The sequence below is a fragment of the Haloechinothrix alba genome (assembly GCF_900188115.1).
GTDB classification, from domain to species: domain Bacteria; phylum Actinomycetota; class Actinomycetes; order Mycobacteriales; family Pseudonocardiaceae; genus Haloechinothrix; species Haloechinothrix alba.
In genome coordinates this window covers 114255-158474 of sequence record NZ_FZNW01000013.1, presented here as the reverse complement: position 1 = coordinate 158474, position 44220 = coordinate 114255, and the positions used below count along the sequence as shown (strand labels likewise).

General features: G+C 66.6%; 36 protein-coding genes and 1 pseudogene (1 of these 37 cut by a window edge). 3 read left to right on the top strand and 34 right to left on the bottom strand.

Annotated elements, in window-relative coordinates:
* Nucleotides 1-239: 239 nt before the first annotated feature.
* Together CHB84_RS14260 and CHB84_RS14255 are read right to left on the bottom strand one after the other, a co-directional pair.
* Nucleotides 240-863 (bottom strand): DUF2637 domain-containing protein, encoded by a 624-nt coding sequence (locus tag CHB84_RS14260; protein ID WP_089302085.1) that lies wholly within the window; start codon nucleotides 861-863, stop codon nucleotides 240-242.
* Entirely contained in the window at nucleotides 860-1312 is a 453-nt protein-coding gene (locus CHB84_RS14255) for a terminase gpP N-terminus-related DNA-binding protein (RefSeq protein WP_089302084.1), read from the bottom strand. Before CHB84_RS14255 ends, CHB84_RS14260 begins: the two co-directional genes overlap by 4 nt.
* Nucleotides 1313-1511: 199 nt before the next feature.
* On the opposite strand from CHB84_RS14255, the gene CHB84_RS14250 reads away from it, so the two are divergent.
* A complete protein-coding gene (locus CHB84_RS14250) occupies nucleotides 1512-2666 on the top strand; it encodes a GyrI-like domain-containing protein (protein ID WP_245818742.1) in 1155 nt (384 codons plus the stop codon).
* On the opposite strand, the gene cofC is transcribed toward CHB84_RS14250, so the two are convergent.
* The 4 genes from cofC to CHB84_RS14230 form a co-directional block, all read right to left on the bottom strand.
* On the bottom strand, nucleotides 2653-3435 hold the full coding sequence (gene cofC, locus CHB84_RS14245; protein ID WP_089302083.1) for a 2-phospho-L-lactate guanylyltransferase: 783 nt from the start codon (nucleotides 3433-3435) through the stop codon (nucleotides 2653-2655). The genes CHB84_RS14250 and cofC overlap by 14 nt on opposite strands.
* Nucleotides 3432-3749, bottom strand: a complete 318-nt coding sequence (locus CHB84_RS14240) for a sugar phosphate isomerase family (RefSeq protein ID WP_089302082.1) — start codon at nucleotides 3747-3749, stop codon at nucleotides 3432-3434. Before CHB84_RS14240 ends, cofC begins: the two co-directional genes overlap by 4 nt.
* Before the next feature lie 171 nt (nucleotides 3750-3920).
* Entirely contained in the window at nucleotides 3921-5294 is a 1374-nt protein-coding gene (locus CHB84_RS14235) for an L-serine ammonia-lyase (RefSeq protein WP_089302081.1), read from the bottom strand.
* A gap of 163 nt (nucleotides 5295-5457) precedes the next feature.
* Nucleotides 5458-6618, bottom strand: a complete 1161-nt coding sequence (locus tag CHB84_RS14230; protein WP_089302080.1) for a cobalamin-independent methionine synthase II family protein — start codon at nucleotides 6616-6618, stop codon at nucleotides 5458-5460.
* 252 nt (nucleotides 6619-6870) lie between these two features.
* Between CHB84_RS14230 and CHB84_RS14225 the strand changes: the two genes are divergently transcribed.
* Nucleotides 6871-7857, top strand: coding sequence for an LLM class flavin-dependent oxidoreductase (locus tag CHB84_RS14225; protein WP_089302079.1), 987 nt, complete (start codon nucleotides 6871-6873; stop codon nucleotides 7855-7857).
* Between the two features lie 143 nt (nucleotides 7858-8000).
* Here CHB84_RS14225 and CHB84_RS14220 read toward each other — a convergent pair.
* The 8 genes and pseudogenes from CHB84_RS14220 to CHB84_RS14185 form a co-directional block, all read right to left on the bottom strand.
* Nucleotides 8001-8407: pseudogene (locus tag CHB84_RS14220) on the bottom strand (adenosylhomocysteinase); the annotation flags it as partial.
* Nucleotides 8408-8547: 140 nt separating this feature from the next.
* Complete coding sequence (locus CHB84_RS14215; RefSeq protein ID WP_176439964.1) at nucleotides 8548-9630, bottom strand: uroporphyrinogen decarboxylase/cobalamine-independent methonine synthase family protein; 1083 nt, start codon at nucleotides 9628-9630, stop codon at nucleotides 8548-8550.
* Nucleotide 9631: 1 nt separating this feature from the next.
* On the bottom strand, nucleotides 9632-11092 hold the full coding sequence (locus tag CHB84_RS14210; RefSeq protein ID WP_089302077.1) for a hypothetical protein: 1461 nt from the start codon (nucleotides 11090-11092) through the stop codon (nucleotides 9632-9634).
* Nucleotides 11082-12044: a methylenetetrahydrofolate reductase gene (locus tag CHB84_RS14205; protein ID WP_245818741.1), complete on the bottom strand. Its 963-nt coding sequence runs from the start codon at nucleotides 12042-12044 to the stop codon at nucleotides 11082-11084. Before CHB84_RS14205 ends, CHB84_RS14210 begins: the two co-directional genes overlap by 11 nt.
* Complete coding sequence (locus tag CHB84_RS14200) at nucleotides 12034-12576, bottom strand: methylenetetrahydrofolate reductase C-terminal domain-containing protein (protein WP_089302104.1); 543 nt, start codon at nucleotides 12574-12576, stop codon at nucleotides 12034-12036. The genes CHB84_RS14205 and CHB84_RS14200 overlap by 11 nt, the downstream gene beginning before the upstream one ends.
* A gap of 30 nt (nucleotides 12577-12606) precedes the next feature.
* Nucleotides 12607-13851 (bottom strand): methionine adenosyltransferase, encoded by a 1245-nt coding sequence (metK, locus tag CHB84_RS14195; protein ID WP_089302076.1) that lies wholly within the window; start codon nucleotides 13849-13851, stop codon nucleotides 12607-12609.
* A 72-nt stretch (nucleotides 13852-13923) separates the two neighbouring features.
* Nucleotides 13924-14847: a formyltetrahydrofolate deformylase gene (purU, locus tag CHB84_RS14190; RefSeq protein ID WP_089302075.1), complete on the bottom strand. Its 924-nt coding sequence runs from the start codon at nucleotides 14845-14847 to the stop codon at nucleotides 13924-13926.
* A 249-nt stretch (nucleotides 14848-15096) separates the two neighbouring features.
* Complete coding sequence (locus CHB84_RS14185; RefSeq protein ID WP_089302074.1) at nucleotides 15097-16764, bottom strand: PucR family transcriptional regulator; 1668 nt, start codon at nucleotides 16762-16764, stop codon at nucleotides 15097-15099.
* A gap of 232 nt (nucleotides 16765-16996) precedes the next feature.
* On the opposite strand from CHB84_RS14185, the gene CHB84_RS14180 reads away from it, so the two are divergent.
* Nucleotides 16997-19327 carry an ATP-binding protein gene (locus CHB84_RS14180; protein ID WP_089302073.1) on the top strand — a complete coding sequence of 777 codons (2331 nt, stop codon included), beginning with the start codon at nucleotides 16997-16999 and terminating at the stop codon, nucleotides 19325-19327.
* A gap of 61 nt (nucleotides 19328-19388) precedes the next feature.
* On the opposite strand, the gene CHB84_RS14175 is transcribed toward CHB84_RS14180, so the two are convergent.
* The 20 genes from CHB84_RS14175 to CHB84_RS14075 all read right to left on the bottom strand — a co-directional run.
* Nucleotides 19389-20027 carry an RNA polymerase sigma factor gene (locus tag CHB84_RS14175; protein WP_089302072.1) on the bottom strand — a complete coding sequence of 213 codons (639 nt, stop codon included), beginning with the start codon at nucleotides 20025-20027 and terminating at the stop codon, nucleotides 19389-19391.
* On the bottom strand, nucleotides 20024-20197 hold the full coding sequence (locus tag CHB84_RS22950) for a hypothetical protein (protein WP_176439963.1): 174 nt from the start codon (nucleotides 20195-20197) through the stop codon (nucleotides 20024-20026). Before CHB84_RS22950 ends, CHB84_RS14175 begins: the two co-directional genes overlap by 4 nt.
* Nucleotides 20198-20590: 393 nt before the next feature.
* Entirely contained in the window at nucleotides 20591-20806 is a 216-nt protein-coding gene (locus tag CHB84_RS14165; RefSeq protein ID WP_089302070.1) for a hypothetical protein, read from the bottom strand.
* A complete protein-coding gene (locus CHB84_RS14160) occupies nucleotides 20803-21939 on the bottom strand; it encodes a peptidylprolyl isomerase (RefSeq protein WP_089302069.1) in 1137 nt (378 codons plus the stop codon). Before CHB84_RS14160 ends, CHB84_RS14165 begins: the two co-directional genes overlap by 4 nt.
* Before the next feature lie 22 nt (nucleotides 21940-21961).
* Nucleotides 21962-24463, bottom strand: coding sequence for an RND transporter family protein (locus CHB84_RS14155; RefSeq protein ID WP_176439962.1), 2502 nt, complete (start codon nucleotides 24461-24463; stop codon nucleotides 21962-21964).
* Entirely contained in the window at nucleotides 24460-25782 is a 1323-nt protein-coding gene (locus CHB84_RS14150) for an MlaD family protein (RefSeq protein ID WP_217898557.1), read from the bottom strand. The genes CHB84_RS14155 and CHB84_RS14150 overlap by 4 nt, the downstream gene beginning before the upstream one ends.
* Nucleotides 25782-27086 carry an MlaD family protein gene (locus CHB84_RS14145; RefSeq protein WP_141134693.1) on the bottom strand — a complete coding sequence of 435 codons (1305 nt, stop codon included), beginning with the start codon at nucleotides 27084-27086 and terminating at the stop codon, nucleotides 25782-25784. Before CHB84_RS14145 ends, CHB84_RS14150 begins: the two co-directional genes overlap by 1 nt.
* The gene (locus CHB84_RS14140; RefSeq protein WP_141134692.1) at nucleotides 27083-28495 is read right to left on the bottom strand and encodes an MlaD family protein; all 1413 of its coding nucleotides are present in this window, start codon (nucleotides 28493-28495) and stop codon (nucleotides 27083-27085) included. Before CHB84_RS14140 ends, CHB84_RS14145 begins: the two co-directional genes overlap by 4 nt.
* Nucleotides 28492-29718: an MCE family protein gene (locus CHB84_RS14135; RefSeq protein WP_217898556.1), complete on the bottom strand. Its 1227-nt coding sequence runs from the start codon at nucleotides 29716-29718 to the stop codon at nucleotides 28492-28494. Before CHB84_RS14135 ends, CHB84_RS14140 begins: the two co-directional genes overlap by 4 nt.
* Before the next feature lie 44 nt (nucleotides 29719-29762).
* Entirely contained in the window at nucleotides 29763-31124 is a 1362-nt protein-coding gene (locus tag CHB84_RS22945) for an MlaD family protein (protein ID WP_176439961.1), read from the bottom strand.
* Nucleotides 31125-31129: 5 nt separating this feature from the next.
* The gene (locus CHB84_RS14125; protein WP_089302063.1) at nucleotides 31130-32362 is read right to left on the bottom strand and encodes an MlaD family protein; all 1233 of its coding nucleotides are present in this window, start codon (nucleotides 32360-32362) and stop codon (nucleotides 31130-31132) included.
* A 1-nt stretch (nucleotide 32363) separates the two neighbouring features.
* Complete coding sequence (locus CHB84_RS14120; protein ID WP_089302062.1) at nucleotides 32364-33215, bottom strand: ABC transporter ATP-binding protein; 852 nt, start codon at nucleotides 33213-33215, stop codon at nucleotides 32364-32366.
* 30 nt (nucleotides 33216-33245) lie between these two features.
* Complete coding sequence (locus CHB84_RS14115) at nucleotides 33246-34085, bottom strand: ABC transporter permease (protein ID WP_089302061.1); 840 nt, start codon at nucleotides 34083-34085, stop codon at nucleotides 33246-33248.
* Between the two features lie 13 nt (nucleotides 34086-34098).
* Nucleotides 34099-34833 (bottom strand): MlaE family ABC transporter permease, encoded by a 735-nt coding sequence (locus tag CHB84_RS14110; RefSeq protein WP_176439960.1) that lies wholly within the window; start codon nucleotides 34831-34833, stop codon nucleotides 34099-34101.
* A 675-nt stretch (nucleotides 34834-35508) separates the two neighbouring features.
* Nucleotides 35509-37800 carry a xanthine dehydrogenase family protein molybdopterin-binding subunit gene (locus CHB84_RS14105; RefSeq protein WP_089302059.1) on the bottom strand — a complete coding sequence of 764 codons (2292 nt, stop codon included), beginning with the start codon at nucleotides 37798-37800 and terminating at the stop codon, nucleotides 35509-35511.
* On the bottom strand, nucleotides 37797-38276 hold the full coding sequence (locus CHB84_RS14100) for a (2Fe-2S)-binding protein (RefSeq protein ID WP_089302058.1): 480 nt from the start codon (nucleotides 38274-38276) through the stop codon (nucleotides 37797-37799). Before CHB84_RS14100 ends, CHB84_RS14105 begins: the two co-directional genes overlap by 4 nt.
* Before the next feature lie 9 nt (nucleotides 38277-38285).
* On the bottom strand, nucleotides 38286-39149 hold the full coding sequence (locus CHB84_RS14095; RefSeq protein WP_089302057.1) for an FAD binding domain-containing protein: 864 nt from the start codon (nucleotides 39147-39149) through the stop codon (nucleotides 38286-38288).
* A complete protein-coding gene (locus CHB84_RS14090) occupies nucleotides 39146-40285 on the bottom strand; it encodes an S-methyl thiohydantoin desulfurase family protein (RefSeq protein WP_089302056.1) in 1140 nt (379 codons plus the stop codon). Before CHB84_RS14090 ends, CHB84_RS14095 begins: the two co-directional genes overlap by 4 nt.
* A 53-nt stretch (nucleotides 40286-40338) precedes the next feature.
* Nucleotides 40339-41892, bottom strand: a complete 1554-nt coding sequence (locus tag CHB84_RS14085) for a hydantoinase/oxoprolinase N-terminal domain-containing protein (protein ID WP_089302055.1) — start codon at nucleotides 41890-41892, stop codon at nucleotides 40339-40341.
* Between the two features lie 927 nt (nucleotides 41893-42819).
* Nucleotides 42820-44220, bottom strand: partial view of a bifunctional FO biosynthesis protein CofGH gene (locus CHB84_RS14075; protein WP_245818739.1) — the 3' portion only. It continues 975 nt past the right edge of the window; the window shows 1401 of its 2376 coding nt (coding positions 976-2376); its start codon lies off the right edge, out of view; its stop codon occupies nucleotides 42820-42822.

Sequence of the window (44220 nt, the reverse complement as noted above, 5' to 3'; positions counted from 1 at the left end):
CGGACGAAGGCGTGCAGATGGCGCACCAGGCTCGTCAGTATATCCCGCAGCCGCGGGTCCGGAGTATCGGCGAAACTCGCGATGACCGCGTCGGCAGCGTTCGACTCCGTGAAATCCGTAGCCATGTTCGCTCCCCAAATCCAAGCGGGTCGCGCCGAGCCGCGTGCTGATCTCGGCGGCGGCCTTGATGAGGGCTTCCGCCGAGATCGGACATTGGTACCGGTTCCCATGTTCGGCCCTCAGCGGGGCTGCTTCCTCGCGCAGGGGTCGCTGATGCCGTACTGCTCATCGAGCGACGAGTCCGAGCTTTCGCCCCCGTGATCGGGTGTTTTGTTCATAGCGGTGCGTGATGCTGGCCCATCGACCGTGTTGATCGGCTCGGCCGGAGGATCGATCTCATCCCAGGGTGTCGAGGACGTAGGGACAGGCGCGGACTCGTCGGCCTCTGCGGTGGCATCGTCGCGGTGGCGTTGGAGTGCGTGGGTGAGCAGGTCGACCGACAGCAGCAAGGCCGGCGGTGGGCAGGCGGCCACGGCGATCGCGGGTGCGTTCAACTCGGGGGCGGAAGCGATGTTGGCGCATAGCGACAGGCCGATCCCGACGATAAACGACAGCCATGCCGTCCACCGTCCGGCGGCCCGGTGGCCTCGCACAGTTCGATCGTGGCCATGGCCACCAGGCCGCCCCACGACCAGGGGCCAGAAGACGGCGGTGGCCTCGTCAGCACCGAACCGGAGGGCGAACTCGCGTCCGTGCTGGTACGACACGTAGGCCGCCGCCAAGGTGACAAGCAGCGTACAGGTGCATTGCAGATGCAGTGACCAGTCGATGCGGGGACTGGACGTCACTGGCAGGGTGATCACCGGGCCTCACCTGGCCGAGGCTGCCCATGGGTGTTGCGCATCGTGACGCCGCGCTCGCGGAGGCGTTGACGCACGGTGTCTGCGGCGACGTCCATACGGTCGGCGATCCGGGCCAGCGACCACCCCTGATGGTAGAGCCGAACGGCCTCGCCGATCTGATCATCCGATAGGCCACCATACCGCATCCGAACACCGTGGCGACGCAAAATCCGGCTCACCGCCCGACGCTCGATACCAAACCACTCCCCCAACTCATACACCGTCGCCCCCGACTCGTAGCCAGCAATCACTTGCCGCACCTGCTCATCACCGAGCTGCCGGGCACGCCCCGGCTTGGCCCGCTTCGGCGACGGTCGGGCTGGTGAATCCAAGTCCGACAACTTCCCACACAGCGATTCCAACGCGCTGACCTGGCCTTTCGTGTTCGAGTAAGCCTCCCCAACCTCCACCAGCGATGCCTCAGGACATCGAAATAGGCCGAACCCTCAGTGGGGGTTCGGCTATTGGTCTTTGGGGCTGGTGCCAGGGACGACCGGGGCTGGTCGTTGCGGGGTGGCGTCGATGTCTCGTTGGCGGGCAGGTGTTCTGTGCCTCTGCCTGCCCGAAAAGCAGACGGCAAGTTCCGTATTCTAGCGATAGAATATCTCCGTGTCTCCGGACCTGACCGATGGGGAGCTGATGCTGCTCGGCCTGCTGGCCGAGCAGCCGCGGCACGGGTACGAGCTGGAGAAGGTCATCGAGCAACGCGGAATGCGCGCGTGGACCGCCCTCGGCTTCTCCTCCATCTACTACGTGCTCGACAAACTGGCCAAACGTGGCTTGATCGAAGCGACCGATGCTCCGTCGTCCGTGAAGTCGCGCGTTACCTTCCGGGTGACACCGCTGGGCCGGGAACTGTGTGCCGCAGCCACGCGGGACGCCCTGGCGACGCCGACACCGATGCGCGCGCGTGTCCTGATCGGGATGGCGAACAGTCCGCGCTTGCCGGACGCGGACATGGTGGCCGGGTTGACCCAGCGCCGCGGCGCGGTGCGACAGCAGCTGACCGAGATCCGCGAGACCCGTACCCGGCAGGAACCCTTGCCCATGGCTGCCTCCGCGATCTTCGACTACAGCGAGGCCATGCTCGCCGCTGATGCCGACTGGACCGAAACCACACTGAACGCACTCATGCAGGAGGCCACTGTGGACAAGTACAACGTCAAGAAGACCCACAGAGAGCTTTACTCGCCGCCGTCGAAGGAGTTCACCGTCGTCGACGTACCCGAGTTCCAGTATATCGCGGTAGAGGGCAGCGGCGATCCGAACACGTCTGCCGGGTATGCGAACGCTGTTCAAGCCCTGTACGGAGTGGCGTACACGCTGAAGTTCGCCAGTAAGGAGACGCTCGGCCGGGACTTCGTCGTCGCCCCTCTGGAAGGACTGTGGCGGGCGGATGATCCCACCGTGTTCACCACTCGCGACAAGGACAGATGGGGGTGGACCATGATGATCAGTCAGCCGGGCTGGATCACCGAAGACATGGTCAGGGCAGCCGTCGACAACGTCTCGAAGAAGAAGGACAACCCCGCTCTGGCGGATGTTCGGCTGCACACGCGCATCGAAGGGACGTGCGTGCAGATCCTGCACATCGGCTCCTACGACGACGAGGCACCAGTCCTTGATCGCCTGCACAACCAGTACATGCCCGAGCACGGTCTCACCTTCAACGGCGACCATCACGAGATCTACCTCAGCGACCCACGGAAAACCGCACCCGCCAAGCTCAGAACGGTGCTGAGGCAACCCGTCAAGCGCGGGTAGCGCGCGGCTCGCGCGCCTCAGTCTCGGGTGGACACCGGCCGGAACGCGGGTTTCCAGGCTGCGGCGGATCCGCATCACCTTCCTCGGCGAACCGACCGGTTCGACTACGAGACAGCGTGGCGAGCATGGAACGGCTGTCTTCGAACCACCGGTTCACCCACGGTCCAGCCACACGGCTCACAGCGCCCAGATCGAGCCAGGTATCCACGTCGTGCGACAGGCGCGGATCGCACCGGCTGGTGAGATCGACCGCACCCGAACTCCGGTGGCGTACCGCCGAGTCGTGCCCGAATCGTGGTCGCAGCAGTGCACCCTGGCGACTCGCCAGTACGGTAGTTCCCGTCCCGTGCACGTCACGGATGAATGCCGGACGTTCCGCCGGAACCATACGCAGGAACCCGGTCAACCCCTCCCCCGAGAGCCCGGGAAGGTCGGCCACCAGCAGCGCCACGCGCCTGTGCCCCGAGCCGAGCGCGATGTCGCGGCCGCAGGCCAGTGCCGCGTTCAGCGTGTCCCGCCCGTCGAGCGCCTCAGGTTCCAGAACCGGACAGAGCCCGCGGTCGCCCAGCGCACGCGCGAGGTCCCACAGCTCCGCGGCGGGAGCCACGACGAAGCACGCGTCCACCCGGGGTGTATCGCACACAGTACGTACGGTGTCGTGCGCGAACGCCCGGGCCAACTCCTTCCGGGCCCGCGCGTGCATACCCGTGAGCCTGCTCTTCGCGACCTGCCATGACTTCACGGGAACCACGACCGCCCATCCGGTCACAGCGCGCTCTCCACCTGATCATCGAGGAACCACCGCGTCCGCACGCGGCCGCGGGCTCGCGCGGCCGGAACAGGGTCCGCGGGTCCGTTTACGGACCAGTCCACCTCGCGAACCAGGTGATGCCTGGACACACGCTCGAACACGGCTGTCCGGGTACGGCCTCCTGCTACGGCCAACGATGCCGAACCCTCGCAGGCTTGCGTACCCGCGAGCTCGCGGACCAACTCCGTTGCCACCGACTCGATCAGGACGTCCTCCGAGCCCTGAACGCGCACGTCCGATCCGTGCTCGGCGTACGATGCGTGGTGCGGCACAGTGATTCTCCCTTCGCATGACCTGCAGTCGTACCCGTCGCCGTCCTGATCCGCATCTGGCGCGACATGCGTTCTGCAGGGTCACATCACTCCGGTGAGCACACTCGCATCGCAAGCGATGGCCGGAAACGCACGAGGCCCGCCGGTGAGCTCGGCATGACGTACGCGTGTTCAACACTCCGCGACATTCACGGCAAGACCGCCACGCGATGTCTCCTTGTACTTGGTCTTCATGTCGGCACCGGTCTCTCGCATCGTCGCGATCGCCTCGTCCAGCGACACGTAATGCGTGCCCGACGATCGCAACGCCAACCTCGACGCAGTCACCGCCTTGTTGGCGGCCACCGCGTTCCGCTCGATGCACGGGATCTGAACCAGCCCTCCGATCGGATCGCAGGTCAGGCCCAGGTTGTGCTCCAGCGCGATTTCCGCCGCGTACTCGACCTGCGCCGGGGTTCCGCCAAGGACCTCGGTCAAACCGGCCGCAGCCATCGAGCACGCCGAACCGACCTCGCCCTGGCATCCCACATCGGCTCCGGAGATCGAGGCGTTCTGTTTGAACAGCATCCCGATCCCACCCGCGGTCAGCAGGAAGCGGACCACCCCGTCCTCGTTCGCGCCCGGAACGAAGCGCCAGTAGTAGTGCAGCACCGCAGGAACGATGCCCGCCGCGCCGTTCGTCGGAGCAGTGACGACGCGGCCGCCTGCTGCGTTCTGCTCGTTGACAGCCAGGGCGAACAGCGCGACCCAGTCCATGACCTGCAGCGTGTCGCGGGACGACGCCGATGCGAGGAGGTCCCGGTAGAGGCGAGGCGCCCTTCTCGGAACCTTCAGCCCTCCAGGGAGCACGCCGTCGGCCCGGCATCCAGCACGCACGCATTCCCGCATCACCCGCCACCGGGTGAGCAGACCCGTCCGGACATCCGCCTCCGGACGCGACCCGCACTCGTTCGCCCACACGACGTCGCTGACCGATCCGTCGATCTCGTCCGCTCGGGAAAGCAGCTCGGCTGCCGTCCCGAACGGGTACCGGACCTGTGTGGCGGGAGCCTCGCCAAGGCGCCGCGCATCCGGCGAGCCCTCGATAACGAACCCGCCACCGATCGAGTAGTACGTACGCTCCCGCAACGCCGCACCGCTGGCATCCAGTGCTGTGAACCGCATCCCGTTCGGGTGCTCCGGTAGCGTTCGCCGCCGGTACAGCAGGAGGTCACGGCGTTCCACGAATGCGATCTCGTAGCCGCCGGACAGGGTGATCCGCTCGCGGCGCCTCATGTCGTCGAGACGTTCGACGGCCGCATCAATATCCACGCTCTCCGGTTCCTCACCGGTGAGTCCGAGCAGGACCGCACGGTCACTGCCATGCCCGCGGCCGGTCGCGCCCAGGGAGCCGAACAGCGCCACGCGCAGCCGCGCCACGCGTGGCGCGAGGCCGTCGGCCAGCAACTCTGCGGCGAACCTGCCGGCCGCGCGCATGGGTCCCACCGTGTGGGAACTGGAGGGACCGATCCCGACGGAGAACATGTCGAACACGCTGACCGTCATCGGCGCGCTCCCTGACTTGTTCCCTGCCCCTTCACGAGACGTTCACCGCCCCGCGTAGCCCCCCGCTGAGCGGTGCGGGTTCGGTCCCACCAGTGCACGACATGCGGCCCGTGTGGTACTGCTCGGCTCCCCGGATGGTCCACGACTGAACCGCGAATGGTACCTACCTCTTCTTCGCCAGTTCGTCGGACGCCATCTGCGCACCCTCGACGAGATTGCGCAGCTTCATCCAGGCGATTCGCGGGTTGACCATCAGAACGTTCACGAACGTTCCGAAACCGCAGTCGACGCCGGCGATCAGGTTCTCCTGCCCCACCAGGTTGGCGTAGGTCTGAATGCGCTGGGATATCAGCTCGGGACGTTCGACGATCTCGATCTTCGAGTCGACCACGCCCGGAATGATTACCTTCCCGTCCGGGACCTTGAGGTCCTTGAAGACCTCCCATTCGTGCGCGTGCGCCGCGTTGGCCGCCTCGAAATTGATACCGCAGACGTTCGCCTTGAACGCCGGCTCCAGCGCGTCCCGCACGGGGATGTCGTTGACGTGAGGTCCGTTATAGTTGGCCCAGCACAGGTGCATGCGCACCTGCTCCGGTGAAATCCCCTGGAGCGCCACGTTGAGCGCCTCCACGTGCAGGTCCTGGATCGTGCGGAACCCGCGTTCCTCTACCTCGCCCCACATCCATGTCCGGATGTCCGCGCCGAACGCGAGATCCGGGGCATCGATCTGCACGAGCAGCCCCGCATCGGTGATCGCACGGTACTCCGCGTTCATGACCTCACCGATGGCGAGCACGTACTCGTCGTAGTTCTTGTAGTACCGGTTGGGAGAGCACATCGCCAGCAGCCCCGGCGACACCGCGGGCATGAACGCCTCGCTGGGCTGGCTCTGCGACAGTGCGGCCTTGAAGTTGTCGATGTCCCGCTGAACCTGGTCGTGCCCGATGTACGACAGCGGGCGGGTACAGACCGGAATCTTGACGTGCGTGTCCTTGTAGATTCGGTATACGATCTCCGGGAACGGCTCCATGTCCATGAACCGGAAAACTTCCGAAGCATCGATATACTCGTCGAATCCGTCGATACGGTCGCCGACGTACTCGAGATAGCCTGGCTTGGCCGTCTCCCCGTCCGACACCACGTCGATCCCGCACTCGACCTGCCGCGCCACGACCTCCGCGGTCGCTTCCCGCACACGTTTCTCGAAGAGATCCTCGTCGACATTGTTCCCGAGCACGCGAGCCGTAATCATCTCGTTGACGTCCTCGGGCCTTTCGAAACTTCCGGTATGCGTCGTCAGCACGCGGTCAACGCTACGCTTCATGGTATTCGTAGTCCTTCCATACGTGGCATCGTCATGCGGATCAAAATCCGCGACGGCCAAATGCAGGTGAGGTTATTTACCTTCGTGCACGGTACCGCGCCCGCGCATGCACGACCATTGACCAAATTCACCAAACACCGATCGCGTTCTTGCCTGATATGTCAATGCACCGGCTCGCGATCGCGATAGATACTACCCCGAAACGCCACTCCCGGCTGACCGCCGAGACCGAACTCCGTGTGGAGAGTGCTTATGAACACCAACCCGCTGGGTGTCCTCGTCATGACGTCGACACCCCCCGAAGACGTCGGGCCCACCGCGGCCATGATCGAAGACCTCGGTTTCGGGGAGGCCTGGGTCGCGGAGGACTACTTCTTCTACGGCGGTTTCACCGCGTCAGCGGCCGCGCTGGCGTCGACATCGACGATCCCGGTCAAGCTCGGCATCGTCGCGTCGGTTGCGCGCCACCCGGCGGTCACGGCGATGGAGATCGCCAACCTCGCGCGAACCTATCCAGGCCGGTTCACCGCGGGGATCGGGCACGGCGTTCCTGCCTGGACCGATCAGATGGCACTCACCGCACGCTCCCCACTCAGCGCGATGGAAGAGTGCGTGTCCGGGATCCGGAGTCTCCTGCAGGGTGAGACCGTCGACAACGAGGGGCGCAGCTTCACGTACCGGTCCGTTTCGCTGACGCATCCCGCCACGACCGACGTACCGTTGTTCACCGGGGTCGTCGGGCCGAAGTCGCTGGCACTGTCCGGTCGTATCGCGGACGGAACCGTGGTCAGCGTCCTGGCCGGGCCGACATACGTGCGGACGGCCCGCGAGCACATCGAACGGGGCATGGCTGCCGGGAACCGGAACGAACACCTCATGCCGGTCTTCGCCTTGTCGAGCGTGTCCGAGGACAGCGCTACCGCCCGTGCCGCCGTCCGACCTGCGCTGGCCATGTACCTCACGGCCCTCGGAGTGCACAACCCGCTGAGCGGGGCACTCGGCTGGAACGACCACCTGGCGGAGCTGCTCGAGGGCGGCATGGAACGCGTCGAACGCGAGATGCCCGAGGAGTGGATCGACGAGATGGCGATCGCGGGCAACCCGGCGGAGGTGTCGGACAAGGTGCAGCGACTGCTCGATGCCGGGGCCTCCAGCGTCGTGCTGGCTCCCGTCAATCCCGCCTCCGCGGCCGACGAGCTTCGACTCGTGGCGAAGTCAGTCCTGCCCGAGTTCAGCTAGCACGTCCGCGCCGGCGCCCCGGCCGACGACGGCCGGGGTGCCGAGGCGTACGGGAACGGACACGGCGGTCTCGCTCTCGTACCGGCGGCTCGGTGCTCGCGGCTGCCGACCAACCGGCACGCCGACCCGCACCCGTATCAGCTCAGCACGTCGGTAGCACGATCAATACCATCCACAACGGAGTGTCGGCAGCCGTACTTGTTGTCGAACTTGGATTTCGTCACCGAGTCGTTGACGTTGATCGCCGGAACGAGAAGCGATCCACGCTCGCTCATCTCGTACAGGCGGTACACGCCCGTGGCCGTCTCCTCCGTAACGCCGCGATCGCCGTCCACCGGCCCGGCTCGTCGGAGATCGTCCTCGCCAGAAGCTCGAGGACGAGCCGGTGTTCCTCGTTCTCCGCCTCGCCCGGGTTCGGCATGGCCCCGGACTTCTCGTACTCGACACCCTGATGCACCAGCATCGTGGCCTCACCACCGTCATCGAGAATCATGTTGGGCCCGCCGTCCGGCCACACCAGAGCCTGGCGTAGGCACTCCCAGTATTCCTCGTCATCATCCCTGTGGCACGCTCGGCCGGTCGAGCAGGCGGGTCGTTACGATCTCGGTGACGAGGCGGTCACGGCACCTCCCGGGAAGCGTCATCCGATGGCTGGTAACGAGCGGTCCGGCAAGAGCGTCGTCGTCAACGTCAGCCAGATCCTTCTCGTACGGAGTCCGCGCGGGACTCGGCGACGTCCCCTGTATCCCGAAGTTCCGAACGCACCATCGCGGCACCATCCACCATTGCCAGCAGCTTCGCGCGGGCGATGTGCGCGGGAAGGTGGCGCAGTCCGCAGTCGGGATTGATCACGAGCCGTTCCGCCGGGATCGTTCGCAGTGCCGTTCGGATCCGCGCGGCGACCGTGCCCGCCGTCTCGATCTCCTCCGTCTTGACGTCGACGACACCGAGGCCCACCGAGCGATCCCAGCCGAATCGTTCGAACAGCCCGAGGTCTCCGTACCCGCGCCGCGCGAACTCGAACACCAACTGATCGACGTCGGCATCCAGGACGTCCGGAAAGAGGAAGTCGTAGTGACCTTCCCAGATGGGCCGTGCGTAGCGGTTGCCGTAACACACGTGCAGCGACCAGTACACGTCGACGTCGGAGGTGATGATGTTGACGCCCTCGACGGCGACATCCACCTGGTCCCGGTAGCCGCACAGGAACGGTTCATCGATCTGCAACCAGGTGGCCCCCGCCTGTGCCAGGCGCTTCGCTTCCATGTTCAGCAGCCGGGCGAGCGCGCGGACGAGTTCCGAGGTATCGGAGTATGCCTGGTTGCGTATCCTACGTGACAACGACAGCGGTCCGGTGAACGAGAACTTGACCGGACGATCGGTGTTTTCCCTGGTGAAGCTCAGGTCGTCGACCAGACCCAGCGGTAGCATGGCGTTGTCCGGAAGCGGCCTGCTGACCACGGCATCGAAATAATTGTAGGAATCGGACTTGGCGATATCGGGTATATCGATTCCGGGTATCCGCGACAGCAGGTAGTCCACATCGTTGTCCCGCCGGAGCTCGCCGCCGGAAACGACGTGGATCCCAGTGCGCTCCTGGTCCTTGAGCGCGGCCTTGGTCGCGACGTCGTGGATGTCGTCAAGGTACTGCTTGCTGATCTTTCGTTGATAGTAGTCCGTCTTGACACTTTCCAGCCACTCCGGGACCGAGTACGAGCCGACCACGGTTGTCGGCAACAGCGGAAGTTCCGTCGAGTCGTTCTCGCCGGTCACGTCAATCCCTCGCTTGCGCGGTGAGAGTCATGATGTTGGTACTCGCACGATGGGTGAACGGAACGAAGTCCACATCGAACCCGCGGCGGTTCCCGATGTACCGCAGCAGCGGACCGTTCACCCAGTTCACTACGGAACCGTCGTACTTGCCGGGGCCGCAGAAGTTCGTATCGTAGCGGGCGGGATCGGTGACGAAGAGGTCGTGGCAGTGCAGGTAACCGTACGGATGCAGCAAGGGCAGTGTCCCGACGAAGCTGGCGACAGCACCGTTGCTGACCTGCATCCTGATGTCGCCGCAACCTTCCAGCACCGGGCGCAGAGCTTCCCCGGTGACCGACGGGGCGATCTCGTACAGGTCCAGCCCTTCGAGGGGGACGTACCGCTCCTCGAGGCGGACCTCCGCCCAGAGCTCCTGCCAGAACCGGACCGCGGCGCCCACGTCCGGGAAGTGCGCCGGCATCGCTTCCGCGAGGAGCTCTGGACCGAGCCGGAGCAACTTCGCCGCTACAGCGACGATGTCCGACGACAGGAGCGAGGCGTGCTCGGCGAGCCGCTCCGCTGCCCGGTTCGCGACGTAGGCACGTACCTCTACCCGGTACATCCGGCCCGACAGGGAAGCCACCTCGTCCGTCGGCAAGTTGTCGTACACGTTCGACACATAGGCGAGGAAAGCCTTGTGACGCAGGAATCCCAGGGCCGAGGCCGGATCGGTGGCGTCGAGCACGATCGAGCTCACCTTGGTGGCATGCTCGGCCACGGCATGCTGCGCCTGCTTCAGCACGTAGGGTGAGTAGTCCCCCATGATGTAGTGCAGCCTGCGGTAGTAGTCGCCGCCGTGCTCCTGGGCCATGACCCGGAACTCGTCGAGCCAGATACGTGCCGGACCGCCGTTACCGACTCCGAGCTCGATGACGTAGAGCTCGTCGGGCAGCGCGTTGTGCACGGCCAACTCGTCCCAGATCGAGAACAGCTTGTGGATCATCTCACGGGCGGCGCCCACGCTGCGCGCGTCGCTGCTCCCGCCCGGCAGCGCCTGCTCGTAGGCGGCTCCGGTCGCCTGTTCCCAGGACGACAGCGCCTGCCAGTACAGCGCGTTGAAGTCCCATATGCAGCTGTTCTTGCCGGGCGTCCACGGCTCGAGGTAGGTGCGCCCACGGGTATCCGGATGGCGGTGTTCCCGCAAGGCCTCCACGACCTCGTCGCTGATGTCGACACTGCCCGCCCGTCGCAGGTCCACCGCGACCTCTACCGCCGATTCCATGCCGTCCGTCGTGGTGATCGAGCGGACATCGACGGTGTCGCGGAAGTTGTGCTTGTACTGGATCCAGTCGCACACCACCCGTAGCCGCGAGAGATCGACACTGTCCTGACCGAGTGCCTGTACGAGCGGGCCCAGTACGGGACGGACGTCGAGGGGGGACGAACCGTGCAGTCGTTTTGTCGGGCGCACGTCAACCAGCATCTGCGCTCCTTTCACGGGAACCACATGCGTTCATATCGAATCGCGATCGGTCCAGCCCCGAACGATCGACGATTTCCGGGATGAGATGCTCTCTGCCGAAGGCCATCAGATGTATCCCGCTCACTCCCTCTATGGCACGGATACGGTGGATACTCTCCGCGCAGACTCGGAGCGCTTCCTCGGTGAACCCTTCCGTTCCGGCACGCAGCAGCCGCGTCGCGACCGCGTCCGGTACGTGCACCCCCGGCACCTTGGTCCGCATGTGCTCCAGGGCCTGCGGGCTGACGATCGGGCCGATGCCGGCGATGATGTGCGCGCGTTCGTGCAGCCCCAGATCCCGTACCTCGGCCATCCATCCGGCGAACGCGCCGACGTCGAAGACGAGCTGGGTCTGGACGTACTCCGCGCCTGCGCGCACCTTCTTGGCCAGGCGCCGTGCACGGAAGCCGACGGGCGGGGCGAAGGGATTCTCGACCGCGCCGATATGCAGGTCGGGTGGCGGGTCGAGCGACCGGCCGGACAACAGCTGACCGTGGTCCCGGAGGTTACGGGCCGTCCATACCATCTGCGTGCTGTCGAGATCGAATACCGGCTTGGCATCCGGATGGTCGCCGTAACTGGGATGGTCCCCGCTGAGCAGCAGCACATTGCGCACGCCGAGCGCTGCCGCGGAGACCAGGTCGGACTGCAAGGCGATCCGGTTGCGATCCCTGGCGGTCAGCTGCATGACCGGGTCCACGCCCTCGTCGAGGAGCACCAGGCTCCCAGCCAGGCTGGACAGTCGGACGAACCCGCCCTGGTTGTCGGTGATGTTCACCGCGTCCACCCAGCCACGCAGGGCGCGGCCCTTCTTCCGGACCACGTCCGTATCGGCCCCCCGCGGTGGTCCCAGCTCGGCCGTCACGACGAACCGTCCCGCACGAAGCGCTTCCACCAACCCGCTACCGCTCACGATCACCCTTACCTGTCACCAGTACGGGCAGGCCGAGATCGACAGGTGTCGCGCGCCCACCGGGCTCCGTCCAGAGCCCGTCGTCCCTTCCCTGCCAGTAGTTGATCCAGGAGCTCTCGCCCCACTGCCGCTGGTCGATCGGCCTGTGCAGCCGCTCGAGGTCGCCGGCGTGCCCGCCCGCCTCGGCACGCTCGACCGCGATCAGCCACACGCAGCGCTCACCCGGATAGACCTCGCAACCGCCGTCCGGCAGCACTCCACCGCACGGTCCGTTCCGGAGCTGCTTCGGGCAGGTCATCGGGCACGCGTAACCCGTGACGGGCAACGCGCACTGGCCACACATGCGGCACCCGAACACCTTTCGCTTGACCGACTCCTCCGTGCGGGTGAACGGTCGACGCAGCCACGCGTGCCGTTCGACGACCCTCGCCACGAACCGGTACAGCCCGTTGGGCTCGAGAAGCCGATGCAGGCGGTACAGGGTTCGTGAGGACAGCGCCGGGCGCGTCGGTACCGCACGCGGTGGCGGCATCGCGATCACCTCTCCTTCTGCGCGGGCACGTCAGTTCACGGCCGCTTCTGCCGGTGCGTCCAGCGCGGCCTCATCGCGCAGCACGTCCGCCTTGTCCGTACGCTCCCAGGTGAAGTCGACGTCATCGCGGCCGAAATGCCCGTAGGCGGCCGTCTTGCTGTATACCGGCCGGTTCATGTCGAGGTAGTCCCTGAACGCCGCGGGCCGCATGTCGAAGTGCCGCTGGACGAGCTCGTGGACAGCCCTGATCGGGATCTTCTCCGTTCCGAAGGTGTCGATCAGCAGCGACATCGGCCGCGCAACGCCGATCGCGTAGGCGACCTGGATCTCGACCCGGTCCGCGAGCCCTGCCGCGACCACGTTCTTGGCCACGTATCGGGCCGCATACGCGGCCGATCGGTCGACCTTGGACGGATCCTTCCCGGAAAACGCGCCGCCCCCGTGCCGGGCGAAGCCTCCGTAGGTATCAACGATGATCTTGCGTCCGGTCAGACCGGCATCGCCGACCGGACCGCCGATCACGAAACGTCCCGTGGGGTTGACGAGGAAGTTGTTGCACAGCAGTTCGGGCGAGTACATGCCGCTGGGCAGCACCGGTAGCGCCACGTGCGTCCACAGGTCCTCGCTCAGGCGGTCCTCCGACCCCGGTGCGTGCTGGGAAGAGATGAGAACCTTCTCGATCTCGACAGGGACGCCGTTGCGGTAGCGGACCGTGACCTGTGTCTTCCCATCCGGGCGCAGGTACGGGAGCTTGCCAACCTTGCGCATCTCCGCCAGTTGCCGTGACAGCCGGTGTGCGATGGCGATCGGCATCGGCATCAGCTCGTCGGTCTCGTTCGTGGCGTAGCCGAACATCATGCCCTGGTCGCCTGCACCGGACTGGTCGTACACATCGGCATCGGCGAGGCGCGAGCGGAGCTCGTGCCCGACGTCGACCCCCTGCGCGATATCCGTGGACTGGCGGTCCAGTGCGGTGATCACCGAGCAGGCATTGCCGTCGAAGCCGTAGATCCCGCTGTCGTAACCGATATCGCGAATCGCCTGGCGCACCGTCTCGGTGAAGTCGATGGATCCGGACGTCGTGATCTCACCGGCGAGTAGGACCAGGCCCGTCGTCACGAGAGTCTCGCACGCTACACGGGATGCGCGGTCTTCCGCCAGCGCCGCGTCCAGGATCGCATCCGAGATCCGGTCGGCCATCTTGTCGGGATGACCTTCCGTCACCGACTCGGAGGTAAAGAGATACTCGTCGCCGCCATTGGCATTGATGGTCATGACACCGCCTATCCGTGATAGTGATCTGTGTGTTGCCTGGTCGAACCGGTCACCGTCTGTTCTCCTGTCCCGTCAATCGGCAAAGACCGTGGTGTGATTGCCGGTAACGAGAACGCGGTCCTCGCTGTGCCACGACACCGCCCTGCCGAGCACGTCCCGTTCCACATACCGGCCGAGCCGTCGCAGCTCGCCGGGCTCGTGCCGATGACTCACCCGGCACACCCCCTGTTCGATGATCGGTCCCGCGTCGAGCTCTTCTGTGACATAGTGGGCCGTCGCCCCGATGACTTTCACCCCGCGCGCGGCCGCGGCCTTGTACGGATTCGCGCCGGGAAAGGCCGGAAGCAATCCATGATGTATGTTGATTATCTTTTCCGGGAAGTACTCGAGGAACTTCGGAGTCAACACCTGCATGTAACGGGCCAGTACGATGAAATCGACCGCACCGTAGAGCAGCTCGAGTTGCCGGTCCTCGGCGTGCCGCTTGCCGTTCGCGGTGACCGGGATATGGTGGTACGGAATACCGGAGGCGCGAACCATCCCCGCGAGGTCGGCGTGATTGGAAATCACCATGGAGACTTTCGCCGGTACATCGCCCGATTCACATCGCCACAGCAGGTCCTGCAGCACGTGCCCCTCCCGGGAGACCATCACTGCCATCCGCTTGACCTCGGTGGCAGGGACGATCCGCCATGCGATGCCGCGTGCGCCGGCGAGATCGCCGAACCGGCGGCGGAGCCTGTCCCACCAGGCATCAGACGGCTCGCCGGAGAACTCGACACGCAGCGCATCCGTCTCGCTGCCATCATCGATGCCGCGCTGATTGCACTCGAGTACGGTCGCGCCCAGCGGCTCGAGACACGCGAGCACGGTGGAGAGGACACCCGCGCGCCGTGGCCCCGACGCCACCACGCGCCCTGCCACGTGCGGTCGCAGTGCGTGCGGTGCGGCGCGTGGCCGCGCCGCCGGTTCCGCAACAGCGTCACCTGCCAGCATGAATCGGCCACCTCCCATACATCCCGACCATTTCCGGTGTATCGATTCTTTCCCCGGAAATACCCGTCGAGCTCGCGACTGCGGACGTTACGTATCTATTCTGGCCGGCTGTGCCAGCCCTGGTCCATCGACAGAACGGACCATTCTTCCGCTTCCGTTGATGCATCTTGCCGATGCATATTTCCCCGGACCCGGACGACGCGTCGAAACAGCACGACATTCCGGATGGCACGGGCACCGGTCGACGGCTCATTCGCCGAACCCCAGGCGCAGTTGAAGTTCCGCGACGAGGCGTTCGGTCGGGTTGTTGATATCGATCCCGCAGAGTTCCTGGATTCGACCGAGCCGGTACCGGAGGGTATTTCGATGCACACACAATCTCTTGGATGCTTTCGTGAGATCGCACTGCGCGTCGAAGTACTCGCGTAGGGTCGTGACGTAATCGACGTTCCTGGCCTTGTCGATGTCGCTGAGACGTTGGATCGCTCCACGGAGCAAGTGTGCTCGCTCGCGCATGAGTTCGCGCAGCTCGGCGAGGATGACGCTCGACCGCAGGTCTTCGAGGCTGGTGACGCGCGCACCCTCCGTCCCGGAGGTCAGTCGCATGACACGATCGACCTCGTCGCGCCCCCTCGGCAATGTCGCGAGGTTCGGCAGCGCGTCGCTGATCGCGACGACGGCATCGGTCCGCAGCTGGTTCTCGACGTGGTCGAGAATCGATGCCGCCAGTTCCCGCGTCTCACCGTGCGTCCCGTGAGCCTCCGGCACAAGGGCGTACACGCGCCCACCCAGCGATGCCGCGCTGCCCCGGATGCCTGCTAGCTCGAGACGGAGTACCACAAGTTCCTCGATGAGCAGATGCGCGTTCACCGGTCGGTCGCCTGCACGCGGCCGGAAGGCGAGGAGTCGGAACGACTCGTCGCTGTCGACTCCCAGGCAGCCTGCGAGCACTTCCGGCGACCCGCTGCCTTCGATCACGCCCCGCAACAGCTCACCACGCATGCGCCGCTCGGTGTCACCTGCCGTCCGCAAGCGAACGAGAAGCCCCGATGCGATGCGCGCTATATCGGTCAACGAGGCGCCGGTCGCGTCGCAGGTAGTCTCCCGGGCCACGGTGACCCAGATGTAACCGAGAATGTCGACGCCTGCGCGGATCGGGACGATCAGCCGGGGACGGTGGCCCACCGGTTCGATCCGGGTCGGCCGGTGCGCACCGCGCACACGCTGCAGCGAGCCGCTGTCACGGAGCCAGCTCATGACGTGCGGCGGTGGGCGGCGGTGCAGGATCGAGAGCCTGCGCAGCTCGTCGGTGTCCTCGTCCAGGTTCGAGTACGCCAGCACCTGCATTTCGGAGTCGTACAGCTCGACCGGGCCGGAGCAGACGGCGGCGGCCGCGTTCACCAGGGAGAACAGGTCACCGACGGGAGTGCGCTCGCCCGACTCGACGGACATCGAGGCGGCCGTCACTGTCGCTCGCAGGTCGGTGTACAACCTGTCCCAGGACAGCTCCTGCGGAGCGGCCAGGACGGCGACTCCCTGTACATCGGCCTCGGAACGCACCCACGACGGATGGTCGGGCTGCTTGATCACCACCGCCGCGGCGCCTGCCCGGGCAGCGGCCCGCAGGACCTGCGATACCGAGAATGCCGTGGGCAGTCCGACCGCGAGCACGACGTCACCGGACTCGATGCGAGCGAAGCCGCCGGAGTCCCAGATCAGCACCCCGCGTAGCGGCACATCCAGCCCGTGCGGTGCGCACATGACATCGAGCGCCTGCTCGGTGACCTGCCCGAGCACATCGCGAAGCGACGGCGGGCTCGGTGCGCCGTCGACGTTGACGACATCGCTCGTGACAAGTCCCTCGCAGCCGTTGGCCATCGGGGCACTCTCCAGACTCACCCTATCGACGATCGTCATAGCAGGAGCACCTCTTCGAAGTCGACGTGATCTGGCCGTTGTCCCATGGCGGCGCCCGGAGGCAGCACCGTGACAACCGCACGGTCATACCTAGATGCGAGGTGTCGACGGTGCCTCGGTCACTCGTATGGGGGATACCCCGTCCGGTCTGCGGCGACGGGACTGGACACGAGCTGAACCAGGGCTATGATTTGCGCTAAACGTCACAGTCGCCTCGTCTAGAATCCGGACGATGACAGAGAAACCGCCGCAGCCGCCGTCACGCACGCTGCCCGTCGAGGTGACGCGGTTCGTGGGTAGGCGGCGCGAGCTGAACGAGGCGAAGCGCCTCTTCGCGCTCACCCATCTGGTCACGTTGACCGGGGTCGGCGGTTCCGGGAAGACGCGGATGGCGGCGCGGCTCGCACGCGAACTCGAGCGGGCTTTCCCCGACGGAATCTGCTTCGTCCGGCTCGCCGAACTGCAGGATTCCTCGCTGCTCGGGCATACCGTAGCCGACGCGCTCGGGCTGCGCGAAGTCTCGCGGCAGTGGCGGATCGAAACGCTCACCGAGTATCTCGCCACGCGAAAGTTGCTGCTCGTGCTCGACAACTGCGAGCACGTGCTGGACGCATGCGCCACCCTGGCAGACGAGCTCCTGCAGACCGCACCGGACCTGAGAATCCTTGCCACCAGCCGCGAGCCGCTCGGCATCGCAGGCGAAAGCACGCTATCCGTCCCCCCTCTCACGGTTCCCGATACCGCGTGCTCGTCTGCGGCGAGTCTCGTCCAGTACGACTCGGTCAACCTGTTCCTGGACCGCGCGAACTCTGCCGTCCCCGGCTTCCAGCTCACCGAGGCCAACCGTACGGCCGTCGCGACGTTGTGCCACGCACTCGACGGCTTGCCACTCGCGCTGGAGCTCGCCGCCATCCGGCTACGCGCGCTGTCACTCGACCAGATCGTCGAGCGGATTACCGATCGTTACAACCTGCTCACTTCCGGTAGCAGGAATGCCCCCGACCGGCAGAAAACGCTCTGGGCGTTGATCACGTGGAGCTTCGAGCTGTGCTCGCCAAAGGAGCAAGCCCTCTGGTGCAGGTTGACCGTCTTCTCCGGTGGCATCGAGCTCGACGCCGCCGAGGAGGTCTGCTCCGACGGCCACATTCCGAGCTCGGAGATCTTCGATGTCCTGGCCTCGCTTGTGGACAAGTCCATCCTGATACGCGAGGACCATGGAGCGCGCGTTCGGTACCAGCTTCTCGAGACGATCCGGCAGTACGGGCAACAGCGTCTCCACGGTTCGGGTGAGCTGGCCTGGTGGCGAAGGCGCCATCGGGACTTCTATGCCGATCTCGTGGCACGAACCTTCGCGGAATGGATCGGGCCGGAACAGGCGCAGCGACTCGACCGGCTGCGGCGTGACCACACGAACATCCGTGCGGCGCTCGAGTACTGCGTCTCCGAGCCGGGCGAGGAGGACGCCGCCTTGCGTCTGGCGAGCGACTTGTACTTCTACTGGCTCACCCGCGGGTTCATCAGCGAGGGGCGCCACTGGCTGGACCTCGTGCTCGCGCGAACCACGAACGACGGCGAACTCAAAGCCCATGCGCATTGCGTCGACGCGAACCTGGCCACTCTCCAGGACGATCCCGAGACCGCCGGCGAGCAGCTCGCCGAGGCGAACACCATCGCGGAGCGCCTCGGCGACAGGCGCTGCATGGCCTACGTAGCACAGAGTCGTGCTCTGGCGGCCATGTACGCCGACGAGCTACCGGAGGCCATCGCGGTGTTCGAGTACGCCCTCGAGATCTGCGACCAGGTCGGCGACCATATCGGCGCCGCGTTCACGCTGTTCCTGCACAGCCTTGCCGCTGTACTCCACGGTGATCCGGTCAAGGCGAACGAGTCGCATCGCCGCTGTCAGGCACTGACAGAACCCGCAGGCGAGCTGTGGATCCGGTCCTACTCGCTGTGGGCCGCGTCGCTCAACGCCTGGAGGCAGGGCGATATCGACCTGGCGCTCCGGCGAGCCTTCGACGGCCTGGACATCAAGTGGGCCATCGACGACCAGCTCGGCATCGCGGAGTGCTTCGAGGCGATAGCGTGGATCGAAGCCACGCGTCATCGCTGCGAGCGCGCTGCCACCGTCCTCGGCGCAGCGGACACGATATGGCGTGCCATGGGCATGTCACTGAGCGCCATTCCCGGCCTGCACCGGTACCGGGCAGAGAGCCTCGCACGCGCACGCCGCCTCGGCGAACGCCCCTTCACGTCAGCGTTCCGGGCCGGCACCAGGATGAGTATCGACGAGGCCGTCAGGTTCACCCTCGAGAAAACCGACGTCGAGGCACCCGCCAGGGAACACGACACGGCGTCGGCACAACTCACCCGACGCGAGTCCGAGATCGCGGGCCTGGTGGCCGAGGGACTCAGCAATCGCGAGATCGCCACCCGGCTGGTGATCTCGAGGCGCACCGTCGAAGCCCATGTGGAGCACGTGCTCGCCAAGCTGGGCTTCACGTCCCGGGCACAGATCGCCGCATGGGTGACCGAGCGTGACACCCGCACCGAGGCGGTCTGATCGCGCGGAGTGTACACGGTGACAGCCGTCGACCACCCCGGCAAGCCGGGCGGTACAGCCGCTACGCGTGATGATGAGCCGGAGCCACCTTGCTCAGCTTGCGGATGGCTCGGTGCTGCAAGGCCCTGATCGCGTTCTCGGTCCGGTGCATCACGTCAGCTGTCTCACGCACCGAGAGCTGCTCGATGAAGCGGAGCCGCAGGCACGTGGCCTGGTCCTGCGGCAACAGTTCGAGCAGCGCCTCGACGGATTCCCGGGTCTCCCGGATCGCCAACTCGTGCTCCGGGCCCATCACCGTGCCGACATCCTCGGGTACGAACTCCGTGGGTACTTCCCGCCGATGCCTTGCCGAATTGTAGTGATCACGCACGATGTTCCTCGTGATCGTGAACAACCATGGCTGAACGCCCGCACCCGCGCAGGAGAACTGCGACCTGCGGGTAAGCGCGCGGAGGAAGGTCTCACTCGCGCAATCCTCCGCCGTCGCCACGTCAGCGGTCCGTGAGATGCTGAACTGGCGGATTGCCTGCCCGTAGTCCAGATACCATTCGGCGATACTCGACTCGCAACTACAGCGCCCGTGAGCCGGCGCGTCTCCGTCCCTGGCCCGGCACGGGCGGTGGTGATGTCGCGGAGCGCCGGTGTGCGCGCTATCGTTCCCCGCGATCGCCTGCCGGCTTCCCGCACCGCGCACGGTCATCGCGAATGCACCTCGATGACACTGGGGATCCGCTCGAGCTTGCCCCGCAGCAGTCTCGCGTCATCGGTAGTCCCGGCCACCGTGTACTCGGCGGCCCAGGTACCCGGTTCCGAGACGGGATAGGCGTGGAAGTCGGTGACCCGGTAGCGATGGCTCCGGAGTTTGCCCACGATACGGTTCACTCCATCGAATCCATCCGCGACAGTCACAGTATGCCCGAAACTCTCCACCACCGTGCCGCCATCGCATTCCGCGCCCGCCTCGTGCGGGTGTTCGTACCGGGTACTTGCGTGCTGGGTAGTCGCTGTCATGAATGCCTAACCACACGATCTCGGAGACAAAGGGCTGCGTGGTTCCCGTGCGAGACCGCCAGGACGGGAATCCCGCCCGGCAGTCGCGCCTTCCGCCGTACCCCTGCTCACCTCAGCGTACGCGGAGGATGGAACAGCGCATGGTCACATCGTAAGTCCGCGATATCACCACGTCATTGGCGAGAACACTGAACATTCGGTCCTTCAGTCGTGCGTGACGACCATGTTACCGGCGTGAAGGCTGCCCGAGCGTCAGTAGTACATCATCACGTGCACGATCGCGAGCAGGAACCACAGTACGCCGGTGATCCGGAACGCGGCGCTCCCCCTTCGTAGCGACTTTTCCCGGGAATGTTTCCCCTTGTCCGGCAACGACCGTGAGACCAGCGTCGCCGCGTGCCGCCGACCCCATGTACCGAACGCGAAGGAGATGATCGCTAGCAGCAACAACAGGATCGACATCGTCATCGCGGCGCGCTACCTTTCTCGTCTCCATCACCCGTCCCCCCGGGTTCTCCGGGACCGGTCGGTGGTGCGTCCGGTTCCGCCGGGCGGTAGGCGTCGGCGTAATCGACGTCGGCCTCACGGATGCGCTCGCCGAGCCATTCCCGCCAGATCGCGAGCTCCCGTTCCGATTCCAGTGCCTGCCGTAGCTCTTCCCGTACTTCCTCGAATGTCAGCTCGCGCTCGTCCACGACCTCTACCACGTATCCGACATTCCAGCCGTGCTCGGTTTCCACGGGGCCGAACGTGTCACCTTCCGCCGCGGTGAACGCGACCTCACCGTAGCGCTCGTCCACCTGCCGCCGCGCCACGAGTCCGAGGTCACCGTCCTGTTCGCGGGTACTCGCGTCGAGAGAGTGGCGCCGCGCCAGTGCGGCGAAATCCTCGCCGTCCGCGAGGCGGTCCATCAGCTCGCGCGCCTCGCTTTCGGTGCCGACCACGATATTGCGCAACCGGCGCTGTTGTGGTGCGACCATCTCGTCTCGACGCTCCGTGAATGCCTCCCGGACCTCGTCCTCGGTGAGGTCCTCGGCATCCGCGGTAACCTCGTCCATGAGGCGCGAGGTGATCTCCTGGCGTTTGATCTCGTCGAGAACGTCCTCCTCGGAGGCACCCGCGTTACCGAGCAGGTCGATGAATGCCGCCCGGCCGCCCTCGCCCATCTGCTTCTCGACCATGTCGTCGAGTCGATCGCGTGCAGTCTTGTCGGAAACCTCGATACCGCGATCACGCGCGGCGTTCTCCAGGATCATGCTGACGACCATCGCCTTCGCCGAGTCCCGCCGGAACGTATCCACCTGATCGTCGCCGTCAGCCGGACGCCGGATTCCGTAGAGGGCCTCGAGGGAGTCCACACGCTTGTCGAGTTCGCTCTCGGTCACGACGACATCGCCGATCCGGAATGCGGCATCATCGGGAAGACCGGTCAGGCGCTCGATCGCGAAGGGAGCTGCACCACCCGCCACGACGACCGCCGCGGCGACCACGGCGACGGCACGTGCTCGCGGGGTGCCGGGCACGAGTCTCGCCAGCGCGGCTGCCGCGCCCGTCGCGGCAGCCCTCCCGGCGGCGAGGACACTACGAATGGCTCGCTTCATACCCTCGACTCCTTCCCGCGCGTCACACGCGGACGCGCTCGGCTCTGGTCCGGGAGGCCCCGGCGAGCCGGCTGTCCTGCCGCCTACGCCCCGTGAACAAGCCTCGTACCACGTGCGCTGCGACGAAGGACAGCACGACCGCTCCGGCCAGTACCACTCCGAACTCCCTCAGTACCGCCAGCCCCGACAGGGTCAGCGCAAAGTAGCCCAGTGACGCCGACAAGGCCGCCACCGCGACCGTGCGCGCCAGGGAGCGTGTGCCGTTGCCGGTCCGGTCGCCCAGCATGACCGTGTACTCGCACGCGACGGCCGTGGTGAGAGAGCCGAGCACCATGGTCAGCGGGGTCATGCCGATATCGAGCGCCCAGAGTCCCGCCAGGCCCCAACCGGTAGCCAGCATCGCGGCGGCGACAGCGCGGATCGCGTCGCCACGACGGCGCAGGCCCACCAGCAGTACGACACCCGCACCGAGCACGCCGAGCCCATTGGTCACGTACCGGTTGTCGGTCATCAGCTCATACGCCCGTGCCGCGGTTACCGGCAGTCCCACGAGGTCCGCTTCGACACCCTCCGGCGGCTCGGGGATGCCGGCACGGACGTCCTCGAGCAACTCCTGTTGCGTTGCCAGGTCTTGCAGTCCCAGCTGGAAGCTCATAGCAGCGAAACGCTCATCGCTGCGTACGACCGCACGCGTGAGGTACTCCGGCATGAGACGCATCCCGGACCGCACCTGTTCGGCCGTCGGTTCCCGCCCCAGGAACTCGAGCAGCCCCGGTGGCGTCAGGATCGGTGTGAGCTCCCCACCATGCTGGACAACGATCGCGTCCTGTGCCGCGCGCATCCACGCGAGCACGTCCGGGTCCAGCACGTTGTCGCCACGAACCAGCACCTGAACCTCCCCGGAGGCTCCCAGGACCTCTTCCGCGTGACCGGCGTGCTCCATGGCGGGCAGCCCCTCGGCGAGCGCGTCCGGTCGCGCTTCGACATCGAGGGGCCGCAGCGCCGACCAGCCCGCCGCGGCCAGCACCGCGAGCAGCACGAATACACTCACTCGCAGCGGCAGCCCCAGCCGGCTCCCTGCTTTCCCGCTGCCGGTGTTCCCGCTGACCGGAACACCGGCGGAGCCGTCATCACCAACGGCGCCGCGTTCGTCACGTGCCGCGGCGTCGACGGAGCCGGCAGCACCCGCAACGGCGCTTCGCCCGCGTCGGGCGCTGCGGGTTCGCTGGATGGCCAGCGCCAGCGCGAGGGCGACCAGTTGCCCCGCGGCCAGCGCCACACCCAGCTCGCGGACGAACGGTAGCGGGGTGGCTGCCAGGGAACCGAACGCCGCCGCGCTGGCCAGCGCCACGACGACGGCCCGCCGCCTGTCCGTCCGCCGTTCCAGGTACGCGGGAAAGTCGCTCGCGATACCTACCAGGATCGGCAGGAACGCGATGACCCCCAAGGAGAGCGGCCGGTCGAGCCAGCCGAACCCGGCGAGCACCATCGCCGTGGCACTCAGCGTCACGGCGATCGGCACCAGCCGCCGTCGCCGTGACGGTAACCATGGCACGAGTAGGTAGCTCGCACCGATGGCCAGGATCGCGGCAGCGCCGAGCAAGGGAACCTCTCGCCGGATCCGTTCCCCGAGACCACCCGTCACGGCCGGTACGCCCGTGACCGTGACACGTTCGGTCGCCAGCTCGGCGGCGTCCACTTCGGCACGCACACGCCGGAGAAGCTCCTCGGTTCCTGCCTGATCGAGCCCCTCCCTCGGGCGCACGAGGATGCTTACGGCGTCCTCCCGTGGCACCACGAAGTCCCATCGCGGTTTCGGTGTGTCACCGTCGCCGAAGATGACCTGCTCGACGAAGTCCGGGTTGTGCACCGTGGGTAGTCCGGCAGGCAAGCCCTGCACCAGCAGCCCGCCGTAGCGGTTGTCGAACTCCGCGACAGCCTCCTCAGCCCGCTCGGCTGCCGCGTTCTCGGACAACCCCTCGCTCAATGCCTCTTCCCGAGCGTCCTGCCGCAGGGCGTCGCGATTTCCGGACAGCGATGCCAGCATGTTCTGCGCCGAGGCCGCGATCTGGTTCAGGATCGTCGCCGGGCCGTACACAACGGACACGTCATCGAGGTCGGCAAGCGCGCCTTCGAGTCTCATGAGCACGGGCAGCTGCCCGGCGGAGAGAAGCTCGCGAGGCCCGTCCGATTCGGCTATCACCACGATCGGGTCGCCCCCGAACGAGCTGGCGGCCTCGTCGAGCAGTTCGAGCGACCGGTCATCTGCGGGGACGAACGACTCCGGGCCTGTCCCGGTCGTCAGCCGGGACAGGCCCGCTACGGTGGCAAGCACGATGCCTACCGCGAGCCCGGCAGCAAGCACGCGGCGGAGCGACAGCCACGCACGGCAGGATCGCCAGCCCCTGGACACCGTCCGGCGCAACCTCCCCGGTCGGCCCGCCGGGCGGAACCGTGCGGCGGCGACCCGGCACGCTGTACCGGCCCGCCGCACGGCACCGAGACCGGACCGGAGCCGTCTCATTCCGAATCCGGTTCCTCACGCGGGTCGGGGTCGCGTTCCACCTTCGGGTACTCACGGTCGAACGACCCCGGGTCCGCGCCGGCGCCGGGCTCGGGTATCGGGTTCTTGTACGAAAGCACCTCCCCGGTCTCCAGCGGCGACACCACCGACATGTCGTTCAGGATCGGCATGAGCCGGAAGTAGTGGACGCCTGCTTCGTCGGTGTACCGCGAGATGGCGTTGAAGTTGGCGAACCATGCGGCGATCTCCGGACCGTACGGCTCGAGATAGGCCAGCATCGGGTTCACGTCGCGCAACATCGCGATGGATTCGGGAATCAGTTCGGCCATGTCGCCGGAGAATCGCGGCAGGCGTTCCAGCGTCGGCGGTGCCTTGTCGAGGGTGCCGGACAGCGAGGGCAGCAGCCCGCGAAGGTCCGCGCTGGTGGCGGGCAGCTCGGCGAGCGCGTCGCTGAGGTGTGGTGCCGCCTCGCTCAGGTTGGCCGCCACCGGGGCCAGCGACCCCGACAGCTCGGTGAGACTGTCACCCGCACTATCCGCGCTCGCCAGCACACCGGGAAGCTTTCGCATCGTCCCGGAGATCGCCTCGCTCTGCGCCGAGGTCGCCGCGGTGAGGCGGTCGGTGTTCTCGACCATCCTCGCGATCGCGCCCTCACTCGTATCCAGCGCCGACAGTAGCGTCTCGGTGTGCCCCGCAAGGGCGGTCAGATCCTCGGACTGGGCGGCGATCGCGTCCAGCGCAGTGTGCCCGTCACGCCCCAGATCGCCGAGCCCTGCCAGGGTATCCGCGAAATCCTCGCTGGTTCCCTCGGTGCCTTCGCCTGCCGACTGCATCAGGCTGCTCATGGCATCGCGGGTCTCGGGGTCCAGGCTGTCCAGCACGTCCCGCAGCTGGGTGCTGTGTTGCGTCGCCTCGCGCGGCAACGTCGTACCCGACTCGATGGGCTCGCCGTCCCCGTCGCGCACCTCGAGATAGCTCTCCTCCACCAGCGACCGCGCGCCGACACGGACGGTCGCTCCCTCGTGCAACGGTACGTGCTCGGAGTAGAGCGACATCACCGCCTCGACGTGGTCGTGATGCTGCTCGATGGCTTGCACATCGCCCACCTGCACGCCTGCGATACGTACCTGGCCGCCCCGAACCAGATTGTCCGCGTCTTCCAGCTGTGCGGAGACCTCGTAGACGTGTGGTTCGTTGAGCAGCGGAATACGCAGGTGCGACCCGGACAGCAGGTACAGCGCGATGATGATCCCCGCCACCACGAAACCGAGAACGGTCATCAGGCGAATGGCCGGAGTGGAACGCATCCGGATACTCATCATCGGCCTCCCTCGGATGTCTCGTCGGCCCCGCCGGTTCCGCTCTCTTCGGGATTCGGGGCGTACCCACCCCGGCTGCCGGGAAGCGAGCCGCCATCGGGCAGCGGGGCCACCGCGTGGCCGCGGATGATCGTGCCCCGCGCGTCGGTCGTGCTGAACACCGACGAGGTGTTGTAGACGAATGCCTGCAGGTCCGTCAGGTACGAGGTGACCACCTCCGTGTCGTGGTCGAGCCCCTCGGTAACCGGGCCGGCGTCGTCGAGCGCGTGGTCGACGTCGTCGACAAGGGGACTCAGGCTCGCCACCACGGGCCTGGCCTTCTCCACGACCGGGCTTGCCTCCTCGACCGTCCTCCCGATCTGCCTCGTCGTCGAACCGAGCCGGCTCAGCGCGTCCGGCAGTGACTCCGCGGCGGCATCGACGTCCGCCAGCACGGGGTCCAGCTGTTCGGTCAGGTCCTGGGTCCCGGACAGCGTGCGCCGGAGCTCGTCGTTGAGTCCCGGTAACTCCTCGAGCGTCGCTCGGAGATCGGCGTCATTGTCTTCCAGGATCCCCAGCGTCTCCTGGGCGGAGTCGGCGAGACTCGTGGCTCGCTCGTGATTGTCGCCGGCGGCCGAGGCGATCCGGGACAGCCCCGTCATGAGCTCGCTGAGCTTGTCGCTCCGCGTTTGCAGCGCCTCCATCACTGGCCGGAGCCCGGTGAAGGTGTTCTCGGTGGCTTCCAGCCCGCCGGGTAGCTGCTCCGGAGCCCGCGCCAGGGCCACATCGGACTCGCGGAGCAACGCGTTGATCGACCGCTGGGATCGCTCGTCCAGATGGTCCAGCACCTCGTCGGGCTGTATCGCCCGTTCCGTCTGGCTACTCGGTAGCGTGCCACCCTCGGGTAGTGGTTCCGCGGGCGAACCGCCGGGGTCGATCTCGACATACATCTGGTTGAGCGGGTTCACTGTCCGCATGACCGCCCGGGCGTCGTCGTGGATCACGTGCCCTTGCTCGAGGCTGAACTCGAGCACCGCGGTACCACTCTCGGTCACCTCCCAGTCGACGATCTGGCCGACCTCGACGCCCGCGATCGTCACCTGATGTTTGGTATCCGGGTTGACCCCGGTGACGTTCTCGAACTCGGCCGCGAAGGTGTACCGCTCCTCCCAGGGCGGGACGAAATGGGCCTTGTAGAGGTTCACCGTCGCCGCGGTCAGGCCGAGCAGGACAAGCGCGGCGACGACCAGTGTGTTGCGCCCGAGACCGGGTACCGTCCGCATGCGCTCCCAGCTACGGCGCAGGGAGAGGTGCTTTCTCCTCACCGCGAACCTCCTCCCTCCGTTGGCAGGGACGGTGTCGCCAGCGGGTCACCGTCGTTCTGATGCGGGCCGGGCGAGGCCAGCCCGAGCGTCGCCAGGTACTGCTGCAGGCTCTTCGGCGTGCCACTACCGCCCACCGAGTTCGCCGCGATTCCCGCGGACAGGCGCGAGTGCCCGCCGGACCCGTCGTTCCAGGACAGCGCGTCGGCACCACGGCTGGCCAGGTAGCCGAGCTCCTCGTACAGTGGGTTCCCGCTCGACCCGCCGCCGGCATACCGGCCGCTGCCTTCCCACGGCGACAGCACGGTGTCGGATATCGGCCCCTCGAGCCGATCCAGCACCGGCCCCTCGACATCGCGCAGTACCCGGGTCGACTCGTCCGAGACCGGCACCAGCTGCTCGACGACCGGGCGGGCCTGGTCGAGCAGGGGGCGCAGGTTCTCGAGGAACGGCCGGGTGCGTTCCAGTACGGGATCCAGCTCGGCCAGCAGGCCGTCCAGCTCCCGGACGCTGGGACGGGCGCTCTCCGCCGTCGAGATCAGCTGGTCCACGGTAGGTTGCAGGTCACGGAGACCGGCACGGGTGGTCCGCAGGGTATCGGGAAGGGTGGATGCGGCCTCGGCGAGAGGGGCGCTTCCCTCGTCGAGTGCTGCCGTGCTGGCCTCGAGTGAGGTCAGGATCTCGCCGAGCTGACCCTCCCGCTGTGTCAGGGCATCGGCTGCCGACTGGAAGCCGGCGACCAGTTCGGGAAGGTCGCGTGCCGGTCTGGTGCCACGGGTGGCCTCCAGCACGTCGCCGGTGGCCGGCAGCACGTCCGGTGCAGTCTCGAGCAGGTTCTCCAGCGCGTCGGCACCTCCCTGGCGCAGTACCCCGTCGAGCTGGCCCACCGAGGCCCGGATGCCTTCCTTGGCCTCCTCGCTGCCGACCGCGGCCAGCACGTGTTCGAGCTCGACCGGCACGCTCGTCCGCTCCTGCGGGATCGTCTCGCCGTCGAACTCACCGCCGCCGCCCGGCCGGAGCTCGACATAGTAGTTACCGCCGAGCAGCAACGTGGGGCGGACGCTCGCGGACGGGCTACTCCCCAGCTTGTCCGCCGCCTCGCTGTCGATCTGCATCGTGACGATCCACGACCCGCCGTCAGAGGGCTCACCGCCGATCGCGGAGCCGACGATCACGCCACCCAACTTCACGTCACTCTTGTGATCGCGCAGCTGGTAGTCACGGGAGAACTCCGCTTGTACCCGTGTGGTGTCCGCGAACATCCCGGCGACCGTGTTCGTGATGCGCTCCTTGTTGTACAGCGCGGCAACGAACGCGAAGAACAGCACGAGGATGAGCAGGCCGGCAGTCGAGCGCGACACCCCGTTGACCGGCTTCGGCACGCGCGCGGCAACGCGTCGGAGAGTCTTCATCGCACACCTCCCACGAGATTCTCGGCCCTGTGATGATCGGCCTCGCCCGGTTCCGGGTAGACGTCCTGCTCGACTGCGCCCGGGCCGAGCAAGCCGCCCACCGTACGGATCACCGGGGAAGCGATACCCAGCCGCGCGTAATGCACCCCGTCGACGTTCTCCGACGTCCAGCTGTGCCCGCGCACGAAGAACGTACCCATCTCGGGGGCGTAGGGCGCCAGCACACTCATCGGCGTTTCCAGGTCGTCAAGCGCACGCCGGACCTGCGGCGCCAGGGGCCGGGCGTCGGCGAACGTCCCCGTCAGCTCGTTCACGGCCGGCGTCGCCTGCTCTGCCACATCCGGTACCTTGCCGAACGGTTCGACGGACTCCCGCAGCACACCGCGAAGGTCCTCCTCGGCCTCGGACAGTGCCCGCGCACCGGTTCGCAGCTCGTCGAAAGCCGCCTCGGTATCCTCGAGCGGCGCGTCGAGCGACTGAAATGCCGTCCGCGTACTGTCCAGCGTCCCCGGAAGGCGCTGCAGTGACTCCGCCAGCGGCTCGCCACCGTCGGCCGCGAGTGCCCGCAGCGTGGCATCCGACTGTTCCAGTGCGCCCGCGATCTGCTCCTCGCGCCCCGCGAACCGGGACGCCACCTGCTCGGCGCTGCGGAGCAGTGCCGGCAGGTCGGCGGCGTCGGCCGCCAGCGCGCTGGAGATCTCCCCGGTATCGGCCAGTATTCCGGGGAAGGACTGCACGAAGTGCTGCAGGTCGCGACTCCGACCCGCCGCGCCACTGCCCAGCTCGCGGATCGCGCTGGTGGCTCCTTCCCGGCTCGGCTCGTCGAGCACCTCGAAGAGCTCGTAGAGATCGGCGGAGTCTGTCGTCTGCTCTGCCGCGATACGGTCGCCGTTCAGCTCGCCGGCTTCCGGGCTTCCTGGCGAGAGCTCGACGAACTTGGCCGCGAGAACCGAGAAGTCCCATACCTCGGCCGTAGCGTCCGCGTAGAGGTCGACCTCCCCGTCCAGCCGCATCGTCACCACGGCAGTGCCGTCCTCGTACTCGATATCGGCGACCTTGCCGATCCGCACGCTGTTGCGCCGGACCTCGTTACCTTCCGCCAGGCTGTCCGTATCGGTGAACTCGGCCTGCACGACGGTGCTGCTCTGCCACGGCAACCCCGTGTGGGCCGTACCGGCAATGTAGAGGACGAGCCCGATTCCGGCCAGACCGGCGATGCCCATGAGGACCGTTGTCGCAACACTTCTCGACTCTCGTGGACCCATCGCTACTGACCTCCGAGCAGCTGGCCGAGCATGGACTGTTCCTGTTCCTCCGTCAGACCGGTCACGTCACCGTCCGGCGACGCATCCGCTCCGTTTTCCCCGCCTCCGTCACTGTCTTCCGGGCCGATCGGAGCTGGCAGCGTAGCCCCGGGTAGGGGCACGTCCGGTACCGCATCCTCGGCCTCCGGCGCGCCCGGGATCCCGCCCAGACCCGTGGCTGCCAGACCCCGGGGCGAGGAGACCACGGCGGCGCGGAAGTAGTGACTGAGCCCGTCGTAGCCTGAGGTGCTCAGCGACCAGCCCCGGATGAACTCCATGAGGTTGTCGAGCCGCTTGCTGAGCGCCTCCTCCATGAGCGTCCTGCCGTGCGCTGCCACACCACGCAGGTCCTCGCCGGCAGGCTGCAGGGAGTCGAGCAACGGCTCGGCCTCGTCCAGCATCACCTCGGCCCGCTCGAGAACCGGCGTTAGCGACGCCAGCGCGGGATCGACGGCATCGGCGAAGCGGTGGAGCTCGCCGGCGACGTCGTTGAGGTCACCGGTCACCGGCCGCAGATCCGCCAACGTCGGCGTCGCGTCCTCGGACACCCCGGCGACCCGTGCCAGCGTCCGTTGCGCGTCCGCCAAAGTCCCCGGCAGCCGATCGAGCGCCGCTCGCGTCTCCTCGCCGCGCCGCGCGACCGTGGACAGCGTCAGCTCCGTCGAGTCCACCAGCCGGTCCAGCGTTTCGCCACGGCCATCCGCCAGCGCCGAGACGGCGGGCTGGACGCTGTCGACGAGATCCGTCAGTAGCTTGTTGTGCTCCCCGAGAATCGCGGCGAGCTCGTCCGCCTGCCGCATGGCCGGTTCGAGCGCCGCGATGCCGTCCGCGATCTGCTCGCCGCGACCGTTCGCGGATTCTCCCAGAGTCGTCACAAGGGCGGCGAGCGCTGTTCCCGTCGGGTCATCGACCTCGTTGAGGATGTCCTGCAGGTCGACCACGCGGCCGGTGTTGTCCTCGGACAGCACGAGCGAGTCGTCAGCAAGTGGTTCGGGGCCCGAACCACGCTCCAGCTTGATGTAGCGTTCCCCGAACAGGTCCTTCAACGTGATGGTGACCCGGGCGTCCCGGTAGAGCGGCAGGACCGCGCGGTCCACGCTCATCGTCACCTTGGCCCGGTCGTCCTCGAGCTGGATGGATTCGATCTCACCCACCGTGACCCCGGACGCCTTGATCTCGTTACCGGGCACCATCGGGCTGGCATCCTCGAACCACGCGGTGATGGTCACGTCATCCGTGTCATCGGACATGCCCGCCGTGGCCAGCACTACCACCAGACCGGCAGCGGCAACCATCGCCGCGATACGGACACCCCGTGATCGCATCGTCCTCATCGCATCTCACTTCCGTGCGCATCGGTCCACGGCTGGTCGACCACCTCGCCGGGTGGGGGCTCCTCGATCGACATCGGAGGCGTGCCCCCGGGCGGCTGATCGTTCATCGCGGCGAGTCCCGCCTGCGCCAGCCCGCCCAGCCACACATGGCCCTGCGAGTCGTAGGAGGCGTAGTCACGTCCCCAGTTGTTGATCCAGCCGACCGCCTCCGGCAAGTACGGGCGCAGGTGCGCCACCGCGGGATGCAGCTTGTTCATCGTGCGTGCCACCTGCGGGAGCACACCGTGCGCCGAGTCGAGCAGGCCCGGCGTGTGATCCAGCAGCACCTGCGTCGCCTCCAGCGTCGGGCGCAGTTCCGCGACGGTCGGTCGCAGGTCCGACAGCACCGGACTCAGGTTGCGCGACACCGACGTGAGCCGCTCGCTCGCCGGGCCGAAGTCCTCGAGCAACGGGACCGCCGCGTCCACCGCTTCAGGGACGTCGTCGAGCGTCTCGCGTGCGGCGTCGAGAGTATCGGGGAGCTCGCCGAGTCCCTCCGCGACGTTATCCCGCTGCTCTGCCAGCCGGCCCGTGGTCCCGGTAAGGTTCTCCACCACACCGGAGACGTCGCCGTGCTGTTCGGCCAGCACCCCGACCATGTCCTCGAGCTGCTGCACCAGCCGCCGGATCGCGGGCCCGTCCTGCCCTACCGCGTCGAGCACCTCACCGAGTGCCCGCACCGCCGGTCCGGCCTCGGCCAGAGTCGCCTGGAGATCGTCCTCATTGCCGTCCACCGTGCGGTTCAGCCCACGCAGCAACGACGTCAGTTCCTCCCGTGTCTGCTCGTCCAGCGCCGCGAGGACCTGATCCACCTCGATCTGCGTGACCTCCCCCTCGTACATGGCACCGGAGGGAATCTCCGCGTTGTCGGCCGGCCCCGGATCGACACTGAAGATCCGCTCGCCGAGCACGGACTGCCACTCGACCCTCGCCGACGTTCCCTCGTGCAGCGGTGCGTGGGCCGCGTCGAACGCGGCCGTGACGATGGCCTTTCCGTCACGAACCTCGAGGTCGCGCACCTCGCCGGCCTCCTGCCCGTCGATCCACACGAATGAGCCCTCGAGCAGCTGCGCTGCCGACGGCACGACGAAGTCGACCTCGTAGTCGTCCTCGGACGCCAGCGACGTCGCAGCCACGCCCCCGAGCACGACGACCAGCACTCCGCCTATCAGCAGGGATCGTTTCCACATGTCATTCCATTCCCAACGGGCCGACCGAATCACCGGACAGAAACTGCCGCACGAACGGATCTTCGGACGCCATCGCCTCTTCCATCGGTCCGTAGTACACGAGCCTGCCCTGCCACAACACGCCCACGTAGTCGCTGACCCGCCGTGTCGTGTTGATGTCGTGGGTGACGACCACGTACGTGCCACGGTGCTCCCGGTGCATCTCGACGATGAGATCGCACAACAAGCTGGTTCTCACCGGGTCGAGACCGGAGTCCGGCTCGTCGAAGAGAAGTATGTCCGGACGCATAACCAGCGCGCGGGCGAATCCCGCGCGCTTCTTCATACCTCCGGATATCTCGTTCGGGCGTTTTGTGGCAGCGCCACTCAGGCCCACTTCCGCGAGCCGATTCGTCACGATCTCGCGAATCTCCGATTCCCGCATCTCTGTATTTTTCCGAAGCGGGAACGCGACATTGTCGAATATGTCCATCGAGCCGAACAGCGCGCCGTCCTGGAACAGCACACCGAACCGCTTCCGCATATCCGACCGCTCATTCTCGCTCAGCGACCATATATTGTTCCCGAATACATTGACCTCTCCGCGGTCCGGCTCCAGAAGACCGACCATATGCTTGAGAAGCACACTCTTACCCGTGCCCGACGGACCCAGAATCGTCGTCACGGCGTTGTCGACGAAATCGATGTTCAAGCCGCGCAGCACGTCAAAGCTGCCGAATGACTTGTGCAGATCGATGACCTCGACGGCGTGCCCGTTCGTTCCCGTGGCGACGCCGTCCCCCGGCGACCTCTCGCCGGCGTCCGGCGGCACGGCCGGATACGCCTCTCCGACACTGCTCACCGCATCGGGCATAACAACCTCCCAGCGCTCCCTGGATGCTTTCTAGTTCCCGATAGGGATTACCACATTTGTTCCGTAGAACAACTGGAACATGGCTCCCGCCCCGAGCAAGTTGACCATGACGAAGTTGAATGCCATGGATCGTGCAGTATTCTCACCCACACCCACGGGACCACCGCTCGCGGTGTATCCGTAGTAGCAAGCGATAATGATGGCGAGCAGCGCAGTAATCATCGCCCAGAGCATCGATCGAATGAACATGTCCCCGGGGGTCGTGAACGCCCAGAAAACCGAATTGTAGCCACCTACGGAGACGGTTTTCAGTATGATCACATTCGTTACGTAGCTGCCGACGAACGCCCAGGAGAAGCCGGTGACGAACAGGAACGGAAACGCGATGACGGACGCCCACACACGCGTACCGACCAGGAAGGTCCTGGACGGTACGCCCATGACTTCCATGGCGTCGATCTCCTCGTTGATCCGCATCGCGCCGAGTTCCGCCACGATCCCGCAACCGACCTTGGCCGCGATGATGTATCCGAAGAAGACACACGAGGTTCCCTTGAGTGTCGCGGCTGCAGTGACGAATCCGATGTAGGCCTGGGCGCCGATCGTCTCCAGGAAGTAGTGGCTGACCTCGGCCACCATGACACCGCCGGTGAACACCAGCATCCAGACGACGACCGAGCTCGACAGGATCATGATCGCGCACTGGCGTATGATCTCGGTAGGAAATCGCAGCGCCTTGGGGAGCTCGACGATCGTACGTGCGGTCCAGCTCGTGACCAGTGCGATTTCCTCGAGGTACCCTTGTTGCGCACCTTCCGTCGCCGGCCGGGCGTCTCGGGAATCGGCGGACCGGTCGCTGACTGTTGTCATGAAAGCACTCCTGTTAGCGCGATACCGTCATCTCGGGCACGGTTGCGAGTAGCACCATGTTGAACAAGACGCTGACGATGAATACGGCTAGTACCGAAATGACGATCGCCTGGTTGACCGCTCGTCCCAGACCTTCCGCACCGGATGTGGCTCGTAGGCCTTTGCTCGCGCACACGAATCCGATGAGCAGACCTATCAGGATCATTTTGACGGCGTTGGCGAATATCTCGGGAACCGAGATATTCAACATGAACTCGGTCAGGTATGCGGCCTGCGACGTTCCACCGAGCAGCGTGGCGACGAAGTAGCCTTGAACGACAATGGTCAGGATGCCGATGATATTGACGACCCAGGTCACGATCGCCAGCCCGATGACGCGTGGCAGCACGAGCATGCGCACCGGATCCTGCCCGAGCACCCGCAGCGCGTCGAGCTCCTCCCGGATCTTCCTGGCACCGATCTCGGTCGTGGTCGCGGTGCCCACCACACCAGCCACCACGCTGCCCGCGATGAACGGCGCGATCTCCCTGATCAGGATGGCCACGTAGATGGGCCCGAGCCGGTTCGGCGCGCCCAGGATCAGGAAGATGGATACCGCGAAGACTGCCAGCAGCATCCCGTATCCGAGCATCGCAAAGATGCCGGGAACGATGGTTTTCTTCAGCAGTTCGTAGGTATCGTCACGGACATCGCCCCAGTACCCACGCGGTTCGCGCACCGCGGTGCGGATCGTCTGACCCGCGAGCACCAGGGGTCCACCTACCTCTGTCGCGATGTTGCGAATCGGGCCGGGAAGCGACCGCGCGGCGGACCGGAGTCGGTTCCCACGTTCCTCGCCCGTGCGGTCGCCGGCGGTCACGGTTCGACGATTCGTGGAGGAGCCGTGGTGCTCAGACATGGTAAGGGCCTCGGTATTCTGACTCCTGCCGGTCGTCCAGGACGTTCGCGTACACGCCCCTGCCGCCCGTGCGCGAGTGTGCCGATTCGGGCACGGAATCGCACGGCGGCCGGAATGGCGTCGCTCCGCATTCCCGGTACCGCGTAGGTGCTTCATTTGTTGCTGCCACGGTCGACAAGGCGCGGACTCCGTTCCGGGTCGGGCAGGCAAATGCTGGCTACGGCACTGTCTGATGTTGTTCGTAGTCTAGGTCGGGCCACTATTGCGGTCATTAGCAAAATCACAGAACCGGAGTACGTGAACTAGTGCACATTGCCAGCACTTCGGCCGGCCGCGATTACGTCGTGATCGACGCACATTCCGCCGGATCGCGAGAACGGCTGTCCCAACCACCGAGAAATTACCGAGCGGTGCGTAGCCGGCCCGAAAGACGGCAGGCCCGGGGACGGCGGAGTACCGCCGTCCCCGGGCCTGTTACCGGAGCGTCCGCTACGGGTGCACCGGACGGCGCGCCCGTCACGAGCCTCACGCCGCGCTCTCACCCTGCTTTCGCAGCGCCTGCAGCACGGCGAACGGGGTGACCGGCAACTCGTTCACCGGGGCACCGATCGCGTCCGCTACAGCGCATCCGATCACCGCCGCGACCGGAACGATCGGGGGCTCGGCAGCCCCCTTGGCGCCCAACGGCCCGTACGGGCACGGGTTCTCGAGGATGGATATGTCGATCGGTGGTGTGTCGGCCGCGATCGGCAGCCGGTAGGACTCGAGGTTGTCGTCGACGACCTCGCCTCCGTGCACACGCAGGTTCTCGTACAGCGCGTAGCCCAGGCCCTGTACGACTCCGCCCTGAATCTGCCCTTCGATCATCTGCGGGTTGATCGCGCGCCCGACGTCTTGCACGACCGTGTACCGCAGGACCGTGACCCGTCCGGTGTCCGGGTCGACCTCGACCTCCGCATGATGCGCGTGGTAGGTCGCAGCAGTGAAGTGCGTCAACAGCGCTCCGGTCATACAGCCACCGTCGAAAGACTCGGGAGGAGCGACGAACCCGCCCGAGGCGATGATGGGACCGCTGGTCATCGACGCTGTCGCGGAAATCGCCGCGAGCCCCACCCGCCGATCAGGCACGCCCTGCACATGCACGGAACCGTCGGCGAGCTCGAGGTCCTCCGGGGCCGCCTCGAGCAGGTTCGCCGCGACATCCAGGATCTGTTCCCGCACTTTCTTCCCGGCATCGATCATCGCGTTGCCTGCGCCGAAGGTAGTCCTGCTTCCCTGCGCGCCCAGGTCATACCCTCCTGTATCGGTGTCGGGCGGTGTGACCAGCACGTCATGGAAGTCCACCCCGAGCTGGTCCGCGACCAGCTGGCGGACACCGGTCGCGACGGCGCCGCTACCGATCTCGGTCGCGGCGCTGGCGACCGTGACGGTGCCGTCCTCGTTCAGCTTCATGCTCGCACTGCCTGCTCCGGAGTTCGTCAACCAGGTAACGGGCACGATCGCATGGCCCCGATACGGCCGCTTACTCGCCTGCAGCTGCTGCCACGGCCGCATGGTCTCCAGCTCATCCATCGCCTCCCGGAGGAACGGGCCATCGACCTCCTGACCGTTCACCATCACATCGCCCGACCCAATGAGGTTGTGCAGCCGGATATCGCGCCGGTCCATACCGAGCTCCCGCGCTATGTGGTCCAGGTGCATCTCCTGGGCGAAGACGCTGTACGGGCCGTTGACGCCACGGAACGCTGCTGTGGGCGGGGTGTTGGTGTAGACGACCTTGCTGACGTAACGCGCGTTCGGAACCCGGTAGGTGCTGCCCAGCACGAGCGATGCGGCATTGGCACACGCCACCGTCTCGCCGCTGCTGTTCGCACCGTTGTCCGCGATGATCTCGCCTTCCTGGGCAAGGATGGAACCGTCCCGTGCTACCGCCGTCCGGAGCCGGACGATGCCGCCCTCCCGGGGTGCGCAGGTGCGCAACTCCTCGCTCCGCGTGTTCACGATGCGCACGGGACGTCCGGACTTGCGCGCGAGAACGCAGGCGAACGGCTCCAGCATGATGTCGAGCTTGCCGCCGAACCCTCCGCCGATGGCCGGTACGACCACCCGCACGTCGGACGGACGCACGCCGAGCAGCTCCGCCGTTCTGCCACGCACGTTGAACGGGAACTGGGTCGGCGTGTGCACGGTGTACCGGCCTTCTTCGTACCGGGCCACCGCGGCATGCGGCTCGATCGAGTTCTGGTGTTGCCGCTGCGTACGGAACTCGTCCTCGACGACACGATAGGCCTCCTGGAACGCTGCGTCGACGTCACCCCGCTCGATACGCGACTCCCACGCGAGATTGCCGGAACGTGGCCCCGGCACGATCGTCTCGTAGCTCTCCCAGTCGGGATGGATCAACCGTGCGCCGTCGGTGAGCGCGTGATCGGGATCGAGCACGGGGTCCAAGGGATCCAGGACCACCTCGATTGCCGCGAGGGCAGCCTCGGCCTGTGCCTCGGTGTCGGCAGCGACCGCCGCGAGAGCTTCACCGGCGTAGCGGACCTCGTCCCTCGCGAACAACGACTGGTCCTTCAGCACGAAGAACATGCCGGACAGTCCGGGCGCGTCCGTGGCTGTCGCGATGGCGCGCACGCCCGGCATGGTCGCGGCAGTGGACGTGTCCAGCCGGGCTATCCGTGCCGCGGGGAGCGAGGAGCGCAAGACCTTGCCGGTCAACGCACCCAGCTCCGTGTAGTCCATCCCGTATCGTACGGATCCGCGAACCTTTCCCTCTCCGTCCGCGCGGCGAACATTCCTTCCGACCGCCGTCATTGCCGGCCTCCCGAATCCGCGGCGACGCTCACCGCAGCCTCGACGAACTTGGTATACCCGGTACAGCGGCAGATGTTCCCGGTCAACGCGGCACGCACGTCGTCCTCGGTTACGTGGTCCGCACATTCGAGTAGCGCGGTGAGCGTCATGGAAACGCCGGGCACGCAGGCCCCGCATTGCACCGCCCCGTGATCCAGCAAGGCGCTTTGCACCTCGGTGAGTGGCTCGTCCGGTCCGGCGAGCCCTTCCACTGTCCGCACGTCACTGGAGTCGACGTTGGCGAGCGGGTACAAGCACGCGACGACCGGTGTCCCGTCCACGAGCACGGTACACGCACCGCAGCGACCCTCCCCGCAGCCGAGTTTGGTCCCGGTGAGCCCGAAGCTTTCGCGCAGCACGGACAGCAGCGACGTCATCCCCGCGACATCCGCCTCAACCTCGATGGGTTGGCCGTTCAGGGTAAATGCGTAGCTCATGGGGCGCTCCTAGATCGAATCGTGGGACAGGCGGAGTGCGACGCGGCGGATCAACGACGGCAAGACCTCGCGGCGGTACCAGGCGGGCGCGTCGAGGCCGTCCCGTGCCACGCACTCCATCGCGGCCTCTGTCGCGGCGGTCTCGATCGCGGCCGCATCACCGACGTGGTGCCCGATCAGGGCCGCTTCGGCCGCGTGGCACAGCCGCGCTACCGGCTCCATGCTGCCGACCGCGAGACGGGCCGCACGCACGACACCGTTGTCGACGTCGGCCGACAGCGCGACGTTGAGGATCGGGTACTCGCCCGAGGAGCGCACGGTCAGGCGTTCGAACGCCGACACACGGTTCCGCGGCGCGGGTACGTGCACCCGGCTTATTACCTCCCCGGGCGGACGCTGGTCGCGCACCGGGAGGTACCGCTCCAGGCTCATGCGCGAGGTTCCGCCCGTTGTGTACAACTCGACCTCCGTACCGGCGGCCAGCAACGCCGGGACGAGGTCGGCTTCGGCGAACCCGAGCGCGCGGATGTTCCCACCGAGCGTCGCTACCGCCCGGACCTGCGGGAACGCCGACTGACGCGCGGCCTCCCGAATACAGGTCAGGGCCGGTGAGCCGGTGATCCCTGCAAGGCGGGCGTGCGTCAGCCCCGCACCGAGAACGACATCGTCCCCGATGGTCAGCTCGCGGAGTTCCGGGATCCGACCGAGCGAAACGTAGGATTCCCGGAGCGACTCGCCGCGCGCGGGAGCCCGCATGACCCACGTACCACCACCGAGAGCCTCGCCGCCCGTGCCAAGCTCCAGCAGCATGCGCGCTGCCTCGTGCAACGTCGTGGCGCGATACACATCCGCGGTCGCTACTGTTCTCGTCATTCGGCCACCTCTTTCTCCGGCACCATTGAGCTATGAGACCCGGCCGGGAGTTGCTCGAAGGGAACGAAATCCTCCTCGACGCCGAATGCCGACGGACCGAAGACACGCAGCGCCTCGGGAGTCCGCATCATCTCCGGTGTGGAGATGGCGAACACGTGCACACGATGGCCGTAGCGGAGCGACTCCGCGGTGATCGGTTCTCCCGTCTCCATATGGACCACCGTGACCAGGTCAGGAACGATGGCCCTTGTCCGGCCGTTGACCTTGGCCAGTAAGAACTCGTTCTGGAAATCGATCGTGCAGTTCTCGTCGCCGTCGAACGACGCGATAGTCGCCCTGCCTCGAGTGAAGCCCTCGACTGTCCGGCGATCCACGTCGACTACCTTGCCGGTGAAGATCACGTCCCCGCGTTCGTAGAGCGTATCGGCGAGCGCGTCCTTCAGCGCCCGCATCGGGTCGCGGTGCTGCTCACGCGCCTCCCGCAGCGTGCGTCCGAGGGTGAGGGCAAGCGACAGCGTCCCCGGTATGGCGGTCCGCCTGATATCCGCGCCACGCATCCCGTACGCGGCAATATGGCTCACCCCACCCATCTGAACCGTGAGCACGCGCGCCCAGTTCTCCATCTTCTTGTTGTCGCCGCCGGTATCGACGATGGCTGTGTCGCCGCGTTCATCGGCTATCGCCAGCGGCGGACCGTCGACGCCGTACACCGCGAAGGTCTCCATCTGCAGCTCCGGAAACGCGCGCCCCATGCCATCGGCGTCCACAACGGGGATTCCGTGCCGCGCGGCGACGAACAGCGGGATGGTCGAGTTGATCCCGCCGGACTCGATGGGCATGGTGGCGGTGGCCCGGCGCCCGGTGTGTCCTTCGAGCGCGCGCAGGGCGTCGATCGCTTCGGTTCCGCCGGGTAGCCGCTCCACAAGCACGCTCGGCGCTCCCATGAAAGCCGTCGGGACGACGTAGTCGTCGTCGTCGAGCTCCTCGGGGCTGACGATCGTGACGCTACGCCCGTCGCGAAGCGCCTCGGAGACGAGAGTGCGACCGATCGACGGGTCGCCACCACCGCCCGTGCCGAGTAGCGCGGCGCCACGGACCAGGTCCCGAAGGTCGTCACGGGTGAGTTCAAATGCCATGATATGCGCCCTTTCCCGGGTACGTCGGCGTCACAAGTGCCCGGTCGATGAAGTCAGTCGTCCTGCAGGCTGAGGTCGCCTACCGCCTTGACACGGATGCGCGTAGCGTTGCCCGGCAAGTACGCGATCGGGAACTCTTCCACCTCGACAATCTCGACGGTTCCCGGTTCGGCGCCGGCAGCCACCGCACTGTCCGCCGCTTCCTGCTTGGCTTCGTCCAGTACGGCGTCGCGGCGCCCCTGATCCACAGCGAAGATCCGGTCCACCTCGCCCCCGATCTGGGCGATCGCGGCCCCGATGGCGTTGGCTACCGAGTAGTGATCGGGCCGGAGCACCTTCGGAGCGTCTCCCAGCTCGTCAGGAAGGATGATGCTTCCTCCGCCGACAAGGACCACCGGGAGGGGTGCCGGGCTGGTTCGCATCCGGTCCACCAGGCCGGCGACCTCGTCGGCCATCAGTGCCAGGCCCTCCCGCACCGTCGCTTCGTCCACGTGCCGCACGGCGTCCGGATCACCGACCGTCGCCATGCCGCCCGCGACCGCGAGGTCGGTCGCGGTTGTGGTTTGTCCACCGAACACCAGCGCCTCCTCGCGAATCCGGTAGCCCACGCTGTCCGGGCCCACGGTGACGTGACCGTTCTCCCGGCGAGCCCGGCTACCGCCACCGATCCCGATGGACAGCACGTCGGGCATGCGGAAGTTGGTGCGCACGCCGCCCACGTCGACCTCGGAGGTGGCCTCGCGCGGAAACCCGGACTGCAGTATGCCGACGTCGCTCGATGTGCCTCCGACGTCGACGACCGCGCATGTGTCTATTCCGGATAGAAACGCCGCGCCACGCATGGAGTTCGTCGGCCCCGATGCGAAGGTCGCCACAGGATACTTGCGTGCGAAGTCGACATCCATGAGCGTTCCGTCGTTCTGGCTGAGGTAGAGCGGAGCGTGGAAGCCCTCTTCGGCCAGCGTCGAGGCGAGACCGGTGCACACGTGGTCGGCGAGCTCGCGCAGCGACGCGTTGATGATCGTCGCGTTCTCGCGCTCGAGCAGCCCCATACGTCCGATCTCATGGGACATACTCACGTGGACACCCGGTACTCGGTCGGCGACCAGTGAGGCAACCTCGTGTTCCAGCTCGGCGTTGACCGGGCTGAAGACGGAGGATATCGCCACCGACCGCACGCCGTTGTCGGCCAGCTGCCGGGTGACGGCGTCCAGCTCCGCTCGGTCGAGCGGCGCGATCAGGCTGCCGTCGAACTCGTGACCACCGTGACAGAGGTAGGCCGTGCCGTTCATGGCCGTGACCAGCCGTTCGGGCCACTCCACCAGCGGAGGTATCGCCGCTGTCGCCGGGAGGCCGAGCCGGATGACGGCCGTCGAGCACAACCGGTTGGCCTCGACGATGGCGTTGATGAAATGGGTGGTCCCGATCATCACCGCCCGCACGCGCGACGGTTCGAACGGGTGCTGTCGCTGCAGATCCCCGATGGCGTCAACGATCCCGCTTGTCACATCGGCGCTCGTCGTCGCCTTCGATTCGGCCAGCACCGTCGCGCTGTCCAGCAGCACCGCGTCCGTATTCGTGCCACCGACGTCGATACCAATGCGCATCCTGTCACCTCACCCCGCCATTGACCCTGAACACTGTCGCGCCTGTTGATACCGAACGGACCGTCGAAGGTCGTTCCCGGGAACATGTCAGTATCGACGCTTCGCTGCACGCTTTATGGACATGAAAAGACATAGAACGAACTGATTTCCGAAGAATACGATCGCGGGATTTTTCCGGGCTTCCGTATCGATTACCCGTAGCCTAAGGTCGCGTGTGCGGCCTGTCATTGGCCAAAACACAGAAGCGAGCCGACACGGCTAGTGCACAGCGCCAACCCGTGCCTGCTACGGCATCACCGCACCTCCGCCGGGTCACGGCTACGTAGGTATGCCCTGGGTAGTTCACCGGATGTGCCACGGCACCACCGCCGTCAAGCTGTACTCGGTTCAACGCACGGGATCAGCGACGTGTTCGGGGAGGGTCAGCCATGCTCCGGCCGAAGTCGAATCGGACGGCTCCCGGATCACCGTCGGTGCCATGAGCCGTGCCGCACGACGCCTCGTCACGGAATCGACGTCGTTCCATCGGGACGGGACGGGCATCGCTGACACGCCGGGATCGGGAGGTCGCCGTTCGACGTCGAAGGCTACGACGGCGTCCTCACCATCAATCACCCGAGGAGACCATGTCCATGTTCGCCGAATATCCGCTCAACGGGATACCCTGCGTCGTCTGCGGTCAGCCCGCTGCGACATTCATCCCGATGGTCGCCGTCCTGCACGACCACGGATGGTGCAGGACGGGATCGAACTCGGCGCCGGCCGTCGGTGCTGAGCCGGCTACGCACGCGGCTCAGCAGGCACCTCACCGGGCACGAACAGCGCGGAGGAGAAGGCAGGCCGCGTGACCGGTACCGGTCGTGACCGTCACGCTCGGGGACCGTCACGCTCCGGGACTGCGTGACGGCGACGCCCGGCGCTGACGACTCACCCGACACTCGTCGGGGATGCTGCGTACAGGGTGGTGCGCCGGTGCAGGGTGCGTCCCATGTTGCTGACGAGGGCGGTGAGGTGGTCTTCGTCGAGGGTTTGTCCGTGGCTGGCGCCTGCTGCGCGGCTGATGTTCTCGTCCATGAGGGTGCCGCCCATGTCGTTGACGCCGGCGGCCAGGAGTTGGGCTGCTCCGGTGGTGCCGAGTTTGACCCAGGAGGCTTGGATGTTGTCGAGGTGTCCGTGGTAGACGATGCGCGCGATGGCGTGCATGAGGATGACCTCGCGCCAGGTGGGTCCCCGGCGGGCGGCTTGTTTGAGGTAGAGGGGGGCGGCCATGTGCACGAAGGGCAGGGGGACGAACTCGGTGAATCCGCCGGTCTGGCGTTGCAGGGCGCGCGTGCGTAGCAGGTGGCGGGCCCAGTGCCGGGGGTGTTCGACCGAGCCGAACATGATCGTGATGTTGGACTTCAGGCCGACGTGGTGGGCGGTACGGTGGGCGTCGAGCCATTGGTCGGTGGTGATCTTGTCCGGGCAGATGGTCGCGCGGATCTCGTCGTCGAGGATCTCGGCGGCGGTGCCGGGCAGCGAGCTCAGTCCCGCGTCGCGCAGGCGGGTGAGGTAGTCGGCAAGGGGTTCGTCGAGGCGCCGTGCGCCCTCGGTGACTTCGAGGGCGGTGAACCCGTGGATGTGCAGCTCGGGCGCTGCCTGTTTGACGGCGTGGATGACCTCGAGGTAGAAGTCGCCGTCGAAGTCGGGATGGATGCCGCCTTGCAGGCACACTTCGGTGGCGCCGAGCTCGGCGGCCTCGCTGGCGCGCTCGGCGATGTCGTTCAGGGACAGCAGGTAGGGGCTGCCACGCAGGTTCAGCGACAGCGGTCCTTTGGAGAACCCGCAGAAGCGGCACTTGAACGTGCACACATTGGTGTAGTTGATGTTGCGGTTGCGGACGTAGGTCACGGTGTCACCGACAGCCTCTGCGCGCAGCTCGTCGGCGAGTTCGGCCACGGCGGCCACCTCGGGACCACGCGCGGAAAACAGCGTGACGATCTCGTCTTCGCCGAGCTCGTGACCGGCACGGATGCCGGCCAGCACCTCGCCCACCGGGCCTGTGGCACGGGGTGTTCCGGGCAGCAGGACGGGCGTGACCTGCTCGGTCCCTGAGTACCAGGCGGTCGAGCGGCGGCCGGTCAGCTCGACCTCGGCGCCGGTGCCGGCATTGCGGGCCTCGCTGTAGCGTTCCGGCAGGTGGATCCCGGGATCGTCGCGGCCCAGCGCTTCGGCGTCGCTGCGATCGAGGACCGGGAAGCGCAGGTCCGCATCCAGCCACCGCTGCGGGTCCTGGGCGTAGGCGGGGTAGATCGTCAGCCGCGGCGCCAGGGTGTGGCCGGCGGCCTC

Coding starts and splice junctions, on each gene's coding strand:
- CHB84_RS14235 (WP_089302081.1), bottom strand. CDS start 5,294: ATGACGGTCAGCGTGTTCGACATGTTCTCCGTCGGGATCGGTCCCTCC.
- CHB84_RS14230 (WP_089302080.1), bottom strand. CDS start 6,618: ATGAAGCGTAGCGTTGACCGCGTGCTGACGACGCATACCGGAAGTTTC.
- CHB84_RS14225 (WP_089302079.1), top strand. CDS start 6,871: ATGAACACCAACCCGCTGGGTGTCCTCGTCATGACGTCGACACCCCCC.
- CHB84_RS14210 (WP_089302077.1), bottom strand. CDS start 11,092: ATGCTGGTTGACGTGCGCCCGACAAAACGACTGCACGGTTCGTCCCCC.
- CHB84_RS14200 (WP_089302104.1), bottom strand. CDS start 12,576: ATGCCGCCACCGCGTGCGGTACCGACGCGCCCGGCGCTGTCCTCACGA.
- metK (WP_089302076.1), bottom strand. CDS start 13,851: ATGACCATCAATGCCAATGGCGGCGACGAGTATCTCTTTACCTCCGAG.
- purU (WP_089302075.1), bottom strand. CDS start 14,847: ATGCTGGCAGGTGACGCTGTTGCGGAACCGGCGGCGCGGCCACGCGCC.
- CHB84_RS14185 (WP_089302074.1), bottom strand. CDS start 16,764: ATGACGATCGTCGATAGGGTGAGTCTGGAGAGTGCCCCGATGGCCAAC.
- CHB84_RS14180 (WP_089302073.1), top strand. CDS start 16,997: ATGACAGAGAAACCGCCGCAGCCGCCGTCACGCACGCTGCCCGTCGAG.
- CHB84_RS14175 (WP_089302072.1), bottom strand. CDS start 20,027: ATGACCGTGCGCGGTGCGGGAAGCCGGCAGGCGATCGCGGGGAACGAT.
- CHB84_RS14165 (WP_089302070.1), bottom strand. CDS start 20,806: ATGACGATGTCGATCCTGTTGTTGCTGCTAGCGATCATCTCCTTCGCG.
- CHB84_RS14160 (WP_089302069.1), bottom strand. CDS start 21,939: ATGAAGCGAGCCATTCGTAGTGTCCTCGCCGCCGGGAGGGCTGCCGCG.
- CHB84_RS14155 (WP_176439962.1), bottom strand. CDS start 24,463: ATGAGACGGCTCCGGTCCGGTCTCGGTGCCGTGCGGCGGGCCGGTACA.
- CHB84_RS14150 (WP_217898557.1), bottom strand. CDS start 25,782: ATGAGTATCCGGATGCGTTCCACTCCGGCCATTCGCCTGATGACCGTT.
- CHB84_RS14140 (WP_141134692.1), bottom strand. CDS start 28,495: ATGAAGACTCTCCGACGCGTTGCCGCGCGCGTGCCGAAGCCGGTCAAC.
- CHB84_RS14135 (WP_217898556.1), bottom strand. CDS start 29,718: ATGGGCATCGCCGGTCTGGCCGGAATCGGGCTCGTCCTCTACATTGCC.
- CHB84_RS22945 (WP_176439961.1), bottom strand. CDS start 31,124: ATGCGATCACGGGGTGTCCGTATCGCGGCGATGGTTGCCGCTGCCGGT.
- CHB84_RS14125 (WP_089302063.1), bottom strand. CDS start 32,362: ATGTGGAAACGATCCCTGCTGATAGGCGGAGTGCTGGTCGTCGTGCTC.
- CHB84_RS14120 (WP_089302062.1), bottom strand. CDS start 33,215: ATGCCCGATGCGGTGAGCAGTGTCGGAGAGGCGTATCCGGCCGTGCCG.
- CHB84_RS14115 (WP_089302061.1), bottom strand. CDS start 34,085: ATGACAACAGTCAGCGACCGGTCCGCCGATTCCCGAGACGCCCGGCCG.
- CHB84_RS14105 (WP_089302059.1), bottom strand. CDS start 37,800: ATGACGGCGGTCGGAAGGAATGTTCGCCGCGCGGACGGAGAGGGAAAG.
- CHB84_RS14100 (WP_089302058.1), bottom strand. CDS start 38,276: ATGAGCTACGCATTTACCCTGAACGGCCAACCCATCGAGGTTGAGGCG.
- CHB84_RS14095 (WP_089302057.1), bottom strand. CDS start 39,149: ATGACGAGAACAGTAGCGACCGCGGATGTGTATCGCGCCACGACGTTG.
- CHB84_RS14090 (WP_089302056.1), bottom strand. CDS start 40,285: ATGGCATTTGAACTCACCCGTGACGACCTTCGGGACCTGGTCCGTGGC.
- CHB84_RS14085 (WP_089302055.1), bottom strand. CDS start 41,892: ATGCGCATTGGTATCGACGTCGGTGGCACGAATACGGACGCGGTGCTG.